Origin of the sequence: Galbibacter pacificus (assembly GCF_029603165.1) — a bacterium.
Classification (GTDB): Bacteria; Bacteroidota; Bacteroidia; order Flavobacteriales; family Flavobacteriaceae; genus Galbibacter; species Galbibacter pacificus.
Genome location: NZ_JAQSVC010000003.1, coordinates 634,385 through 677,581, shown reverse-complemented (window position 1 = coordinate 677,581; position 43,197 = coordinate 634,385). Strand labels below are relative to the sequence as shown.

The window sequence follows — 43,197 nt, the reverse complement described above, 5'->3', positions numbered from 1 at the left end:
TATAAGCCTCTCAATTTTAGTTTACAGCTAAACTATACCACAAAATAAAAGCCCTTTTAAGGGCTTATTTGGATCTTGTATTTATACAATTAATAGGTTGTGCAACGGTTACCGTTGTTAGGCACAGTTTTTTATCCGCTTAAATATTTCGTGAATATGTGTTTCGGTCAAAAATTGATTTGGATTTTCATTAATTTCTTTAATTGATAAATCTAAAAAATCATTCAAATTATCTGCTAAAACAACCATTTTTTCTTCGTCACGACCGTAAATAATAATTTGTCCCTTAGTTCCATTCTTATCTGGGTCAAGGTCAAACCCTATAAAATTCCCACCATAATCTGAGAACATCGGCAACCATTTATAATGAAAATATTTTTTTCGAATACTATCATCTGGACAAGATGAAAAGTCAATCTTATCTTCCCAAACATAATCTTTTCTCTCAACGATGTATTTTCTATTTGGAAACAACACAAATTCTAAGCTGTCCCAATTGTAGTTTTTCTCTTCGAGTTTGTGTATTTCTTTTCCAAGAGCAAACATTTTATCTCTAAAGTTTTCTTTCAAATTATAATTCTTTTTGTCTCCATTTTCATATTCAACTTTAATTCCGCTGTAAGATTGATTTGAGCAGTCAAATTTTGCTTTAATCCATTTTTTAGAAAAAAGACCAAATTTCTTTTTGTTCGGAATAGATTTTAAATACAAATCAGAAATTTCGTCAAGAATTTTTTTCGAAGTTTTAGTATCAATAATTTTTCGTTCAGCAGGTTTTAATAGACTTATTGAAAACTCAAGTTCTAATTTTATCTTTTCTGTTGAGATAAATTGAAGACCAAATAATATTCCGCTGTTCTCGCCATTTTCTCCGTTTATTTTAGAATAAACTTCAATGAATTCATTTGGCAATTTTTCGTCAATCATTTCTTCGATAGCAGAAAAGTCATTTTCCCCACTTTCGTGATTAATTTGGTTCGTATCTCGGCTATCATTTTTAGATGTCCAATTGGCGATATGTTCAATTTTCTCTATAATGTTCATAGTTTGCCTTAAATTGTGCCTAACAATTGTATATAGTTACCTTGGTAACTATATTTCTATTATGGGAACTAAGATAATAAATCTTTTACGTTCATAAAGGTATTGGTAGCCACATGTGTATATATCTCTGTGGTCTTAGACGAATTATGACCCAATAATATTTGAATATGTCGTAAGCTTGTTCCATTTTCCAATAAATGGGTTGCAAAGCTGTGGCGTAACATATGGGGGCTAACCCTTTCTTTTATTCCAGCCCTTTTGCCTGCTTTATAAACAATTTTTAACACACTTGAGGGACTGTATCTTTTACCAGGTTCAGGCCCTTCAAATAAATATTTCTTTGGTAAATAGGCTTTGTAATATACCCTGAGATCATCTAAAACACTCTTACTAAGTATGGTCATCCTGTCTTTATTGTTTTTAGACTGTCTAATTTTGATCGACATTCTTTTACTGTCGATGTCGGACAGTTTTAAGTTTAATAATTCACTTCTCCTAAGCCCTGACGCATACAATAGTCCCAGTATACAGCGATGCTTTATATTCTTTGTGTTGTTTATTATTGCCATTGCGTCCTGTTTTGACAATACCTTAGGTAATTTATGCTCTTTTCTAGGCCTTTCTATGGCATAAAACCTATTAGGCATACCAAGGACCACTTCATAGTAGAACTTTATGGCATTAATGGCCTGATTAATATACGAATTAGAGCGTTTTTCCTGAACCAGTTTTTGCAGGTAATCCCTAACATCATTTTCATTTAAAGCAACTAAATCTTCATTCTTATAATAATTAATAAAAGCCTCAAAAGATTTCACGTAATTTTTAACAGTACTATTTGCATATTTTTTAAGTTCTAACTTTTTGAGATAATCCTCGGGACATGGTCTGAACCCTTCCCGGTATGTACGCTTTCTAAACCAATTTACATCCACGCTTTCTGAGGTGTCCTTTAAGGGGCTGTCCCGAAAGAAATAATTCCCATTAACCCATACAATCCCTTTAAACCTTTCGAAAATTAAATTTAGGGTCGGTTTGTTGTTGGGGATATAGTATAGATTGTACTGATTGCTCCATTCCAACCCGGGCAATCCATCGACCAGAGCCTGTATGATTCTATCAGCTTGATATTGAAGCCCTATATACTTTTTATTGTCAATCATCAAATGTTTTAATGTAATTGATCGCTCCATAACTATTTTTCAGGTTTTCAAAACAAGATTAACCAATTAAAATACCATAACTTTATATATAAACGTTTATATTCGTATGTAAACGTTTAATAATATGTATTATGCCCGTTAAATATTGCTTATCTTGTAAAAAAGAGTTGAAAGGGCGTTCTGATAAAAAATTTTGCGATGCACAATGCAGGAGTATGTACCATAATACGAACAGACCTTTTCATGAACTTTCCATTCAAAAGATAAACAGCGATTTAAGAAGGAACAGAAGTTTGTTGGCCCATTTTTGCCCTAGTGGGAAAAGTACCGTAGAAAAGAAAGTCCTGGCAAAATTGGGATACAAGTTCGAGCTTTTCACACATATTTTCCCTTTTAATACAGGAACCTATTATTTTTGTTATGAATATGGTTATCTTCCCATACTCGAAAATCATATAGAGAAAATGTTAATAGTCCATAAGCAAAAGTATATGGACAATTTAAGTTTTTATCCTTGGGACTTTAAAATTATTAAACATAGTTCGAGGTAATCCATCCTGGCCAATATTGGCTTTCACTTGATACCTGCCTAGTAAATTGAAGGGTGAAAAATGGCTGGTAGAACAATTGGGAGCAGCTGTCACAGTATTTTAAATAACCCAGCCGATCCGCTCATTTACACCACCAAGACTGTGGAGGGTTTCCACCGGCAGGTGCGCAAGGTACCTTTACCAATGACAGGTCCTGTTTAAACTGCTGTACCTGGCCATCAGGAACATCCAAAGGAAATGGACAACCCAATAATTACACATTAGGTTCGGCAATCATCCCTTTGGGGATACTCTGAAGGATAAATCATAGGAGAGGGTTTTAATTACGCTCTCCCGACAAAATAGTTTTCGGAAGTTGGTGGAATTTTAGGCAACCCTTTTAATATCTTCCCTTTGGTTTTATTCCTCTTTCTTTTTGTTTTGCTTCTTCATGGCTTCCCCTATTTGGTTACTTGCCGTAAAAGAGGCTACCATATTGTTCAACATATCGCTCCCTGCCTGTGGCGAATTGGGTAGCAATATTAAATTGCTGTTGGTTTCTTCGCCTATGGCCTGCAACGTATCGTAATGCTGTGTGACAACAATCAAGGCTGATGCTTCTTGCGAGTTGATTCCTACTTTGTTCAACACTTCGACCGATTCTTCCAAACCTCGTGCAATTTCACGTCGCTGGTCGGCAATGCCCTGCCCTTGCAAGCGCTTGCTCTCGGCTTCGGCTTTTGCCTTTTCAACAATTAATATACGGGCCGCATCCCCTTCAAACTGAGCTGCTATTTTCTCGCGTTCTGAAGCATTAATACGGTTCATGGCCGCTTTGACCTGCTGATCCGGGTCAATATCCGTCACAAGTGTTTTAATAATATCGAAACCGTATTCCAACATGGCTTCCTGCAACTCTGCTTTTACGGCTATGGCAATATCATCCTTTTTAACAAAAACATCGTCCAGCTTCATTTTAGGGACTTCGGCACGTACCACATCAAATACATAAGAGGTAATTTGATCGTGCGGATATTCAAGCATGTAAAAAGCCTCGTAAACCTTGCTCTTGATAACCACATACTGAACCGATACTTTTAATTTTACAAAAACGTCGTCCAGGGTTTTTGTTTCTATGATAACATCCAACTGCTGGATCTTCAAGCTCAAACGCCCCGCTATCCTGTCTACAATGGGGATTTTAAGCTGCAAGCCCGAATTACGGATACTTTGAAATCGGCCAAAGCGCTCAATAGCGACTGCCGTTTGTTGTTTTACGATGAAGAAGGCACTAAACAGGATAATAATCCCGATAAAAGCCAATGGAATAAGAAAATACATAATTGCTATAGGTTTAAAAATATTGATTGTTGTAAAATACAAATAATGGAGCTATTTAATCCCGATAATGGAAAAAATAATTTATAAAACAAGCCCGAAAGGTCTCATGCAATATCTTGGGCCTATAGCGCATCCGTTATCCTAAAACTTCGATAGCCTTGTTTATCCTATATGTAGTTTCTTCTTTTCCAATTAAAGCAATAATATCAAAAACGTGAGGGCCTTTCATGGCGCCTACCAATGCCAAACGTAAAGGGGGCATTATTTTCCCGAAACCAAGTTCTCTGTTGCTTATCCATTGCTTTACAATAGTTTCAATGTTTTCAGAAGCAAAATTGTCTATCCCGGCGATCACACCGGCAACCTCATCCATATACTCATTGGTATTTTCTTTCCATTGCTTTTTGGCGGCCTTTTCATCATAAGCTGATGGTGCTACAAAGAAGAAATCCGCCTGCGTCCAAAAATCGGCTACAAAATCGGCACGTTCTTTAATTAATGCGACCACATTTGTTATGTAATCTTTATTGACCAAAGAGGGAGCTATTTCGCCTGATACCACTTTATGACTAGCAATAAAATCCATAAAAAGCCCCGTTAACTCTTTGTTGCTTTTTTGTTGCAAATACTGATGATTATACCATTTGGTTTTGTCTGGGTCGAAACGTGCGCCCGCTTTGTGTACTTTTTCCAATTGAAATGCTTCAATTAAACCATTCAAACTGAAAATTTCCTGTTCGGTCCCGGGGTTCCACCCTAAAAACGCCAAAAAGTTTATCACGGCATCGTTAAAATAACCATCTTCTTTATAGCCACGGGAAATAGTCCCTGTACTTGGATCCCTCCATTCCAACGGAAATACGGGAAAGCCCATTTTATCGCCATCGCGCTTGCTCAATTTACCTTTTCCGGTAGGTTTCAATATCAACGGTAAATGTGCAAATTGTGGTTCCTGCCAATCAAAAGCCCTATACAGTAAAACATGCAGGGCCAAAGACGGCAACCATTCTTCCCCACGGATTACATGGGTAATTTCCATTAAGTGGTCGTCTACAATATTTGCCAAATGATACGTTGGCATGCCATCGCTTTTAAACAATACCTTATCGTCCAGAATATTGGTATCTATCTCCATATCCCCCCGGATAATATCTTTTAAATGAAGCTTTTCGTCTTGAGGTGATTTAAACCGGATAACATACTCATGGCCTGCATCTATTTTTTGCTGAACTTCATCTTGCGTAAGTGCCAACGAATTTTTCAATTTTTGGCGGTTGTGCCAATTGTAAATAAAGGTTTTTCCTTTTGCTTCGTGTTCTTTTCTATGTGCATCGAGCTCGTCGGCGGTATCAAAGGCGTAATATGCCCATCCTTTTTCCAATAGCAAATCGGCATATTGCTTATACAAATGCCTGCGCTCGCTTTGGCGGTAAGATCCATATTTTCGTTGTGTTTCCTCGGCAGACCCCGGGCCTTCATCATAAGGAATATTTAGCCAGTTCAAGGAATCTACAATGTATCTTTCGGCCCCCTCGACATATCGGTTTTGGTCGGTATCTTCGATCCTCAAAATAAAATCGCCTCCGTGCTTTTTGGCAAACAGGTAATTAAACAAGGCAGTTCTTACGCCACCAATATGTAAGGGTCCCGTGGGACTGGGTGCAAAACGCACACGAACTTTTGTACTCATTGCTCGGTTTTTTGGCAAAGATAATGGTTTTAAGCAGGCAACGAAAAAAGAAAAGCAACAGAACCCTGAACGATAAACGCCATTCTGAATAATGTAAAATATGTATTATACATTGAATATATGGAATGAAAAAGACTTATATAAAGTGAAAAATTCTACCGATATTTATGCAAGGAACCCACGAAGCGTATATCGTTTTTAAAAAAACATTTTATGAAGTTAAAAAATCATGCCTTTTTATTATTCGCCTGTTTAATTGCTTGTTCCCTTACTTCTACCGTACATGCACAAAAAACACACCAAAGAACCGGAATGCTGGTTTTGGGTTCGGCAGATGTTCCCACATTGAAAAACCGCATGAACGTGGCCTTAAAACTATACAATACCCCAGAAAAGTTTGATTACATTATTGTTTCCGGCGGATGCAATGCACACCATTCGGGGTTTTGCGAAGCCACAGAAATGGCCGAAATTTTAAAAGAGAACCATGTTCCCGAAGCCATTATCCACAAAGAAGAAAAATCGCAAAGTACAATTGGAAACTATTGTTACAGCCGTTCCCTAAAAGATGAAAGCGGAAAGAAGGTTATGCAAGAAGGCGATGTTGTTTTTGTGGTTTCCAACCATTGGCATGCATTTTCGGTTGCCGGTTGCCTTCAGGTAAACGATAAAATGAACGCAAAATACTATATTGAAGGCAGCATAAACCCAAAAGAAACTGACAAGCTGGATTATACCGATATTTTTAAAAGATGTACAGAAGATGCAAATTTTTGTGATGCCATTATTTCATCTGAATAAATTTATACCAAACCACAAATAACCAACCAAAACAACATGAATAGAAGACATTTTATGGGCGCCATGGGAGCTTTAGGGGCTTCGTCCCTATTTCCTTATCCGGCGTTTGCCACAAATCTTGCCCCAAACTACAAACTGGGCTTGCAGTTGTATACCATTAACAACGAAATGATAAAAGACCCGGTTAACTCCCTAAAGGCCGTAAAGGAAATGGGGTATGAAGATTTTGAAATTTTTGGGTTTGATGCCGAAAAAAATACTTTTTATGGGATAAATGCCGATGAATTTAATGCCATTTTAAACGATCTTGACCTTACCGTTTCAAGTGGCCATTTTGGTTTTTCGACTTATTTGAATGCTTCGGAAGATGTGTTGATGCGTTTTGTGGACCAATGCATTGTAGGTGCGCAAAAACTAAACATGAAATACATTACCTGGCCATGGATAGCACCCGAACAACGTACCATCGACAATTTTAAGCTTATGTCCAAAAGGCTAAATGTAATTGGGGAACGCATCAATAAATCCGGGTTGGGGTTTGCCTACCACAATCATGGGTTTGAATTTGAAGACCACAATGGCGAAAACGGATTTGATCTCATCTTAAAAGAAACCGATCCCGATTTGGTAAAACTCGAAATGGACATGTATTGGGTAATGCGTTCTTCCAACTATACCCCGAAAGAGTTGGTAGAATTGCAGCCCAAACGCTTTGTACTTTGGCACATAAAAGACATGGATAAAATTACGAAGGATTATACCGAATTGGGGAACGGTTCCATAGACTATACTAAAATACTTCCCGACCCGACTGAAGCCGGTTTGGAATATTATTACCTGGAACAGGGCGGAAATTTTGCCCATTCTCCCATGCAAAGTGTAAAAGACAGCATTATCTATTTTAAAAAACACGTGCAGCAATATGTATATGGTTAATAAAAAGGTCAAAAAGGGATGAAATGATCAAGTTCCTTTTTTGACCTTATGTACAAAATCCAAGAAATGCCTATAGGGCTATACGTTTGTCTTTTGTGGCAAAAACAGCATCCAGATGTGCTTTGTATTTTACCTTTTCACCTTCTACATTATTGTTTTTAACCACATCGTAAAAATGAATGCCCGGCAAAGGTTCCATGTCCAAAAAGGCATTCATTCTGTGAAAACCAAATAAAACACCTTTATCCACAGAAGTTTCATTAAAAAATTCCCCCGGAAGGGTAAATGCTTCATTGGGAGCATTCCAACTGGTATTTACCATATATGTTCGCCCCTTTAACAATCCCCCGGTTCCATAATTAATGGCTGGGTTTTTAGAAGACCTTCCATCGTTGTTGTAAACCTGTCCGTTTTTAAAAACATAATCAAAATATTCCTTGAGTTTGTGCGGTACCTGGAACCACCATATGGGCAAATGATAGACAATGATGTCCGCCCAGATAAATTTTTTGGTTTCTGCTGCTGCATTATAGGCCTGGTTTATATCGGTCACTTTTACCTCATACCCTTTTTCCTCAGCAAAATAAGTAGCTGCCAGATCTACCATGGTTTTATTAAACTCCCCTTTTGAATTTCCAAAAGTTTGTCCGCCGTTAATTATAAATACCTTTTTCATACGCTCAAAATTTTCCTTTTTATAGTATTCTTTTTAAAATGTTGGAACAAAATTAAATCCCTTTTGTCTATTATAAAAATAATATAATTTATACATTTGTATTATAATAATAATAGTTATGGTGAATTTTGAATGGTACAGAACCTTTAAAGCTGTTTATGAAACCGGAACGTTAACCGGTGCCGCGCAGGTATTATATGCTTCACAACCTGGTGTTAGCCTCCATATAAATTCGTTGGAATCGTACACCGGATATCAATTGTTTGAAAGGACTTCCCGAAAAATGATTCCTACCGAGCGCGGAAAAGTATTGTACAATTACATAAAAGATGCGGTTCTAAAACTGGAAGATGCCGAGCAATGTTTTAGGAAAAACTCCAATAGCGATACGCCCACCATAAGCATTGGCATGTGCATGGAAACGTTTCAATATTCCATCGAGCCTTATATTTCTACTTTACCTTTTGATGCGATTATTAAATTTGTGGAATACAAAGAGGCCGTCATAGAATTGGAAAAAGGCGTATTGGACCTTGTTGTCAGTGCCAAAAAAGGCTTGGAAAAACATTTTGAATACAAGGCTTTTTCTAAAGAACGCATTGTACTGATTGCAGGCTCCAAGACACCAACCGGTACTTTTACCAATGCATTGGCCGCCAATAGCCTGTCTGGTATACAAAAGTGGCTTAAGCAACAGGTTTGGTACGGAACAACGGGCGACATGGAACATTTGCGCTCTTTTTGGAATGCAAATTTTAAAAAGCACCCCGATTTTAAGTGCAATTATATCGTGCCCAATAAAAGTTCCATCATACGCTGTTTGCGCAATACCAACGGTATAGCTGTTTTACCCGACTTTTTGTGCGAAGAAGCGCTAAAAGACCAATCGGTAAAATTGTTGTGGGAAGGTTTCGAGCCCATTGAACAAACCTTGTACCTGGCCAAGCGAAAAGGAAATATGTACCAAAAGCAATTGGAATATCTAGAAAACCTATTTATTGAAAAAATGCCGGTTTTGGCGGGGGTTTAAGTTTTTATATACAATCCCTATAATCCATAAGGCCCGCATTTGTGTTGCCACCTTATGTTTTGGTCGGTATGCCACCCACATATCGCACCCCCTTTCCCTTAACATGCTTTTTATTTTTTGTTTTTTTATGGGGCATCTAAAAGCCCGTTTAAAAACGAAAAACCTAAAATTGACACTACAAAAAATTTCCCGATTCCTTTTACTCAATGAAAAGCCCCTACAATTTTAAATCTACCCTAACCCCATTTTTCCAGTAACAAGGGGTATAGTTTACGGGAGTAGTCCCAATAGCTCCACAAATATATACATCATCACCCTTTATATAAATTCCATAGGCCTGTGCATTGTCCTCCAGTTCGTGAAGTTCCCCGTTTTTCCAGTAACAGGCTGTATGCCCCGTGCTATTGGAGTTGTGTTTATTAATTAATCCTACCGCATAAAGGTCGGTTCCTGATTTGGTGAGTTGCCATACCTCGCCATAACGCCCATCCAATATCACAGGTTCCGAATTTTTCCAATACATGGGCACGCCACAAAGCCCCCCGATATAAGCTTCATCAGTATCATGGACATAGATGGTGCTTACCCCTTGAAATACAGAGGCCTGTTCCGGCAGCGGTAACGTTTCCAGAAAATTATGCCCGTCCCATACAAATGGGGTTTCAGGCCGCAACGTATTCCCTCCTTCCGAAGGTATTATTTTGCCAAAATACCCGGCGAAATAAGGTTTGTCATTATGGTAGTCAACCGACGAGACCGTTCCTGTACTGTCGTTGTCCATGAATGTCAGGACATTGTTTTTGTAATAGCATACCCTGCCGTTTTCGGCAAGGCTGCCCTGGTCAAATTGATAGTTTTGTAATTGTCCGTGTATGTCCTTGTAAACATATACCTTTCTATAGTGATCATTTATGGACTTAAGATAGAGGGTGTTGGTCGGGATATAATCACTAAATTCGGTTTCATTACTGCTTTCCGTATTTATCCAGAATTTCGAATGGACCGTTCCGTTCTCGGAGGCATATCCGCTTATAAGCACGTGATGGTCCGATACGGAAACAGCATTTCCGACGGCTATGTGTTTTTTGTTTGGTCCTGAATTCTCATCGTCGTTTTGACATGCACTTAAAAATAATAGTATAAAAACTAGGGCCGGAAAGTGCATTTTTAGTTTAAGGAGTGATAAATGGCGTGTATTCATTTTGGCAGTGGCTTTCATATCAAGAGGTATGTTTCTGATAAGATGGAGTTTATGGCAAAAGGTTGCTTCACCAATGAATTTTAAACCCCGGATATGGACCACTGATCGTACTATTTTGTTCGGAAGCCCATTATTTTAACTGGGCGTGCTAACTATCACGTAATTTTTTTGATCCAGCTAATATCATTTTTTACCACTTATGTTTGATAAACCCTGATCCAGGAGCCCCACGCCGAAGTTCATTGTATGCTGATTTTAGTTTTTTGTTTTTTTTTAGGCTAGAATATAACATGATGCTTATGGATATAAAAAAAAATAAAAATAGTGTAAGGACAATGGCTATTAAAGTCATATGTATGGCGTTTATTAATGGGACACATAAAATGAATTAAAGTCACATACCCCGATACTTTATAACCAAAACATGAGTGCTCTTGTAATTTTATTATGCTTTTATACGAAATATAAATAATTTAAAGTCAAATATGTATATAACATTTGTGTTGGCTGAACCTCATAAACACCGGCTTTCCCCCATACGAATATCCAGAAAAGGGCCCTTCGGAATAAATAATCGATACCGCTAAAATAAAAAGAAGCTCAACTTTTGGCAAGATTTTCAGGCTGGGAATGAAGTTGGTGCTGGTGCGGGATAAAAATCCCGTTAAGGATGCTGTCCAGGGTCTTTTAATCATGCTTGTCACAGCTTACTGGATTATTTCGAACCTGTGTTTTATGATGTTTCCCTCAAAGGGGCAAGATTCAGACAAAAGGAGTCACAGGCCTTATTTCTTCATATTATAATTAAAAAAATAATGTCACGCTTTTTTGGCATTAGGAACTAAACATAATACATATTTAACCAAGAGTGTAAAATAAATTATATGATTGCAATTTTTTACACGTTTTCGGTCTCTCCCCCTAAATTAACCTATTACTCCTCCACAAGAGCAAGGCAAATAGTAAAACATGCATTGTTCTATGGAAATTTTTTAAGCTCTTCTTATCCACAATATCCGCCGTGAACGCGGTTTGAAGTATTGTTTTTAATACTAAAACATCCCTCCCTTATTTGTTATTGCCATAAAATATTCTCAAGAGTGCTTTTTCATGAGTGAACCCTTGTCATCCATTAAAGAAAATCAATGAGGTGGTTTTTCTAATTAATTTTAACATCCATTAAGTAAAAATGCCCCGTTTATACTGCCAAACAAATTGTATTTTTATATTTTAATGTACCTATACTATTTTTATACGCTTATTAATGAATACTTTACAACATATACAATATAAACTTCAAGGCTTTTTACGAAAGTATTATACCAACGAACTGCTCCGTGGGGTGTTTGTTTTCCTGGCCATCGGGTTGGTTTATTTTATTTTAACCGTTCTTTTGGAGTATTTTTTATGGCTGGGAACCACGGGGCGATTATTGCTCTTTTGGCTTTTTGTGGGTGTAGAGCTGTTTTTATTTGTTACGTTTATTATTGTCCCGCTGTTGTACCTGTTTAACATTAGAAAGGGCATTGACTACCAAAAAGCCTCCAAAATTATTGGTGCACATTTCCCGGAGGTAAACGATAAACTGCTGAATTTTATGCAACTTGCTAAAAATACGCAGCAATCCGATTTACTTTTGGCCAGCATTGAGCAAAAAGGCGCTCAACTGCGTCCCATTCCCTTTCAATTGGCCATAAACTTTAAAAAGAACCTAAAATATGCCTGGTATACGGCTGTGCCCGTTTTTTTTATACTGATCGTTATAGTAATTGGTAAAAGCAATTTGTTTACAGATAGTTACAAACGTGTTGTAGATTACAAAACAGCATATCAACCCCCGGCACCTTTTGAATTTTTTGTGGTTAACGACTCCTTACAGGCCATAAAGGGAAGGCCTTTTGTTTTGCACATAAATACTGCAGGAAACGTTGTTCCGGAAAATGTCCAGATTGAAATTGACGGCACTACTTATTTGATGCAACAAAAACAGGCTGGCCATTTTGAATATGTCTTCGATCAGCCACGCGAAAACACATCCTTTCAATTAAGGGCCAACAATGTGGTGTCACAAAACTATCCATTAGAGGTAATTCCGACACCCAGCCTCTTGTCGTTCGAGATGCGCCTGGACTATCCCGCTTATACCGGAAAAACTTCAGCGGTTGTAAAAGGCTCTGGCAATACCACGGTTCCCGAAGGCACCAAAATAACTTGGTCGCTTGAAACCGAAGAAACCACCAATGTTGGCTTGCAGCTTCCCGATACCAGCATTAGCTTCAATAAAAAACAACAGCAATTTGACCTTAGCCATTATTTTTATAACACTACAGATTATTCCATCGCAACGAGCAACCATCACTTAAAAAATTACGAGAACCTGGGGTATTCCATCCGTGTTATCAAAGATCAATCGCCCGAAATAAAAGTTGATGAAAAGATAGATTCCGCAAGCATCAATACAAAAATATACGTGGGTCAAATTTCAGACGATTACGGACTTTCAAAATTAAAGCTTGTGTATTATAAACAAGGAACTGATTCCCTTCAACAAAAAAATATAACTATTAAAAAAGGTACTTACGACCGCTTTGGGTATATTTTTCCAAATAATCTGCCATTGAAAGCAGGAACTCCATACGAATTTTACTTTGAAGTAACCGATAACGACGCCATACACGGGGGAAAAGTTACTAAAAGCCCTGTTTTTAATTACAGAAAGCTTACCAAGGATGAACTAAAGCAACAACAATTAACACAACAAAAAGAGAATATTGGCCGGATTGAAAATTCATTAAAAGATGCCGAAGAGCAGGAAGATAAGTTAAAAGAGATAAACGACATCAACAAACAGAAAAATCAACTAAACTATAATGATAAAAAGCGTATTGAAAACTTTTTGGAGCGGCAAAAGCAACAAGATGAAATGATGAAAAGGTTCCATGAAGATTTAAAGGAAAACCTGAAGGATTTTAAAAAAGAAAACAAACAGCAGAGCGAATATAACGAGTTGCTGCAAGAACGCTTGGAGAGGCAGAAAAAAGAATTGGAAAAAAATGAAGACTTGATGGAAAAGTTGAAGGAAATTTCAGACAAAATAAACAAAGAAGAATTGGCAGAACGCTTAGCGCAAATGGCAAAAGAACAAAAGAAAAACAATAGGAGTTTGGAGCAAATTCTTGAGTTGACCAAAAGATATTACACGGCTGCCAAAGCAGAAAAAATAAAAGAGGACCTGGAAAAATTGGCCGATGAACAACAAAAATTGTCAGAAAAAAAGGAGGAAGAAAACAATCTAGAAAATCAAAATGAACTGAATAAGGATTTTGAAAAGCTTGAAAAAGATATAGAGGAACTGGAAAAGCAAAATGATGAATTACAAAAACCCATGGACCTTGGAACCGATAAGAAATTGGAAGAAGAAATAAAAAAGGAACAGGCAGAAGCAACACAAAAATTAGCAGAAAAAAAGAAGGAAGCGGAAAATACCAATCAGAATAAAAGTGAAAGCCAAGCTGGACAACAAGCCAAACAAAAGCAAAAAAATGCTGCTAGAAAAATGAAGGAAATGAGTGAAAAAATGAGTCAGATGATGCAAGCTTCGGCTCAAAACACTTTACAGGAAGATTCGGAAATGCTACGCCAGATACTGGATAATTTAGTTGTTTTTTCATTCGACCAGGAAGCAGTTATGGAAAAGGTTCAAAGCTATAAGGAAAGCAGCTCAAACCTATCGGTATATTTAAAAAAGCAAAACGATTTAAGAACGGTATTCGAGCATGTAGACGACAGTTTGTTTGCCTTGTCCCTTAGGCAGCCAAAAATTTCAGAAAGCATCAACCAAAACATCACCGATGTATATTATAACATGGACAAAACATTGGAACTTTTTGCCGAAAACAGGTTTTACCAAGGAATATCACATCAACAATATACATTAACGGCCGCAAACGAGCTGGCAGATTTTTTAAGCAATACCCTCGACAATATGCAAAAAAGCCTTGCCTCTGGTTCCAGTAGCGGAAGCGGAAATGAATTTCAGTTACCGGACATTATACAATCCCAGCAGCAATTAAACGAAAAAATGAAAGAAGGAATGCAAAAAGGAGAAAAGGGACAAAAACAAAACAGCCATAAAGAAGGGAAAGAAAACGGGAAAGAAGGCCAGGAACAACAAGGTGAAATGCAAGGAGAAAGCGGGAGTAAAAAATATGGAAACGAACAAATGTCTGGAGAACTTTATGAAATCTACAAACAACAGCAACAATTACGAAATGCTTTGGAAGAACAATTAAAAAATTTGCAGGGGGCCGGAGAGAAAAAACAGGCCCAACAATTAATTAGCCAAATGGAGCAAATTGAAAATGATTTATTGGAAAAAGGGTTTACCAATGCTACCGAACAAAAAATGCTTCAGTTACAACATCAATTATTAAAAATGGAAGATGCGTCTTTTCAACAGGGAAAAAAAGAAGAACGGGAAAGCGAAACAAACACCAAAGAATTTACAAACACAAGTTCGTACAAAATACCAAATTTGCAACAATATTTTAATGAAGTTGAAATATTAAACAGACAAGCCTTACCTTTGCGGCAAAATTACAAGCAAAAGGTAAACGCTTATTTTAAAAACGATGATTAATTTTCATTACGAGACCGATTTTTTAATTGAAGAAGAAGAACGCTTTTCGGAATGGGTAAAAAACATAATCCGATCGGAGGCCAAAGAAGCAGGAGAAATCAATTACATTTTTTGTGATGATGATTACCTTCATAAAATAAATGTTGATTATTTAGATCATGACACGTTCACGGATATAATCAGTTTTGATTATTCCGACGCACTCGTAATTCAAGGAGATGTATTTGTTTCTGTTGAACGCGTGAAAGAAAATGCCAAAGATTACGACATACCTTTTCAAACAGAATTGAAAAGAGTGATGGCGCATGGCATTCTACATTACTGCGGATTTAAGGATAAAACCGTAGAAGATACTAAAATAATGCGAGAAAAAGAAGAAGAAAAAATCGCCTTATTTAAATAGACTCCACAACCAACACCAGAAACAGTGGGGTTTAACAATGCTGTTTCACGTGGAACAAACCCAATATTAATTATAGAAACTCAAAGTTTATGTTTGACAAAGAATATGATGTAATTGTTGTAGGTGGTGGACATGCTGGATCTGAAGCGGCAGCGGCGGCCGCCAATATGGGTTCTTCTACCCTATTGATTACAATGAATTTACAAAACATTGCACAAATGTCTTGTAACCCTGCGATGGGTGGAATTGCAAAGGGGCAGATTATTCGCGAGATTGACGCCATGGGCGGTTACTCTGGAATTGTTACCGATAAGACCGCCATACAATTTAAAATGCTCAACAAATCTAAAGGTCCGGCCATGTGGTCGCCAAGAGCACAAAGCGACCGTATGCGTTTTGCAGAAGTATGGAGACTGATGTTGGAACAGACAAAAAACTTAGATTTTTATCAAGAAATGGTTTCGGGATTGATTATTGAAGACGACAAGATAAAAGGTATTAGAACTTCATTGGGGATTGAAATTAAATGCAAGTCCGTAGTATTGACCAACGGTACTTTTTTAAATGGCCTAATACATATTGGCGAAAAACAATTTGGTGGTGGCCGTGCAGGTGAAAGAGCTGCAACAGGAATTACAGAAGATTTAATTAATTGCGGTTTTGAAGCTGGCAGGATGAAAACCGGAACGCCACCAAGGGTTGATGGCAGATCGTTGAATTTTGATAAAATGGTTGTTCAGCCAGGAGATGATAAACCAGAAAAGTTTTCGTATTCCAACGAAACGAATCCATTGAAAAAACAAAGGGATTGCCACATGACATACACCAGTGAAGAAGTTCATGATTTATTGCGTGAAGGTTTTGATAGGTCGCCCATGTTCAACGGAAGGATAAAAAGTATAGGACCACGTTATTGCCCTTCCATTGAAGATAAAATCAACCGTTTTGCAGATAAAGACAGGCATCAAATTTTTGTAGAACCAGAAGGCTGGGATACGGTTGAGTATTATGTAAACGGGTTTTCCACTTCCTTGCCAGAAGATGTACAATTTAAAGCACTGCGCTGTGTAGCTGGTTTTGAAAATGTAAAATTCTTTAGACCGGGTTACGCCATAGAATACGACTACTTCCCTCCTACACAATTAAAACATACACTGGAAACAAAATTGGTTTCTGGATTGTATTTTGCCGGACAAATAAATGGAACGACAGGATACGAAGAAGCAGCCTCCCAAGGATTAATGGCTGGAATAAATGCAAGTTTAAAAGTACAGGAAAGAGACCCATTTATACTTCAAAGGAACGAAGCATACATTGGTGTGTTGATAGACGATCTCATTACAAAAGGCACCGAAGAACCGTACCGCATGTTTACTTCCAGAGCTGAATACAGAACACTGCTTAGACAGGACAATGCCGATTTAAGACTCACGCCCATGAGTTTTGAAATAGGTTTGGCATCAGAAAAAAGGTTAAGGAGAATGGAAGAAAAGGAAAGGATGTCCAGCGATTTTGTAAACTTTTTTAAGGACACGAGTGTAAAACCCGAAACCATAAACCCGATACTGGAAGAAGTAAATTCGTCGCCAATGAAACAATCGGACAAGATGTTTAAAATATTTGCCCGGCCAAATATTACATTGGACCACATGCTAAAGATAGCACAAGTAAAAGACTATGTAATTGAAAAAGAACTGGACGCCGAAGTTTTGGACCAAGCCGAAATTCAAGTTAAATATTCGGGCTATATCGAAAAAGAAAAAAACAACGCCGACAAACTAAACAGGCTTGAAGAAATTAAAATTCCGGAGAGTTTTGATTACGATAAACTAAAATCCTTGTCATTTGAAGCCAAGGAAAAACTAAAAAAAATAAAACCGAGAACACTTTCACAAGCATCACGGATAAGTGGTGTTTCACCAAGCGATATAAGTGTCATGCTTGTCTATATGGGCAGGTAATTTTAAAGGGTTCCACGTGGAACCCTTTTTATTTGAATAAGTATTATCTTGCAATTTAAAATTTACAATGAGCAAAAACAATTCAACAAAAACTTACATACGCTGCAAAGATCATTTAGTAAGTAATGAAAGCTTCAACTTAAAAAAAACAGAAATACACGGATTGTTGCAAACAACACCACAGCCCCAACCCGAAGAAATTGGCAAATATTATGAAAGCCAACAATACATTTCTCATACAGATTCCAAGAAAAATTTAATTGACAAAATCTATCAATGGGTGAAATCCTATTCGATAAAAAACAAACATAATGTTATAAAAAAATACCACCCCAAGGCGAAATCCTTGTTGGATATTGGAAGCGGTACCGGTGATTTTATAAAGTATTTAAACAAATATTATAATTGTTTTGGAACAGAACCCAATAAAAATGCCAGGAAAATTTCAATAAAAAAAGGAAATACAGTTGTTGAAAAAACAGAAGATTTGCCACTGAAAAAATTTGATGTAATTACACTTTGGCATGTTTTTGAACATTTGCACAATCCAGAGGAAGAATTAAGAAAAATAAAATCACTGCTAAGCAATGATGGAATACTTATTATTGCAGTGCCAAATTATAGGAGTTACGATGCAAAACATTACAAAGAAAATTGGGCAGCTTACGATGTACCACGACATTTATGGCATTTTGATAAAACAGCTATGGAAACACTTCTTGGCAAAGAAAAATTTTTTGTAGTAAAAATCTTACCTTTGATATTTGATTCGTTTTATGTAAGCCTGCTTTCAGAAAAAATCAAATCAGATAAAAATAATTATATAAAGGCATTTATTTCGGGCTTGAAGTCGAATTGTAAGGCAAAATTTACAGGGGAATACTCGTCATTGGTATATTTGTGTAGGAAAAGCTAAATAAAGCCTTTTAAGGCCTCTTTACATCAAAAACATATATTTACCTTTCGAAATTTTAAACTGTAGCGAAAGAAGATAAAAATAAGCTGTTTAAAATAGCAACTGATTATTATAATTAATAATACAATAATTTATATCTATACATAATATAAAATTTATATTTTACCGAAAATCCGATTACTTTTCTATTTTTGTCCTGAACTAAATTTTAAAATAAAAATGAAAAAAATAATATTGACTGCCGTTGTTGCATTGGTTACTTTTTCATGCCAGCAGAATAAAATTGCTTTTGTTGACAATACAAAGTTGATTAATGAATATCAAGAAAAAATAGACATCGAAGCAAAATACAAAACCAAAATAGAAACATTCGATAAAAAAACGGACAGCTTATCTAAAGCTTTCCAAAGCGAAGCACAATCATTTGAATCGGAAGCAAAAAGTTTACCACAAGCAAAAGCACAAGAAAAATACAATGCGCTGCTCCAAAAAAGACAAATGATGGGTCAGCAATTACAGATGGAAGAACAACAATTGTCTCAAGAAAGCCAAAAAGAAATAGACAGCCTCATTAAAAAAGTAAGGTCCTTTGTTCAGGATTACGGCAAAAAACAAGGATATACCTTTGTTTTGGGCTCAAACGATGCTGGAAGTGTACTTTATGGTGAAGAATCTAAAGATATTACATCCGACGTGCTTAAGGCGCTAAACGATGATTACAAGGCAAAATAGCTATAAAACTAATTCACAGGCTGAGAAAAATCTCACTTAATAAATGAAGGTGCTTATTACAAGCACCTTTTTTTGTATCTTAATCTCGATAAAAAACCTACTGCTTTAGAATTAAAAAGCCTATATATAAAAAACTAGGCACATAAAAGAAAAATTAATAACATTTGAAATCTCACTTTGTGAGTAAATACATAAAAATTGGACTTGCAACAATTCTAGCCGTTATAGTACTAATAATGGGCGGAAACTTATTGGTTGAAAAAAAGATAAGAGATAAACTACAAGAAATAAACGGATATAAGATTGAGACCGCTTCAATTGATGTAAACCTACTTACCAGAAGCGTTTCAGCAGTAGATATAGACATCGACGATACGCTTAAAAATACTTTTTCCATAAAAAAAATAGCCCTTTCAGGTATAAGCATTACAAGCTTATTTGGATCAGATTCTATTGTAATTGGAGAACTGAAAGTAGAAAATCTGGATGCATTATTACATAGAAAAAAGAGTAGAAAAAATTCAAGCAAAAAACAAAAACAACTAATCATTAAAAAACTAGTGCTTAAAGACACGCGTTTTACATATAAAGACACTACTGAAAAAAATATAGTTAAGACAGAAAAAATAAATGGGCACGTATTTGACCTTCATATAAATCCTGCATCTGAGCATAAAAAAATTGATTATAAAAAAATTGACTTTGAGGTTGACAACGTATTGCTTCCAATGAATTACTATCAGAATTTTTTAGTTGGAAAGCTGATATTAAAAGACGATTATATAAAAACAGCATCAGTAAAAATAAAAACCATTTACGATAAAAACGAACTTCAAAAGCATTTAAAAACAGAAAGAGACTGGATTTCACTTACAATAGATTCCTTGAACATTTATAACTATAAGCGAGATAAACTAAATGAAAACTATACATATTCATCAGAAAAAATTGATATCATACAAGGAAACCTGGAAGTATACCGCGATAAGGGACTTCCCGACGATACCAGGTACAAACCTTTGTACAGCAAGGCATTGAGAAATTTACCTTTTGATATTGACGTACCAGAACTGAATATCTATAAAAGCAGGATAACATATGAAGAAAAAGTAAACGATAGCCCGGGAAAAATTGTGTTTACAGACGTTTCAAGTACGATAAAAAATATAAATACGCTAAAAGAAGACGGCGAAACCCTAATAGACATAGAATCCAAATTTATGGGCGATGCCGATTTTAAGCTGTTGTGGAAATTTAATATCAACAACAAAGCAGATTTCTTTACCCTTCATGGCAAAATGGAGCATTTAAATGCAGAAAAAATAAACGATTTTGTGGAACCAAATATGAACATTATTACAAGCGGTTCCATAACGAGCTTACTGTTTGATGTTGATGCAAACGAAAATAATGCAACAGGAACTTTTCAAATGAAATATGATGATTTTGTAGTAAACATAAAGAAGAAAAATAAAAATGTGGTCAACAAATTTATATCAACAATAGCAAATATTTTTGTGAAGAATACTAAAGAAGACAATGAAAAAGTAGATATAAAAGTGGAAAGAAATAAGGAAAAATCCTTTTTTAACTATTTCTGGTTATGTGTTCGCGAAGGTACCATACAAACAGTGTTGAAGTAGATTAAAATGATAAAAGGTACAAACAAAAGACTATGGGTATAATATAGACCGTAATCTTCATAGCACCATCGAAATCTTTAGCAATACGCTGTCCAATTAAAAAAATAAATAGGGTAATTAGTGATACGATACAACTTAGAACAGCAAAATAACTGCTTTTATAAATAAGGTAATTATAAATTCCTATTAAGGAAAAAATACCCGCCAAAAGTTCTAAAACAACAATAATAAATAGTGAAATAGGCAAAACTTTAACAACAAAAGTATTTTTAAAATGTGCTTTTAAAAACAAAATATTGCCCTTCCAGTCCGAGACCTTGTCCCAAGCACTAAACAAAAAAGTAATGGCAATAAAAAATAAAAGGAAAACAACGGGTAACTCTTTTGTAAATAGCATCATTATTAACGTTCTCTAATATCCTCGATCACATTTTGAATTTTCTTCTTTTCATTTGGAAAAATGCCTTGAAGCATTAAAGCTACTCCAAAAACAACCAAAATAACACTGATAATCCTTTTTATTTTAAAAATTCTCCTCGGCGTTAATTTATTTCTTAATTGTTTGGCAAGTATTATTTTAATACAATCTACAAACAAATATGTAGCCAAAATTGTGGCTAAAAAAACAAATATACGCTCATCGTTCATTTCAAGCTTGGGACCGAAAATTATAATAATACCGAGCCAAAAACCCAACACACCAACGTTGATAAAATTAAGTAAAAACCCCTTAAAAAAAAGCTTAAAATAATTTCGTCTGACTTCTATTTGGTTAATGGCATTGCGTATGTCCCTTTTATAGTCGCTTTTTGTCTTTAAAAAACTAATTATTCCGTATATAATTAAAAGTATGCCACCAAAAATAAACAATGAAGGGTCGTCTTTTATTTTATGAAGTATTTTGTTGGTACTAAAATAGGCAATGATGATAAAAAAAGAGTCGCCCATAACAACGCCCAAATCAAAACTTAATGCAGCCCTAAATCCTTTTATAGCCCCTGTTTCCAAAAGAACAAAAAAAACTGGGCCTATGGTAAAGGCCAATAAAATTCCAAGTGGTATTGCAGAAAAAACATCTTCAATCATTCAACGCTAATTACATAGTTTTCAAAACATGGGTTATTATTTGCAGTTATTCAAAAATAAAAAATCATCATAATAGATGATATGTTATGATGATTTTTAAATAATTTTTCAAAATTAAATTTTAATGTTCGTTAATAGTTCCACCAACAAAAGTCTGTTTTTCAAGTACCTTAGGGTTTCCATAAACATTAATAGTCCCCCCTACTTTAACTTTGGCGTTCATATATTCTGTTGCATTTACATTGGCTGTCCCACCGGCCTTTACAACTACATTGGTTTGTTCTGTAACCAAACCTTCTCCTTTAAACTTTCCACCGGTGTTTACAGCTACTTCTTGATTTTTGGCAGTCCCATTTAACTTAATGTTTCCTCCCGTGGTAGCGTTGGCCTCTAAGCGCTCTACGTCCAAATCTATATTGATTTCGCCCCCTTCTTGGGAATTTACTTCGATATCTACCTGAGCAATTGTTTCTTTTGATGAAATGGAGGCATTTTCATTTACATCCAGTACATCCAGAATATCTTTAGAATACAAGGCAACAAAGGTTTTGTAACCATCAAAAACCTGGCTTATTTTCATCCGTATCTTTAGTTTGCCATTTTTATTGACAATTACAACCTGATCGGAATCCTTGCCGGAAATAATAGCTCTGTTTTTATCGGCTTTAATAATGGTAACGGAAACCCCATCAAAAACCTTGACTTCATGAAAATCGCCCAGTTCCTGTGTTATGTTGTCTTGTGCCGATGCAAAACAGGATGCAAAAAGCATCATTAAAATTACTATATGTTTCATTGCTCTTTTTATTTTAATTTTTTATAAAGGTAAATGAGATATTTCATTAATAAGAAATGGAAATGATAAAAATTGTTAATATTGATTTGATTATGAATATTCAAAAACTAACTTTCAATTTTCTTTCCCGTAAGCACAAAGTCCAAATGTCTTTTGACCAAATCTGTACTTTTAAGCTTAACAAAAACTTCGTCTCCCAACTGGTACATGTTCTTGGTAACCTCGCCAACCAAAGCATATTGCGATTCATCAAAAACATAATAATCGTCTTTGATATCGCGTATCCTCACCATGCCTTCACATTTATTGTCGATAATTTCAACATAAATCCCCCATTCGGTAACCCCGGAAATGACTCCTAAAAACTCTTCATCGTAACGATCTTCCATAAATTTTATCTGCATGTATTTTATGGAATCCCGTTCTGCACTGGTTGCCAGATACTCCATATTTGAAGAATGCTTACATTTTTGTTCATACTTTTCATCGTTTACGGAAGCTCCACCGTCTAGATAATGTTGCAACAACCTATGTACCATTACATCTGGATATCTTCTAATTGGCGACGTAAAATGTGTGTAATAATCAAAAGCGAGCCCATAATGGCCAATATTATCGGTAGTATAAACGGCCTTGCTCATGGTGCGTATGGTTAAGGTATCTACCATGTTTTGCTCTTTGGTCCCCTGCACTTCTTCCAATAAATTATTTAAAGAGCTTGTAATGGTTTTTTTGCTCTTCATGTTTATCCTATACCCAAATTTTGATATAATGCCCTGTAACTGCATTAATTTTTCGTTGTCGGGCTCATCATGGACCCTGTAAACAAATGTTTTCTTTTGCTTACCAATAAATTCTGCTACCTTTTTATTGGCAAGCAACATGAATTCTTCAATAAGCTTATTGGCATCTTTGGCGGTTTTAAAATATACACCAATAGGTTCGCTTTTTTCATTTAATTGAAATTTTACTTCCACCTTGTCAAAAGAAATAGCACCGGAAGCCAAGCGTCTGGAACGCATGGCTTTGGCCATGGTGTCCAACGTAAGAATTGCATCTGCAATGTGCTGTTCTACTTCATAGGCTTCTCCGGTTAAAGAAATATCCGCAGGAACCCTATTGCTGTTGGTCTCAATAATAGACTGCGCTTCTTCATAAGCAAAACGCCTGTCGGAATAGGTAACTGTCCTGCCAAACCATTGGTCGAGTACCTGTGCACTTTTGTTCATTTTAAAAACTGCGGAGAATGTATATTTTTCTTCGTTCGGCCTCAGCGAACATGCATTATTGGATAGGATTTCCGGCAACATTGGTACCACCCTGTCTACTAAATAAACAGAAGTTGCCCTATTGTATGCTTCTTCTTCCAGGATGGAATCTGGTGTTACGTAATGAGATACGTCGGCAATATGGATACCTACCTCGAAATTTCCATCTTCTAAGATTCTAAACGACAATGCATCGTCAAAATCTTTTGCATCTTTTGGATCGATGGTAAATGTTGGTACTTCCCTCATATCCCTTCGTTTGGAAATTTCATCTTCTGTAATGGAAGTATCCAGTTTATTGGCGTAAAATTCTACTTCATCGGGAAAACTATAAGGCAGACCATACTCGGCCAGGATAGCATGTATTTCCGTATCGTGCTCGCCCGGTTTACCAAGTACCTCAATAATTTTTCCGTAAGGAGAATCTGCATTTGTAGGCCAATCCTGAATTTCAACAATTACTTTATCACCATCTTCTGCATCACCGGTCTTGTTTTTAGGAACAAAAATATCGGTATACATTTTAAAATCGGTTGGGTTAACAAAGGCAAAATTTTTCTGCATCTGTACAATTCCCACAAAAGAGGTCCGTTTCCTTTCCAGTATTTTGGTAATCTCCCCTTCCAGTTTTTTTCCTTTCTTTCTCCTTGGAAAAACATACACCTCTACAATATCGCCGTGAAGGGCTTTGTTAAGCAAATTATAAGGTACAAAAACATCGGTATCCAAATCATCACAAACAACATAGGCGTTGTTTCTTCCAGTCATGTCTACAACACCTTCGTAATAATTTTGTGATGGTATTGCCTTGTATTTACCGCGTTCTACTTCTTCTATTCTTCCTTTTTGTTTAAGCTGGCCCAACCTTTTTATCAATAAATTTCTAGCGCTGGTATCATTAATATTAATTTTTGCAGCTATTTGTTTATAGTTAAAACTCTGGTCCCTATTACTTTCAAGTACAGTAAAGATCCCTTTTGTAATTTCATTTTTCTTTTGTTTTTGAGCTCTTTTTTTTCTTTTCGTCATATAATTTAATTCTTCAAGTAAAGTACGAATTATTATACTAGTACTCTAATTATTTTTAAAAGTTAAAATTTTATTAAAATTGATGTAACAATTTTATTTTTGCAACGTCTCTTATATAAGACACTTATCTAAATTGCATTGAAAAAGTTTTATAAAATATTAATCTTCTTTATTCTTGTTTTTTTGGCAGGCGTAATTTCTTTTGCTGGTTATATAGATTATTCTTTAGAAAGGAAAGAACACCAAAAAACCGTAAACTGCATAGAAAAAAACAGCAAGAAATATCATTATCTCAAGACATTAATCTTCTTTTAAAAGAAAATTATCCCTATTTTAGTATACGCTCCGTTTGTAAATTAAAGGCATAAAAATTGCTTTATTTTAAAAGGAAAAGTATTACCAATTGCATTTGTATGAAGAATTTTATCTTAGTAGCAACATATACGTATCCACATGAATATCTCGTTTTAAAATTTTTGCTGAACGAAGAAGAAATCCCTTTTTTCCTGGAAAACGAAACCATGATTACTATTTCGCCGTTCTATTCTAATGCTTTGGGGGGAATAAAGCTATATGTGCACAAAGATTATGTTACTTACGTAAAAGAACTGATCCAGAAACTTGATACTCCAAACAACGACTTAAAAATAGTTTAAGCTGTTTTTATCGGTACAAAGTTAATCAACCAAATAATAGCTAAAACAAAAATTTTAAAAATCTTAAGAGTTATTAACTTTATAAACATATACATCTTTTTCTTTTTTAAAATTTAAATAAAAATGGTGGTTATTATAGGGTGTTTATTTGTACAAAAACTTTTTTGGCAAACGTTTGCGAGTAATAGTTATCTTAACTTATACATAGATATTAACAAAGGTTCTAATTTTAAAGCACTGAAAAAGAATAATTTTTTGTTTTTTCTCAACAATTGTAAACAACCCAACTAACATAATTTTTTAATAATTAATTATATTAATTGATGTTAATAAGTGTTGAAAAACAGTTGATAAAATGTAGATTAAAAAGAAAAGTTTCCATTTGTATAATTAAGATTTTTTTACAAATTGAAAGTGTTTATTAGAAAAACAAATAAATTTAATAGAATTAAATAAATAAATATCAACAAAATATATTATATTATAATTAATTGATAATTAAGTATTTGTAAAATTAAATTAACATTGCTGTTTATAAACTAAAAAAATACGAATTACTACCTTTGTTGTTCACTAATATACAAAAGGATGAAAATAGCCATAGGAAACGATCATGCCGGAACCGAATATAAGTTTGCTGTTGTTGAATTGCTTCAAAAAAAAGGGATTGAAACCGTAAACTACGGGACTGATGAAAACAGCAGTGTGGATTACCCGGATTTTGTGCATCCGGTGGCAAAAGATGTAAACGAAGAAAAAGTAGATTTTGGAATTTTGATATGCGGTAGCGGAAACGGCGTAGCCATGACCGCCAACAAATATAAAAATGTTCGTGCAGGATTATGTTGGACCAAAGAAATAGTTAGTTTGATAAAAGCACATAACAATGCTAATATTTTATGCATTCCGGCCCGCTTTACTGCAATTCCTCAAGTGCTGGAAATGGTAGAAACTTTTTTAGACACGGCTTTCGAAGGTGGCAGGCACCAAAATAGAATAAATAAAATATCCTTACACTGCTAGTATTATGGGCCATATGCACCCGCATACACATTCCCACACACCGTTAAAGGGGAGAAATCTATTTATTTCTATAGTATTAAACATTATTATAACCGCTTCTCAGGTTGTTGGTGGTATAATTTCGGGAAGTTTGGCTTTACTGTCCGATGCCCTGCACAATTTTACCGATGTGGTTTCTTTGGTAATAAGTTATGTGGCAAATAGGCTTACGGGTAAAAAAGCATCTACAAACAGGACTTTTGGTTATAAGCGCGCAGAGATTATTGCAGCTTTTGTAAATTCGGTCACGCTTATTGTTATTGCTATTTTATTGATAATTGAAGCTGTAAAACGGTTTTTTCATCCACAGACCATTCATTCGGATCTTGTTATTTGGTTGTCTATTTTAGGGATTGTCGCCAATGGTTTTAGTGTTTTGTTATTAAAAAAAGACGCTAAACGGAACATTAACATGAAATCGGCTTATTTGCACTTGCTTACGGATATGTTGGCAAGCATAGCTGTATTGATAGGCGGATTATTGATGAAGTTTTATAAAATATACTGGATAGATAGCGTTTTAACATTCTCCATTGCCGTTTATTTAATTTTTGTTGGATTTGATTTGCTACTAACTTCCACCAAAATGCTCATGCTTTTTACCCCAGATCATATAGATATAAAAGATTTGATACGGGAAGTACATAAAGTACCAAATGTTAATAAATTGCACCATATACACGTATGGTGGTTAAACGACGACGAACTGCACTTAGAAGCACATTTAGACTTTAAAGAAGATGTTACACTTACACGGTTTAATGAAATTTTAGAGGAAATAGAAATTATTTTAAAAGCTAAATTTGGTATAAACCATGTAAATATCCAACCGGAATACAACAAGGAAGATCCAAAAGACTTCATTGTACAAGACTAAAAAGTATATAAAATGCTGGAAATAGAAGTAAAACCGTACAATGTATTGACCAAAGAAGAACTTTATGAACTGCTACAACTTAGAAGCGAAGTTTTTGTTGTAGAACAAAACTGTGTGTACCAAGATGTAGATTATAAAGACCAAAAAGCATTGCATGTATTGGGCAAAAAAGGAAATAAACTAGTTGCATATACCCGAATTTTTAATGCCGGCGAATATTTTAAAAACCCCAGCATTGGTAGGGTCGTTGTAAAAAAAGAGGAACGAAAATTCGGTTATGGTCACAACATAGTTCAAGCTTCAATAGAAGCAATTACAACTAAATTCAATCACCTTCCAATAGAAATATCTGCTCAGTGTTACGTAATCAAGTTCTATAAAACACATGGATTCGAGCAGCTGGGGGAAGAATATTTAGAAGATGGCATTCCGCATGTAAAAATGATCAGGAATTAATCTTGATCATTTTTTTATCCATGTTTAAATCGTCAAGCATGGAATTGGTAAACTTATAATGCCCTTTGGTCGTTATAATTTTAAATCTATAAGATTTCATCTTACTCAATACATCCAAAAACATCCATTTCGATTTTAATAAGTGTGGTTTTTCTGATTTTACACTGATTTCAAAAAAATGTTTAATGCCTTTTTTATCAGCCACGATATCCGGGGTAATGGTTACCTCACTCCCCTTTTTAATAAATGATTTAGGTGTATCGTATCCTTCAAGATCCGCTTTAATATTGTTAAAACCCCTGTTCTCTAAATAATTAACCGATCTGCTTAAAAACTCTGTATAATTTGCTTTGTCCGTACTTATCATAAGGTTAATATACTAAAATTAATATAAATATCAAATAATCAAGTAGTTAAATATTGTTAACGCATATTTATCTAGTTTTAGAAATACCTAACTTTAGGTGTAAATTTTGAAAATTATGATTGCACAAATAAAAACATTCGATACTAATGTACTTGCCATTGAAGTTTTTGATGGCTTTACCGAAGAAGACGAAAAAATATGTCAGAAATTGTTTAATGAAAAGATAGATGAAGGATTTAAAAAAGTAAACGTGCTCATTAAACTGGATGAAGCAAAAATGTCTCAAAGTAGCACCAAAGCTTTTTTTGAAGATATGGTATGGGCGCTAAGAAACTATAAAAAAATGGGACATATCGCCATTGTTGCCCATTCTAATGTAATAAAAGCATTGGTGCCCATAGACAACCTGTTTTTTAAGCGTGCTGGCGAAGGAAGCTACGAACGCTATTTTGACGTATCGCAACTAGAAGAAGCTTTTATGTTTGTAAATTCCTCCGTTTAAATAGGTGTGGCGGTCGGTTTAGTATTTTTGTAGCAACCCGGCTTCTTTTAAACTATCTTTTATGGTTTCCAACACCATTTTATATGTTTTCCGCCGGTAAAAAAGCAGGTAGCCAAAAGTTAAAAACCAATTTCCCGAAATGCTCCTTACCAACATTTTTAGGCGCTTTTTAATGGGTTTTCTATAAAGATGCTCAAATGTATGCAAATCTATTTTTGGGTATTGCGGATATTCAATTACGGCATCGGTACCATAGGTTTCAAAATCGAATTGGGTATTAAAGGCCTTTGTAACTTTCATGTCCGGGATAATGGGGAAAAACTTTTTTCCGGAGTTGCCCTGAGCCGGGATAGTATACAAAAATCTATCCATGCTTTCCGGACTCATAGTTACGCCCAGGCGCTTCTCTATGTTTTCTTCTTTTACCGAAAAATGATACCGTAAAAAATCTTGGCAATTTTTTCTTCCGAGTTCAAAATCGTGCTTCCGAAGGGAATCGTCCATAAAACCAGCAAAACCACTTATGGGCGAAGATGCCAAATGGTGTTGTTCCCTAACTGCTGCTCCGTTAATAATGGTCTTTCTGCTCGGGGCCACTAAAAATTTGGTCCGGTCGCTTAAAGACAATGCATCTAAAATACCATCTTGGTTAAACATTACCTGGTTTCTCAATGCCTTGAACATGCCCTTGGCAACATTTAAAATATCGCGGTCGGGATTAAACAACGAAGGACTATTGTCTTGATTGGGAAAGGGATCTATCATTACAATGGCATAATTATCGTTTTTCTGTAGGTCTTTGTTCTTTTCGTTCAAAACTTTTATCCCAATACCATAAGGTTCGTTGTTTATAAGTCCGCCATCAATGGAATTGAATTTATAACTTTCTTCGTTGTCTAAAATTAACGGGGTTATTCCTTTTCTTCTTCCAAAGAGGTATTTTGGGTAACGTTCAATATATTTTTTGGATATTTCTATTTCCCTGGACTTTAGCCCAATGGGGAATGCAGCGGTACTTAACGTGGCATCTCTTAAATAATGAATATCCTGAGTCTCTTTTAAATCCAACACATAATACAACGAATTTTCATCGGCAGGAACTCCCCGCGAAAACAATTCGTTTTTAACCTTATACCTAAAAAAGCCTCCGTGGTTGGTAATAATATTGGCAGCATTGGTTTGACTGTTCCCGCTAAAATCGACCTTAAAATTGAGTCCGCGCAAATTGGTAGTTGTCAGGATAAGGTCGATATCTTTAGAAACAAACGGCGGATAATGTACCGTTTCGTTAATATGCAAGGCATTGTCGGCAATTTTTTCTATTGCAATGCTGTTCAATAGCGATTGCGGTAATTTGTTTTTATCAAGGTCTTGGGTATCCAAAAGCTTTTCTAAAGTTTTTCCCGTATCGTCATCGGCCATTTTTACCCAACATTTATAAAAAAGGTTGTTTTCTCCTTTAGGGTTAAATCTGTTTACGGCCCTGTGTTTTCTAGACAATAAGCTCATAAGGGACAGCGTGCCTGTTATGCCCCCTGCCGAAGCACCGCTAACAACATCTATAATAACATCGTGCATCGGGATGCTCTGGTCGTATTCGGGATGATCGCTGCCAAGGGCCTTATTTTTATCTTTTGCTTGTTGCCAAAGCTGCAAAGTTTCAATTAAATAATCCAGTACCCCTGCGGTATAGGATCCGGCAGAAACCGCTCCTGCCATTGTTAGACAAAGTTTAAATGATTTGGGCATAATCTCGTTGGTTTTTCTTCCTATAAAATTAAGGGGAATTATTAAAAATCTCTTAAGGCGGAGCAAAAACTCTAAAAAATATCACAATTTGCAGTGAAACTTCTGTTAAAGCACATTATACAAGTATAGAAAAGAAGTACATTTCGCCTTGCTAATACACTTTTACATGTGATAAATTTACCCAACAGACTCCTTTTTTTCCTTCTATTTTTTATAGGTCATGCGCCACTTTTTTCTCAGGAAGCAAAAACAATTAAACTCTTTGTTTATAAAGACAATAAGGCTATTGAAAAATTTGGCGTTGCCAATATTACTACCAAGGAAGAAGGAAAATATATAGATGGTTACCATGTAATTAATGCTTCTGTTGGGGATGAATTGTTTATAGCTTCGGATGATTTTAAAAATTTTTACAAACTGGTGACCACGGAAGATACCGTTGAGGGGAAAATAGAAATTTATACCAAAGACGGAATTATTCAACTAGAGGAAGTGGTACTTACCGAAAAAAAGTTGTCCTATGGAACCTTTACGGAATATGCCCCAAAAATTTATACTCCTGCGGAAAGGCAATTGCGAACGGCATCAAAAGTTTTTGGCGGTGGTGGGATAGGTTTCGACCCGGTTATAAACTTAATAAGCGGAAGAACCAAAAAACTTAAAAAGCGTCTCAAAGCCGAAACCAAAAACAATATTGTAGAATTTCTGGAAGACAACTACAAAGACTATATTTTAAACGACTTGGAGCTCCCCAGGGAACAATTAGGCCTTTTTTGCTATTTTGTTTCAGATAAAAACAAAGGAATACATAAAATATCCGAACGTAAACGGGTGGAGTTTTTATTAAAAAGATTGTACTTGGAATTTGTAAAAGACCCCGCAGATGACTAACCGATAATTTTTATGGCCAGCACCAAAACAAATTGCAAAACACCACTCTTTGCCTTTTTATTTTTAGGTATTTTTCCCCTGTTTTCACAAAAAAACAAAGAATTAAAAATATTTATCTACGAAAACGACAGGGCTATTCAAACCTTTGGAGTTGCCAATATTGCCACCAAGGAAGAAGGAAAACATATAGGCGGTTATTACGTAATAAATGCTTTTGTTGGCGACCAGCTTTTTTTTGCTTGAAAATACTTTCGTAGGCGTATTTTTATGGAAGATATTGAAAAGGGCAAAATAGAACTGTCTGTTAAAAACCCCATTCATGCTGGTTTTGTTACTGATGGTTTCCCAGGCTTATAAAAAGGCCTTTTCGGGCCTTGTTTCGGGAAAACCTTCGTTGGGCTCGCCCATAACGCCGTACATAAATTCTGGAGCTATATATTTTTGATAGTTATGGGAAACTTTTTTCTTGAGATGATATAATATGTACACCCGCAAGAATTAAAAAAAAACAAAATTTTTATACACTTGGGCGGTAGTTTTGGTTATTGGTTAGGGTTGTTATGATATTTTAGTTTAGGATGTTATTTTAAAATGCTTTTATATTTATTATTGTCTTTAAGTACATCTTTTGCTGCCTTTATGGCTTCGTCGTTTTGTAAATAATAATCGTATAGGCCATCCCGGTAAAAGTAGCGTACAATCAATTCATCTTCAATATTTTTGCTTATGCTTTGCCGATATTCGTCCAATGAAGCCAATTTACTTTTCTCGATATCGCTCATTAATTTCTGGTAATCGTCTTTTACAGAAGCCCCAAATTCTTCTATTTCGTCACTTTCTATTACTTTTTTTAGTGCTTTTTCGGTTTTGGTTTCATAGTTAAAGCCACTTTGGGTCACATAATTTTTAAAATTCTGATAATCGCTTTCAGAAAAATTAAAATCGGTCAGGTTTTTAATATCGTGGCCGTAGTAATACTTGGTGGCATAATCAAAAACCACATTGTTTTCCAGAAGCGCATTGGTAATGCTGTTATTTTTTAAGTGCGGTATTTCAATATCGGGCATTACCCCGCCGCTGTCGTATACTTTTCTGCCGTTTCTGGTTTTAAACTCGTTAAAATTCTTTTTTACAATGGCTTGACCGTTTTCGTCGCGGTTCCAATAATCCATGGACTGGATACAACGACCGCTCGGGGTGTAATATCTGGAAATGGTTACTTTAAGCTGCGTTCCGTAATTAAGGCGGATAGGCCGTTGCACAAGTCCTTTACCAAAGCTTCGTGCACCAACCACCACGGCACGGTCTAGGTCCTGTAAAGCACCGCTTACGATTTCACTGGCAGAAGCACTCCTTCCGTTGATGAGGATTACCAGTGGAATTTCGGTATCTACCGGGTTTTTTCGGGTGAAATATTGTTGGTTGAATTTTTTTACTTTTGATTTTGTGCTTACAATGAGCTCTTTTTTGGGAACGAACAAATTGCAAACATTAATAGCCTCTGTTAGGAGTCCGCCGGGATTTCCACGGAGGTCCAAAACAATTTTTTTGGCCCCCTGCCCTTTTAGGTCCTCCAGGGCATTTTCGGTTTGTTTGGAAGCTTTGCTGTTGAATTTAGAAAGTACGATATATCCGGTCTCGGGATTTATCATTTTATAATACGGAACGGCATCAATTTCAATTTCTTCCCTTGAAACCGATGTGGTCATGGTTTTTCCCTGCCGTAAATAGGTAATTTCCACATTGCTTTTGGTAGCGCCTTTTAACAGTTCGGTGGCATCGTCCTTAAAATCGGACACGTTGATATCTCCAATTTTAATGATTTCATCGCCTGCCTTTAAGCCCGCTTTATCTGCCGGATAACCTTTATAGGGTTCTATAATGAGCAACTTGTCGTGATAGCTTTTCACCACGGCGCCAATACCGGAGTATTCGCCTGCATTGCTTATTTTAAAGCCTTCTACGTCCTGTTCGTTCATAAACCGGGTGTAGGGGTCCAAATCTTCCAGCATGCTTTTAATGGCCGTGTCCATCAGTTCTGCAGGATTGGTTTCGTCCACATAATTCATGTTTAATTCTTTAAACATGGTGGTGAATATCTCTACCTGCTTGGCGATTTCAAAAAAATCGTTTTTAAAACCTGTTCCAATCAACAGTACAACAATGGCCAGTGCGGGGATAATGATTTTCTTCTTCATGATTTCCTGAAAATTCTTTCTTTAACGAATATAATAATAGTGATTCATCCGTTTAAACCAAAAAAGTTTAAATGAGTTCTTCTGTAAAAATAATGAAATTGAAAGAATAAAGAGACTTATTCCTTAATATGCGCGTCAAACTTTTCATGGAGTTTTTGCAGGATACTGTTTAATTTTTTAAAGGAGGGAATTTCTTTTCCGGTATACAAAAGCATGAAAAGGTATGGGTTTTCGCCTGTGCTTTGTATGAATAAATGTTTGTTTAACCGGTATGCTTCACGGACGAGCCTTTTTATCCGGTTTCTGTCGACTGCTTTTTTAAAGGAACGTTTGGATACGGAAACGGCGGCTTTAAGTTTAGCGCCTTCTGTCTCTTGAGCTCTCATATAAATGAGCCTAAGCGGGTATTTTGACACAGAACTTCCTTCTGAAAACAATGTTCCGATGAGGATTTTATTTTTTAGTCTTTCTTCTTTTGAAAAAGATCGGTCCATTTTTAATGATGAAATTGAGTGTACCAATTTTTGGAAACCTTAAGTAGGCTTTTGCAGTTAAAAACTGCAAAATTATGTCAGTCTGAGCTTGTCGGAGGCTTTTCTCTTCAGGTCAATGAACCCCGACAGCCCGCCTGGACTTTTGGGCAGGGCCCAGACTGACAGTTATTTATATACTATTCCGGTTGATAGGTATTGTTGCTTCTATCAATATCGGCCATTAATCCCGAAGGGTCTATTACAATAGCTTTAATATCGCTTGTAGCGGCATCAATTGTAAAATTATGGGTTGGGAAAGCCCACGGCCAGTCGGGTAACACAGTTCTTTTTACTTCAAATGGGTTGCTTTTTTCACCATACATCATCCGTAAAGGCGCATAGAAATATTCCATGGTCCCATCGTTATAAAACACCATTACGTCCACCGGCATGGGCATTAACCCGATGCGTTCCATTTCAACCGTGGTCTTACCGTTTTCTTCAGAAACGTTTTTAATACCATAATCAATGGTATTGGTAGTTTCTGTCCAGTCGGTTAGATACCATTGAAGCTCCATTCCCGAAACTTTTTCTGCGGTTCTTTTTATATCGTTTGGCGTTGGATGCTTAAACTTAAAGTCTTCATAATATTTATGAAGCGTTTCCATTAATTTATCTTGCCCGATAACGTAACCGAGTTGCGAAAGAAATATACAGCCTTTACTGTATGCGGCAATGGAATAAGCTGCATTGATGTCGTAACGGTCGCCATGTGTGGTAAGCGGCTGTTCCTTTCCCGAATTGACTATATATTGATAGCCTTTGTATGCATTTTCAAAAGGGTTGGCCTTGTTGTCGCCCGATATTTTATTTTCTGCCAAGGTTGAAATAAAGGTGGTAAAACCTTCGTCCATCCAGGGATGTTCAGATTCGTTGGTGCCCAATAATTGTTGGAACCAAGAATGGGCAAACTCATGTGCTGTAGTCCCTAAAAGGCTCCCGTATTTTTTTCCTCCGGTAATAAGGGTACACATGGCATATTCCATTCCACCGTCCCCGCCTTGGATCACAGAATATTGTTCCCATGGGTACGGACCGATGTTTTTGTTGTAAAATTCAAGGAGTTCGGCTGTTTTTGGTTGAATTTTTTTCCAGTTATCAACCACTTCCGGGTCGTTTTTAAATAAAAAGTGAAGCGTGACCCCGCTCGGTGTTTCCAACTTGTCGTGAATGTATTCAGGATCGGCAGCCCAAGCAAAATCGTGCACATCGTGTGCTTTGAAGTTCCATGTAATGGTCTTGCCTTTATGCTTTTTTACTTTAGTTCCTTCATCTTCGTACCCATACCCTATTTCGTTTGCATTTTGAAGCACGCCAGTTCCGCCTAGTAGGTACGATTTGTCAATGGTAATGTTCACATCAAAATCACCCCAAACACCGTGAAACTCCCTGGCGATGTACGGATCGGCATGCCAGCCCTCAAAATCGTATTCGGCCATTTTTGGGTACCATTGGGTCATGGAAAGTGCTACCCCGTCTTTATTGTTCCTTCCCGAACGCCTTATCTGTACAGGCACCTGCCCCTTAAATTCCATATCAAAAGTAACAGTTTCCCCGGGGGCAATGGGATTATTTAGATTGACTACCAAAATAGTGCCTTCTTCATTAAAATCTACTTCGCTGCCATCTTGTTTTAATGAAGTTGCATGCAAATACCCAATTTCATCCGGAGCCAATTTGGCAATACGGCTTTCATATTCCGGATTTTCCTTGGTTCCGAGGTTGTTGACCATACGTCTGTCCGGATCTTGAATATTTTGCAGGCGGATGTCCATTTCGCTCCCGGGCTGAAAAGCATTGAAAAACAAATGATAAAATACTTTGGTTAGCGATTCCGGGGAGTTATTGGTATACTTTAATTTTTGCGTTCCGGTATATTGAAACGTTTTTACATCCATGTTCACGTCCATTTTATAGTCAACGTGCTGTTGCCAATAAGCGGGGTTATTTGGTTGTTCTGTGGTTGGTACGGTTCGAGGATCAGAATTTGTCATGGCCCATGCCTGTGTGCACAGCGCTATGCTAAATCCTAATACGATAAATAGTGTTCGCTTCATTTGTTTGAGTTTAGTTTATTTTTTATAAAAGATGCCAAGGAGCCCTGAACGGATTCTTTCGAGCAGGGCTCAGACTGACATATTGGATTATAATTTTACTTTCCCGGCATTTACCTTATCGGCTAAAATCATGGCATTGTACAGGTTAACCATTTTGCCCGATTTTGAAGCCTCGGCAAACGGTTTTTTGTAATTGGGGTTTCCTCCAAGAATTACGTTTGCCGTGGATGTCAATCCCGATTGCATAATTATTTTTTTCACCTCTCCGGCTTTTAGTTTGGGGAAATATGCCCTAATTAATGCGGCAACCCCAGCAACCGCTGGAGCGGCCATGGAGGTTCCCTGTAAAAATTCATATCCGTTATTGGGCGTGGTAGACCATATTTTGGTTCCGGGTGCAAAAACATCGACATTGTCTTTGCCGTAATTTGAGAACGTAGCTACCATTTCGGGGCCATATTCGTAGTTTAGTGCACCAACGGTCAGGAAATTATCGGCAATTTCTGCGGTGTTGTTTTCATTATCGTTTGGATAGACATTGTTTTCATCTAAATCCAACGATTCGTTTCCGGCAGCCTTAACAATTAACACGTCTTTTGATGCGGCATACTTTATGGCGTCCCAAACCCATTGTTTGTGTGGCGAATAGTATTTTCCAAAGCTTCCGTTAATTACTTTTGCACCGTTATCTACAGCATAGCGAATGGCCAGGGCCACGTCTTTATCGTACTCGTCTCCATTGGGAACGGTTCTTACAGGCATAATTTTTACATGGTCTGCTACCCCGTTCATGCCAATTCCGTTATTGCGCTGAGCGGCAATTATACCAGCTACGTGTGTACCGTGTTTTGCATGCTCTCTATCTCCAATTACATTGTTATCTCCATAATCGGTATCGGTAATATCATCTGGATCGTCGCCTACAATGGACCTTCCGTCGAAATCTTTGTTTAGATTGTAGTTTAACTGGTCTGTAAAATATTCAATTCCTTCTTTCAGTTCTTTTTTAAGATCTGCTACAGAATCTTCATAGGCAAACATTTGTGTCATGGCCCCTGTAGCAGCTTGAGCCTCGGGAGTAGAGGGCTTGTATGCTTTTAAGTCTTCAAGTGTATAATCTTCCTTGCCCAATTCTTTTTGCAGTAATTCGTCGGCTTGTGTTACCGATTGAAGAATTTGCTCGTACCTTGTTTTATTTTGAAGAGCCTCGTTGTATTTTTCGTCATATTCGGCTTTGGCCCGTTGGTAATCGGCAGAGCCATCATCGCCTTTGTTTATAATCCTAACCAGTTCCAGTTGTTCATTATTTGCTTTTCCCAAAAAGTTCCATCCATGAACGTCGTCTACAAAACCGTTTTTATCGTCGTCAATGCCATTTCCGGCAATTTCATCTTCATTGGTCCAGATAACATTTTTCAGGTCTTCATGTTCAATATCGATCCCAGAGTCCAAAACCCCAACAATTACAGGAGTTGGCCGTAATTCTTTTATGGCATTAAAAATATCTGTATAGGCTTTGTCAACACTCATGCCCGGAATGGTATCGGCAGGGAGGTCGTCGTGGCTCCAGTGTTTAAGCTGTGTATCGGTCAAGGGGCTTACCTTTAATGCAACACTATCTATATTTTCTTCAGGGGTTAACAAGATGTTGGTAGATCCACACCCTGCCAATAAAGTAGTTGCAATAGCACCAGCAACCATAGATTTTTTAATAGTCATTGTTTTCGTTTTAATTAAATAATTCTTTAAATGAGAAAGTGTCTTTAAGCCGAACGCCTTTCTCTGTTTGTTGAAGTGTACATACTTCGTTATGTGCATCGTGTTCCAGCAATAAGTAAAAATTATTGGTTACGGCATGGTCTAAAAAGGTTTTCTTTTCTTCCAGCGTAAGGAGGGGCCGCGTGTCGTACCCCATTACGAAAGGAAGTGGGATATGGCCTACGGTTGGTAGCAAATCGGCCATGAAAACCAGTGTTTTCCCTTTGTATTGTATGTGGGGGATCATTTGTTTGTCTGTATGGCCATTTACATACAGCACATCAAAGCCGAGTTCAGCGTTTTTTAAAAAACCATTATCTGGAACGGGCAAGAAACTTAATTGTCCGCTTTCTTGAATTGGGAAAATATTTTCTTTTAAAAAAGAGGCTTTTTCACGGTCGTTGGGTTTGGTTGCCCATTCCCAGTGGTCTTTATTGCTCCAAAAGCGTGCATTTTTAAACGCGGGTTCGTAAATTCCCTTTTCTTTGTTTAACAGAATGCTTCCGCCACAATGGTCGAAATGCAAGTGGGTTAAAAAAACATCGGTAATGTCGTCCCTATGGAAACCGTGGTTTCGTAAAGATTTATCTAGGTTGTCGTCTCCCCATAAATAGTAATACCCAAAAAATTTATCAGACTGTTTGTTGCCAAGACCGGTATCGATAAGTATTAACCGATTGCCATCTTCTATTAACAAAGACCTGGCGGCTATATCAATCATATTATTGGGGTCGGCAGGATTGGTCCTGTTCCAAATAGATTTGGGAACAACACCAAACATGGCACCGCCATCTAATTTGAAGTTTCCTGTTTCAATTGTGTATAACTTCATGAAATTTGTTAAGATTACAACGCATCGCAAATTAAGAAAAGGGAATAACATTCAATAATAAAGGCTTGCATTATTAAATGTTTTTTAACATTTTTATAGTATATTGACCTTATATTCGTTATTCAATCAAAAAAATATGTTAGAACTAGCTGGAATTGTAATTTTGGGCATCTTGGCTCAATGGGTAGCATGGAGATTAAAAATACCTGCTATTCTACCACTTATTTTAATAGGTATTTTTGTAGGACCTATTTCAACCCTCTATACAGACGATGGAACCAAATTAATTGAACCGATATGGAATCCGCAGTTAGATAAAGGACTGTTTCCGGGAGAGGGCTTGTTTCATTTTGTTTCTTTAGCCATTAGCGTCATCCTTTTTGAAGGGGGGTTAACACTCAAAAGAAACGAAGTTTTAAATGTAGGGCCTGTAATTATAAAACTCATTACTATTGGTAGTGTCGTAACTTTTTTATGTTCGGGTTTTGTGGCTCATTTTATATTTGATTTAAGTTGGTCGGTTTCTTTTTTGTTTGCTGCTTTAATTATTGTTACCGGGCCTACGGTAATTACGCCTATTTTAAGAAATATACCTTTAAAAAAGGATATTTCGGCAGTATTGAGGTGGGAAGGGATATTGATCGATCCTATTGGTGCCGTGGCCGCCGTATTGGTATTTGAATTTATATCGATTGGAAAAGGCTCTGAGTATACGCAACAGGCTTTAATAGAGTTTGGAAAAACAGTGGTTGTTGGTTTTTCCATTGGCTTTTCTTTTGCCTATGCACTGTATTTTGCCATAAAAAAGAACGCTATTCCGCATTTTTTAATGAACGTGGTTTCATTATCTTTTGTAATAGGCGTTTATGCCCTATCCGAGCAGTTTGCTCACGAATCCGGGCTATTGTCAGTTGTGGTAATGGGGATGGTTTTAGGGAACATAGACTTGCCAAACCTTAAAGAATTACTGTATTTTAAAGAATCGTTAAGCGTCCTATTGGTATCCATCCTTTTTATTTTGTTGGCAGCCAATATCGACATGCAGGACTTGTATTTAATTTACAATTGGAACACAGTTATTTTGTTTGCTTGTGTGGTATTTTTAATACGGCCGCTTTGTGTTTTTCTCAGCACCATAAAATCAGGACTAAAACTAAACGAAAAAATATTTATTAGCTGGGTAGGGCCCCGCGGTATTGTGGCAGCAGGTATTGCGTCGCTTTTTGGAACACGTTTGGCTTTGGAAGGCGAGCCAGGAGCAGAATACATAACACCGTTGGTATTTATGATCGTGCTGGGAACCGTACTTTTAAATGCAACCACCGCACGGTTATTTGCTAAAATATCGGGCGTATTCTTGAAAGAGTCGAGCGGAATATTAATTGTAGGGGCTTCAAACGTTTCGAGAATTATTGCGAAATATTTACAAAAAAGCGAACGGCACGTGGTACTTATTGATAGTAATAAAGAGAATATTGAAAGGGCAAAGGCAATGGACCTGGATGCCGAGGAAGCCAATATTTTTTCTGATGACCTTGCCAATAACATCGAACTAAACGACATTGGGTATTTAATGGCGCTTACGGCCAGTGAAGAAGTAAACAAACACGCCATAGAGCGGTTTAAAAATCAATTGGGGGAAAATGGTGCCTTTAGGTTGATTACCCCCGAGGAAATGAAATCGGATACCATTGACAGTGAATTATTGTTCTCTAAAAAAGACGATTATATCAACTTAAGTGAAGTGGCACGCGATTACCCTAAAATAAACGAAATACCAATAGCTTCAAAAGAGCAGTTCATTAAAGAAATAGAAAAGCTCAATAATGAAAAAGATGCCATTCCTATTTTTATAAAAGACAATGAGGAGGAATTGCACATTATCGCTTCGTATATAAAAGAAATGGAGATCGAAGAAGGCAATCAATTGGTATATCTGGGAAAACCCATGGACGTAATGGATGTAAAGAACAATAAAAACGAAAAGGAAGAAGATAAAGTTACCGAAAATGAAAATCAATAAAATAACCGCAAACACCTTTTTACAATTGGGGGTCCTTTTATCCTTGGTCTTGTTGTTGACCGGCTGCGACCAAACACGACTGAAAAACAAAGGCAACCAACTTTTTGGCAAAAACCCATATACATCCGTAACCAAACTCAATTTAAAGGAAATACCGGAGGGCTATGCAGAAGTAGTTACAGATACTATTTTATCAAACAACTTTGTGGTGAAGGTAAAATATCATTCAACAGATGATAAAGTTTATAAAATTGAAAACAACCCGAACCGTATTGAAAGCACGGCTTATAAAGAGTTTCATTCGGACGTGTCTGTATACTTTAAGGATAGATTGGTACTTAATAAAAGAATAGAAAAAACACTTTTTGTACAGCCTGAAAATAACTTTTGGGACAAATGTATCATGCAGTCCATTAGCATAGACGAGACCGCTTCTTTAACGAACGATGTTGTTTTTAATATAAGTTTCTTCAATCCTTCACAAGAGGCCTACCTTGATTATAAACTGGTGGTTAACCGTTCTGGGAGTTATTATATTCAGAACATACCAACATAATTCTATACTTTCACAACCGTTTAATCGTTTAGTTTCAATACCGCCATAAATGCTTGTTGGGGAATTTCTACGTTCCCTACTTGGCGCATACGTTTTTTACCTTTTTTCTGTTTTTCCAATAATTTCCGTTTACGGGAAATATCCCCGCCGTAACATTTGGCGGTAACATCTTTACGGAGCGCTTTTACGGTTTCCCTGGAGATAATTTTGGCACCAATGGCTGCCTGGATAGGAATATCAAACTGTTGCCTCGGAATTAATTCTTTTAACTTTTCGCACATTTTCTTCCCAATATCATATGCATTGTCCGAATGAATTAAAGCAGAAAGCGCATCTACCGAATTTCCATTGATCAACACATCCACTTTTACCAATTTAGAAGCCCGCATTCCTATTGGTGAATAGTCAAAAGAAGCATATCCTTTGGAAACGGTTTTAAGGCGGTCGTAAAAATCGAACACAATTTCGGCCAAGGGCATATCAAAAGACAATTCGACACGTTCGGGCGTTAAATACGTTTGATTGGTAATAATACCGCGTTTTTCAATACAAAGCGACATAACAGGTCCAACAAAGTCGGATTTGGTAATAATAGAAGCTTTTATAAACGGCTCTTCAACACGGTCCAAACTAGAAGGATCGGGCAGGTCCGATGGGTTGTTTACAATAATTTGCTCGTCGGGGTCTTTCTTGGTGTATGCATGATAACTTACGTTTGGAACCGTTGTAATTACGGTCATGTCAAACTCGCGCTCCAAACGTTCTTGAATAATTTCCAGGTGAAGCATCCCCAAGAAACCACAACGGAAACCAAAACCAAGGGCCGCAGAACTTTCGGGTGCAAATACCAAGGAAGCATCGTTTAACTGAAGTTTCTCCATGGCACCGCGAAGCTCTTCATAATCTTCGGTATCTACGGGGTAAATCCCGGCAAATACCATTGGTTTTACATTTTCAAAACCCTCAATCATGTTTTTGGTTGGATTGGCGGCATCTGTAATTGTATCGCCCACTTTAACCTCGCGGGCATCTTTTATCCCCGTAATTAAATACCCAACGTCCCCGGTTTTAATGACTTTTTTAGGGTGCTGTATTAATTTTAGCGTTCCAACTTCATCGGCAAAGTATGTTTTTCCGGTAGCCAGGAACTTTATTTTTTGTCCTTTGTGAATCTCACCGTTTATTACCCTAAAATACGTTTCAACACCGCGAAAGGGGTTGTAAACAGAATCAAATATAAGCGCTTGCAACGGTTCGTCTTCTACGCCTTTTGGAGCGGGAATTTTTTCTATAATGGCACTCAGTATTTCTTCTATTCCAATACCGGTTTTGGCACTTGCCGGAATAACATCTTCTGCATTACAGCCCAATAAATCTACAATATCGTCTGTTACTTCCTCTGGATTTGCACTGGGAAGGTCAACTTTGTTCAGTACAGGTATAATTTCCAAATCATTTTCTAAAGCAAGATAAAGATTAGAAATGGTCTGTGCCTGTATACTTTGTGCGGCATCCACGACCAATAATGCACCTTCGCAAGCGGCAATGGACCTGGAGACTTCATAAGAGAAGTCTACGTGGCCGGGGGTATCAATTAAATTTAAAATATATGTTTCGCCCTTGTATATATATTCCATTTGGATGGCATGGCTCTTAATGGTAATGCCCCGTTCGCGCTCTAAGTCCATATTGTCAAGGAGCTGCTCTTTTTTTTCACGTTCTGTTACAGAGCCGGTAAAATCCAGCAATCTGTCTGCCAACGTGCTTTTACCGTGGTCAATATGAGCAATAATAC

Annotated in this window: 37 protein-coding genes (1 of these 37 running past the window's edge); 19 read left to right on the top strand and 18 right to left on the bottom strand. The window is 36.6% G+C overall.

The genetic code is table 11. The features are described 5' to 3' along the window. Positions 1-117 precede the first annotated feature (117 nt). Both PSF86_RS11430 and xerA read right to left on the bottom strand, forming a co-directional pair. On the bottom strand, positions 118-1,044 hold the full coding sequence (locus PSF86_RS11430; RefSeq protein ID WP_277900207.1) for an SMI1/KNR4 family protein: 927 nt from the start codon (positions 1,042-1,044) through the stop codon (positions 118-120). Positions 1,045-1,112: 68 nt separating this feature from the next. Further along, positions 1,113-2,237, bottom strand: a complete 1,125-nt coding sequence (xerA, locus tag PSF86_RS11425; RefSeq protein ID WP_277900206.1) for a site-specific tyrosine recombinase/integron integrase — start codon at positions 2,235-2,237, stop codon at positions 1,113-1,115. 101 nt (positions 2,238-2,338) lie between these two features. On the opposite strand from xerA, the gene PSF86_RS11420 reads away from it, so the two are divergent. Continuing rightward, complete coding sequence (locus PSF86_RS11420; RefSeq protein WP_277900205.1) at positions 2,339-2,758, top strand: hypothetical protein; 420 nt, start codon at positions 2,339-2,341, stop codon at positions 2,756-2,758. Between the two features lie 399 nt (positions 2,759-3,157). Here PSF86_RS11420 and PSF86_RS11415 read toward each other — a convergent pair whose 3' ends face one another. Together PSF86_RS11415 and gltX are read right to left on the bottom strand one after the other, a co-directional pair. Next, positions 3,158-4,078 (bottom strand): SPFH domain-containing protein, encoded by a 921-nt coding sequence (locus PSF86_RS11415; protein ID WP_277900204.1) that lies wholly within the window; start codon positions 4,076-4,078, stop codon positions 3,158-3,160. Positions 4,079-4,214: 136 nt separating this feature from the next. Continuing rightward, positions 4,215-5,768, bottom strand: coding sequence for a glutamate--tRNA ligase (gltX, locus tag PSF86_RS11410; RefSeq protein WP_277900203.1), 1,554 nt, complete (start codon positions 5,766-5,768; stop codon positions 4,215-4,217). Positions 5,769-5,981: 213 nt separating this feature from the next. On the opposite strand from gltX, the gene PSF86_RS11405 reads away from it, so the two are divergent. Both PSF86_RS11405 and PSF86_RS11400 read left to right on the top strand, forming a co-directional pair. Next, positions 5,982-6,569, top strand: a complete 588-nt coding sequence (locus tag PSF86_RS11405) for a YdcF family protein (protein WP_277900202.1) — start codon at positions 5,982-5,984, stop codon at positions 6,567-6,569. A 36-nt stretch (positions 6,570-6,605) separates the two neighbouring features. After that, positions 6,606-7,505, top strand: coding sequence for a sugar phosphate isomerase/epimerase family protein (locus tag PSF86_RS11400; RefSeq protein WP_277900201.1), 900 nt, complete (start codon positions 6,606-6,608; stop codon positions 7,503-7,505). 70 nt (positions 7,506-7,575) lie between these two features. On the opposite strand, the gene PSF86_RS11395 is transcribed toward PSF86_RS11400, so the two are convergent. Next, positions 7,576-8,181, bottom strand: coding sequence for an NAD(P)H-dependent oxidoreductase (locus tag PSF86_RS11395; protein WP_277900200.1), 606 nt, complete (start codon positions 8,179-8,181; stop codon positions 7,576-7,578). A 118-nt stretch (positions 8,182-8,299) separates the two neighbouring features. Between PSF86_RS11395 and PSF86_RS11390 the strand changes: the two genes are divergently transcribed. Continuing rightward, on the top strand, positions 8,300-9,211 hold the full coding sequence (locus PSF86_RS11390; protein ID WP_277900199.1) for a LysR family transcriptional regulator: 912 nt from the start codon (positions 8,300-8,302) through the stop codon (positions 9,209-9,211). Between the two features lie 217 nt (positions 9,212-9,428). Here the strand turns inward: PSF86_RS11390 and PSF86_RS11385 are convergent, their stop codons facing one another. Continuing rightward, positions 9,429-10,430, bottom strand: a complete 1,002-nt coding sequence (locus PSF86_RS11385) for a hypothetical protein (RefSeq protein WP_277900198.1) — start codon at positions 10,428-10,430, stop codon at positions 9,429-9,431. A gap of 1,246 nt (positions 10,431-11,676) precedes the next feature. Here PSF86_RS11385 and PSF86_RS11380 point away from each other — a divergent pair. From PSF86_RS11380 to PSF86_RS11355, 6 genes are all read left to right on the top strand, one after another. Continuing rightward, positions 11,677-15,051: a DUF4175 family protein gene (locus PSF86_RS11380; protein WP_277900197.1), complete on the top strand. Its 3,375-nt coding sequence runs from the start codon at positions 11,677-11,679 to the stop codon at positions 15,049-15,051. Next, a complete protein-coding gene (ybeY, locus tag PSF86_RS11375) occupies positions 15,044-15,454 on the top strand; it encodes an rRNA maturation RNase YbeY (RefSeq protein WP_277900196.1) in 411 nt (136 codons plus the stop codon). The genes PSF86_RS11380 and ybeY overlap by 8 nt, the downstream gene beginning before the upstream one ends. A gap of 89 nt (positions 15,455-15,543) precedes the next feature. Continuing rightward, on the top strand, positions 15,544-17,415 hold the full coding sequence (gene mnmG / locus PSF86_RS11370; protein WP_277900195.1) for a tRNA uridine-5-carboxymethylaminomethyl(34) synthesis enzyme MnmG: 1,872 nt from the start codon (positions 15,544-15,546) through the stop codon (positions 17,413-17,415). A gap of 67 nt (positions 17,416-17,482) precedes the next feature. Next, the gene (locus PSF86_RS11365) at positions 17,483-18,331 is read left to right on the top strand and encodes a class I SAM-dependent methyltransferase (RefSeq protein WP_277900194.1); all 849 of its coding nucleotides are present in this window, start codon (positions 17,483-17,485) and stop codon (positions 18,329-18,331) included. A 219-nt stretch (positions 18,332-18,550) separates the two neighbouring features. Continuing rightward, positions 18,551-19,063: an OmpH/Skp family outer membrane protein gene (locus tag PSF86_RS11360; protein ID WP_277900193.1), complete on the top strand. Its 513-nt coding sequence runs from the start codon at positions 18,551-18,553 to the stop codon at positions 19,061-19,063. A 179-nt stretch (positions 19,064-19,242) separates the two neighbouring features. Continuing rightward, on the top strand, positions 19,243-20,706 hold the full coding sequence (locus PSF86_RS11355; protein ID WP_277900192.1) for a hypothetical protein: 1,464 nt from the start codon (positions 19,243-19,245) through the stop codon (positions 20,704-20,706). Positions 20,707-21,108: 402 nt separating this feature from the next. Here the strand turns inward: PSF86_RS11355 and PSF86_RS11350 are convergent, their stop codons facing one another. The 3 genes from PSF86_RS11350 to rnr all read right to left on the bottom strand — a co-directional run bounded on the left by PSF86_RS11350 (position 21,109) and on the right by rnr (position 24,885). Further along, complete coding sequence (locus PSF86_RS11350; protein ID WP_277900191.1) at positions 21,109-21,792, bottom strand: LysE family translocator; 684 nt, start codon at positions 21,790-21,792, stop codon at positions 21,109-21,111. Positions 21,793-21,913: 121 nt separating this feature from the next. Continuing rightward, positions 21,914-22,588, bottom strand: coding sequence for a head GIN domain-containing protein (locus tag PSF86_RS11345; RefSeq protein WP_277900190.1), 675 nt, complete (start codon positions 22,586-22,588; stop codon positions 21,914-21,916). Between the two features lie 107 nt (positions 22,589-22,695). Next, the gene (gene rnr / locus PSF86_RS11340; protein ID WP_277900189.1) at positions 22,696-24,885 is read right to left on the bottom strand and encodes a ribonuclease R; all 2,190 of its coding nucleotides are present in this window, start codon (positions 24,883-24,885) and stop codon (positions 22,696-22,698) included. Positions 24,886-25,298: 413 nt separating this feature from the next. Between rnr and PSF86_RS11335 the strand changes: the two genes are divergently transcribed. From PSF86_RS11335 to PSF86_RS11320, 4 genes are all read left to right on the top strand, one after another. Beyond that, positions 25,299-25,541, top strand: coding sequence for a DUF2007 domain-containing protein (locus PSF86_RS11335; RefSeq protein ID WP_277900188.1), 243 nt, complete (start codon positions 25,299-25,301; stop codon positions 25,539-25,541). A gap of 588 nt (positions 25,542-26,129) precedes the next feature. Next, positions 26,130-26,564, top strand: a complete 435-nt coding sequence (gene rpiB, locus PSF86_RS11330) for a ribose 5-phosphate isomerase B (protein ID WP_277900187.1) — start codon at positions 26,130-26,132, stop codon at positions 26,562-26,564. 4 nt (positions 26,565-26,568) lie between these two features. Further along, positions 26,569-27,480 (top strand): cation diffusion facilitator family transporter, encoded by a 912-nt coding sequence (locus PSF86_RS11325; protein ID WP_277900186.1) that lies wholly within the window; start codon positions 26,569-26,571, stop codon positions 27,478-27,480. 12 nt (positions 27,481-27,492) lie between these two features. Beyond that, positions 27,493-27,936, top strand: a complete 444-nt coding sequence (locus PSF86_RS11320; RefSeq protein WP_277900185.1) for a GNAT family N-acetyltransferase — start codon at positions 27,493-27,495, stop codon at positions 27,934-27,936. Here the strand turns inward: PSF86_RS11320 and PSF86_RS11315 are convergent. Beyond that, positions 27,926-28,303, bottom strand: coding sequence for a hypothetical protein (locus PSF86_RS11315; protein WP_277900184.1), 378 nt, complete (start codon positions 28,301-28,303; stop codon positions 27,926-27,928). The two genes, PSF86_RS11320 and PSF86_RS11315, sit on opposite strands and share 11 nt — an antisense overlap. 115 nt (positions 28,304-28,418) lie before the next feature. Between PSF86_RS11315 and PSF86_RS11310 the strand changes: the two genes are divergently transcribed. Further along, complete coding sequence (locus tag PSF86_RS11310) at positions 28,419-28,805, top strand: SpoIIAA family protein (RefSeq protein ID WP_277900183.1); 387 nt, start codon at positions 28,419-28,421, stop codon at positions 28,803-28,805. 18 nt (positions 28,806-28,823) lie between these two features. Here the strand turns inward: PSF86_RS11310 and PSF86_RS11305 are convergent, their stop codons facing one another. Continuing rightward, a complete protein-coding gene (locus PSF86_RS11305; protein WP_277900182.1) occupies positions 28,824-30,554 on the bottom strand; it encodes a patatin-like phospholipase family protein in 1,731 nt (576 codons plus the stop codon). Between the two features lie 168 nt (positions 30,555-30,722). On the opposite strand from PSF86_RS11305, the gene PSF86_RS11300 reads away from it, so the two are divergent. Continuing rightward, positions 30,723-31,445, top strand: coding sequence for a hypothetical protein (locus tag PSF86_RS11300; protein ID WP_277900181.1), 723 nt, complete (start codon positions 30,723-30,725; stop codon positions 31,443-31,445). Positions 31,446-31,457: 12 nt separating this feature from the next. After that, positions 31,458-31,688 carry a hypothetical protein gene (locus PSF86_RS11295; RefSeq protein ID WP_277900180.1) on the top strand — a complete coding sequence of 77 codons (231 nt, stop codon included), beginning with the start codon at positions 31,458-31,460 and terminating at the stop codon, positions 31,686-31,688. A gap of 108 nt (positions 31,689-31,796) precedes the next feature. Here PSF86_RS11295 and PSF86_RS11290 read toward each other — a convergent pair whose 3' ends face one another. From PSF86_RS11290 to PSF86_RS11265, 6 genes are all read right to left on the bottom strand, one after another. Further along, positions 31,797-31,934: a hypothetical protein gene (locus PSF86_RS11290; RefSeq protein ID WP_277900179.1), complete on the bottom strand. Its 138-nt coding sequence runs from the start codon at positions 31,932-31,934 to the stop codon at positions 31,797-31,799. A 92-nt stretch (positions 31,935-32,026) separates the two neighbouring features. Further along, on the bottom strand, positions 32,027-33,643 hold the full coding sequence (locus PSF86_RS11285) for a S41 family peptidase (RefSeq protein ID WP_277900178.1): 1,617 nt from the start codon (positions 33,641-33,643) through the stop codon (positions 32,027-32,029). A 116-nt stretch (positions 33,644-33,759) separates the two neighbouring features. After that, the gene (gene rnpA, locus PSF86_RS11280) at positions 33,760-34,137 is read right to left on the bottom strand and encodes a ribonuclease P protein component (RefSeq protein WP_277900177.1); all 378 of its coding nucleotides are present in this window, start codon (positions 34,135-34,137) and stop codon (positions 33,760-33,762) included. 176 nt (positions 34,138-34,313) lie between these two features. Then, on the bottom strand, positions 34,314-36,233 hold the full coding sequence (locus tag PSF86_RS11275; RefSeq protein ID WP_277900176.1) for a M1 family aminopeptidase: 1,920 nt from the start codon (positions 36,231-36,233) through the stop codon (positions 34,314-34,316). Positions 36,234-36,320: 87 nt separating this feature from the next. After that, the gene (locus PSF86_RS11270) at positions 36,321-37,952 is read right to left on the bottom strand and encodes a S8 family peptidase (RefSeq protein ID WP_277900175.1); all 1,632 of its coding nucleotides are present in this window, start codon (positions 37,950-37,952) and stop codon (positions 36,321-36,323) included. A 10-nt stretch (positions 37,953-37,962) separates the two neighbouring features. Continuing rightward, positions 37,963-38,823 (bottom strand): MBL fold metallo-hydrolase, encoded by an 861-nt coding sequence (locus PSF86_RS11265; protein ID WP_277900174.1) that lies wholly within the window; start codon positions 38,821-38,823, stop codon positions 37,963-37,965. Positions 38,824-38,959: 136 nt separating this feature from the next. Between PSF86_RS11265 and PSF86_RS11260 the strand changes: the two genes are divergently transcribed. Further along, complete coding sequence (locus PSF86_RS11260; RefSeq protein ID WP_277900173.1) at positions 38,960-40,846, top strand: cation:proton antiporter; 1,887 nt, start codon at positions 38,960-38,962, stop codon at positions 40,844-40,846. Then, positions 40,833-41,402 (top strand): hypothetical protein, encoded by a 570-nt coding sequence (locus PSF86_RS11255; RefSeq protein ID WP_277900172.1) that lies wholly within the window; start codon positions 40,833-40,835, stop codon positions 41,400-41,402. The genes PSF86_RS11260 and PSF86_RS11255 overlap by 14 nt, the downstream gene beginning before the upstream one ends. 20 nt (positions 41,403-41,422) lie before the next feature. Here the strand turns inward: PSF86_RS11255 and lepA are convergent, their stop codons facing one another. Next, positions 41,423-43,197, bottom strand: partial view of a translation elongation factor 4 gene (lepA, locus tag PSF86_RS11250; protein ID WP_277900171.1) — the 3' portion only. The gene runs 22 nt beyond the window's last position; only the last 1,775 of its 1,797 coding nucleotides appear in the window; its start codon lies off the right edge, out of view; it ends in the stop codon at positions 41,423-41,425.

What these genes read in the sequence shown, in the direction of transcription:
- PSF86_RS11430 (WP_277900207.1), bottom strand. Translation starts at nt 1,044, where the DNA reads ATGAACATTATAGAGAAAATTGAACATATCGCCAATTGGACATCTAAA.
- xerA (WP_277900206.1), bottom strand. Translation starts at nt 2,237, where the DNA reads ATGGAGCGATCAATTACATTAAAACATTTGATGATTGACAATAAAAAG.
- PSF86_RS11420 (WP_277900205.1), top strand. Translation starts at nt 2,339, where the DNA reads ATGCCCGTTAAATATTGCTTATCTTGTAAAAAAGAGTTGAAAGGGCGT.
- PSF86_RS11415 (WP_277900204.1), bottom strand. Translation starts at nt 4,078, where the DNA reads ATGTATTTTCTTATTCCATTGGCTTTTATCGGGATTATTATCCTGTTT.
- gltX (WP_277900203.1), bottom strand. Translation starts at nt 5,768, where the DNA reads ATGAGTACAAAAGTTCGTGTGCGTTTTGCACCCAGTCCCACGGGACCC.
- PSF86_RS11405 (WP_277900202.1), top strand. Translation starts at nt 5,982, where the DNA reads ATGAAGTTAAAAAATCATGCCTTTTTATTATTCGCCTGTTTAATTGCT.
- PSF86_RS11400 (WP_277900201.1), top strand. Translation starts at nt 6,606, where the DNA reads ATGAATAGAAGACATTTTATGGGCGCCATGGGAGCTTTAGGGGCTTCG.
- PSF86_RS11395 (WP_277900200.1), bottom strand. Translation starts at nt 8,181, where the DNA reads ATGAAAAAGGTATTTATAATTAACGGCGGACAAACTTTTGGAAATTCA.
- PSF86_RS11390 (WP_277900199.1), top strand. Translation starts at nt 8,300, where the DNA reads ATGGTGAATTTTGAATGGTACAGAACCTTTAAAGCTGTTTATGAAACC.
- PSF86_RS11385 (WP_277900198.1), bottom strand. Translation starts at nt 10,430, where the DNA reads ATGAAAGCCACTGCCAAAATGAATACACGCCATTTATCACTCCTTAAA.
- PSF86_RS11380 (WP_277900197.1), top strand. Translation starts at nt 11,677, where the DNA reads ATGAATACTTTACAACATATACAATATAAACTTCAAGGCTTTTTACGA.
- ybeY (WP_277900196.1), top strand. Translation starts at nt 15,044, where the DNA reads ATGATTAATTTTCATTACGAGACCGATTTTTTAATTGAAGAAGAAGAA.
- mnmG (WP_277900195.1), top strand. Translation starts at nt 15,544, where the DNA reads ATGTTTGACAAAGAATATGATGTAATTGTTGTAGGTGGTGGACATGCT.
- PSF86_RS11365 (WP_277900194.1), top strand. Translation starts at nt 17,483, where the DNA reads ATGAGCAAAAACAATTCAACAAAAACTTACATACGCTGCAAAGATCAT.
- PSF86_RS11360 (WP_277900193.1), top strand. Translation starts at nt 18,551, where the DNA reads ATGAAAAAAATAATATTGACTGCCGTTGTTGCATTGGTTACTTTTTCA.
- PSF86_RS11350 (WP_277900191.1), bottom strand. Translation starts at nt 21,792, where the DNA reads ATGATTGAAGATGTTTTTTCTGCAATACCACTTGGAATTTTATTGGCC.
- PSF86_RS11345 (WP_277900190.1), bottom strand. Translation starts at nt 22,588, where the DNA reads ATGAAACATATAGTAATTTTAATGATGCTTTTTGCATCCTGTTTTGCA.
- rnr (WP_277900189.1), bottom strand. Translation starts at nt 24,885, where the DNA reads ATGACGAAAAGAAAAAAAAGAGCTCAAAAACAAAAGAAAAATGAAATT.
- PSF86_RS11335 (WP_277900188.1), top strand. Translation starts at nt 25,299, where the DNA reads ATGAAGAATTTTATCTTAGTAGCAACATATACGTATCCACATGAATAT.
- rpiB (WP_277900187.1), top strand. Translation starts at nt 26,130, where the DNA reads ATGAAAATAGCCATAGGAAACGATCATGCCGGAACCGAATATAAGTTT.
- PSF86_RS11325 (WP_277900186.1), top strand. Translation starts at nt 26,569, where the DNA reads ATGGGCCATATGCACCCGCATACACATTCCCACACACCGTTAAAGGGG.
- PSF86_RS11320 (WP_277900185.1), top strand. Translation starts at nt 27,493, where the DNA reads ATGCTGGAAATAGAAGTAAAACCGTACAATGTATTGACCAAAGAAGAA.
- PSF86_RS11315 (WP_277900184.1), bottom strand. Translation starts at nt 28,303, where the DNA reads ATGATAAGTACGGACAAAGCAAATTATACAGAGTTTTTAAGCAGATCG.
- PSF86_RS11310 (WP_277900183.1), top strand. Translation starts at nt 28,419, where the DNA reads ATGATTGCACAAATAAAAACATTCGATACTAATGTACTTGCCATTGAA.
- PSF86_RS11305 (WP_277900182.1), bottom strand. Translation starts at nt 30,554, where the DNA reads ATGCCCAAATCATTTAAACTTTGTCTAACAATGGCAGGAGCGGTTTCT.
- PSF86_RS11295 (WP_277900180.1), top strand. Translation starts at nt 31,458, where the DNA reads ATGGCCAGCACCAAAACAAATTGCAAAACACCACTCTTTGCCTTTTTA.
- PSF86_RS11285 (WP_277900178.1), bottom strand. Translation starts at nt 33,643, where the DNA reads ATGAAGAAGAAAATCATTATCCCCGCACTGGCCATTGTTGTACTGTTG.
- rnpA (WP_277900177.1), bottom strand. Translation starts at nt 34,137, where the DNA reads ATGGACCGATCTTTTTCAAAAGAAGAAAGACTAAAAAATAAAATCCTC.
- PSF86_RS11275 (WP_277900176.1), bottom strand. Translation starts at nt 36,233, where the DNA reads ATGAAGCGAACACTATTTATCGTATTAGGATTTAGCATAGCGCTGTGC.
- PSF86_RS11270 (WP_277900175.1), bottom strand. Translation starts at nt 37,952, where the DNA reads ATGACTATTAAAAAATCTATGGTTGCTGGTGCTATTGCAACTACTTTA.
- PSF86_RS11265 (WP_277900174.1), bottom strand. Translation starts at nt 38,823, where the DNA reads ATGAAGTTATACACAATTGAAACAGGAAACTTCAAATTAGATGGCGGT.
- PSF86_RS11260 (WP_277900173.1), top strand. Translation starts at nt 38,960, where the DNA reads ATGTTAGAACTAGCTGGAATTGTAATTTTGGGCATCTTGGCTCAATGG.
- PSF86_RS11255 (WP_277900172.1), top strand. Translation starts at nt 40,833, where the DNA reads ATGAAAATCAATAAAATAACCGCAAACACCTTTTTACAATTGGGGGTC.